The organism is uncultured Muriicola sp. (assembly GCF_947258935.1).
Lineage (GTDB): Bacteria > Bacteroidota > Bacteroidia > Flavobacteriales > Flavobacteriaceae > Muriicola.
The window spans coordinates 1-57,671 of record NZ_CAMYKH010000004.1 but is presented as its reverse complement, the minus strand read 5'-3'; the positions used below and the strand labels follow the sequence as shown (position 1 = coordinate 57,671).

The window sequence follows — 57,671 nt, the reverse complement described above, 5'->3', positions numbered from 1 at the left end:
GGTTGGCAGAACTGGAGAATAAAAGGGTGATAGAGGATCTAATCGATGCACCGTCCCTCAAGGACAAAGCGTATCAATATGTTCACTACGATTCTCCTGATGAACGAGGGATAGATACTGCCCTGCTGTATGACCCAAAACACTTTAAAGTGATAGCCTCAGAGAAGATTCCACTAATGGTTAAAAACTTGAACGGTGTACTCGATGCTACCCGGGACATCCTGTATGTTCATGGCCATCTCAATAGGGAAGAGATACACCTCTTTGTAAATCATTGGCCCTCACGCAGAGATGGTGATACGGAGACGGCGTATAAAAGAATTAAAGCAGCAGCGACCATCCATGCCTTTATTTCAACTATTGAAGAGAAGGATTCCAATCCAAATATTGTGGTTATGGGTGACTTTAATGATGGCCCCGCGGATAAAAGCATTCAAACCCTGGTAAATGGAAAAAAACTCTATAATCCCATGGAGATTCTTATCACTATGCGAAGAGGCAGTGCCAATTACAAACAACGCTGGTCACTTTTTGATCAGATCATCCTTTCCAACACCTTTTTTAACAAAGAGGCGGGGACTCATAGTTTTACACATGCCAATATCTTTGACGATCGGTTCTTAAAAGAATGGAGTGGCCGTTACAAGGGAAATCCGTTTAGGACGTATGTGGGAAGGAAGTATTTAGGAGGCTATAGTGATCATTTTCCGGTCTATGTACAGTTTCTTTATACAGCACCTTTTGTCTAATGCAATGGAGACTCAGACCTTTTTTATTTCCTGATCTTCCAATAGTATATCATTTCGCAGACGCAGAAATACCTGAGCCACGGTGATCACATCGCGTTCGCAATAGAGGATAATACGGTCCAGATCCTTTTCTTCATAATAGACTTGCCTTACCATGCTACCATCAATATCTTCCTTTGGGGAAGGAATTCCCAGGATATTGGCCATCAATTTAAGGGAGGTATAATGCTTATAATCTCCGAATTTCCAGAGTTCCATGGTATCCAGATGAGGCACTTCCCAGGGTTTTTTACCAAACAGGTTCAACTTACTAGGGATAGGGATCCCCAGGATGATCATACGGCGGGCGATATAAGGAAAATCGAATTCTTTCCCATTGTGGGCACATAAGAGGTATTTTGGGTGTCTAAAATGAGCTTCTAATAGATTGTTGAACTCTTGCAATATTGTTTTTTCATCCCCGTGGAAAGTAGTCACCCGGAATTGTCGTTGACTGCCTTTAAAATGAAAATACCCTACAGAAATACAAATGATCTTGCCAAATTCTGCCCATATCCCTGCATTATCATAATACTCTTCCGCAGATTCATCTTCTGCTCTGCGATATTGGGATTTATGGTCCCATAATTGCCTTTTGGTTTCATCGAGCCGGGAATACTCCCTTTCTTCAGGAACCGTTTCAATGTCGAGGAAAAGAATATGTTCAAGATCTATTTTTTGAAGCATTAGGGTATGATGATAAGACGAACGAATTACACTATGGTCTTTGCTATATTAAAGATACTAAGAAATGTATTCTTCACATTTCTGAAAAGGGTTCATGGCAAAGAGAGTATATAAGGGTGAAAGTAGCTTTCGGTTTCTAATCTTTAATTTGAGATTATGTATTTTTAAAGAAAAACTTGCATGAAATATCATCAATTACTTGCTGTGTTCCTGTGTCTGGCCTTTTTTATATCCTGTTCTAAGGATAATGGGCCGGGTACTGTTCAGTATAGCTATAATTCTACACAGGAAATCGGGTCTCAGATCAACCTTACCCAGACACTTGGCCTGGATCCATTTTATATAACATTGCGACAGGTAGATGAAGTGGTCTCATTTTACAGTTTTAGTGCGGGTAGTTTTTCAATTCTTCAGCAAAACACACTAAACGGTCAATCTACTGCGTATCCCGACTTTTATACGGTAACAGAAGAACGATCCATAACCTGGGGGACAAATTCTGAGGACCTTTTGTTTTTGGGTAATTACAGCCCCAAAGGGAGTCGGGATTTTGGGATAAGAACCCTGGATCCTGATGATGGAAGCTTTTCGGACCTTCCTATAGAGTTCAATATTCAGCAAGCATATGATCCATTATATTACCGCCAACGGATCTTAATGACGTATAAAGACGAAGCAGGAGCTTATAAAATTGCCGTTTTCAATACAGAAACACGCTCTATTATAAGTACGCTAGACTATGGCGAAGGCGTCCCCAATGTTCTCATAGATGATGAAGGCAATATCGGTGTTGTAATTGGGACCGGGAGTTCTAATTTTGTGTATCAGGTGTACGATATTGAGACCCTTATACTTCAAAGTGAATCATCGTTTAATTTAGATAAGTTTTTGCCACCGGGACCTTTACAAGGAGCCGTTAATGGCAATACCCTCTTTTATTCCAATTCGTTGGCACAACCATCCCCCGTAACTTTTGGGCCGGCCTATTTCAATTTTGAGAACGATACTGATTTCGTTATTGATATTCTAAGTATTGTACAACAAGTAGAATCAGAAACTGAGTCCACAATAGTGTTAACCGCCATGCGGTACATTGAAGAAGCTGAGGTCTTTCTTATGGGATATGCGAATGACAATTTTACGACGGAGATTATTGGCGGTGTACTTGTCATCTCTAAAACGGGAACCCTGTTGGAGCGTATTGAAGTGCCTTTTGCCCCTACTTATTTCATTAAATAGCAGAAAAGCAGCTAACAGACCAGCTGGTTGGTTTTATTGTTTGAGATTTCTGAATGAAATTGAGTGGGTAGGGAGAAAACTAACAAATAGATCGACCAAAGGGTAAACTATTCAATAAATCTGTAAGGATTGGAGAGCAACAAACCACATGGTCTGTTAATTTGGGAATAAGGAACCTTGTTTTGCGGGACTCTCATGGTTCAACAACCATTTTTTACGGTGTAATCCTCCTGCATAACCTACCAGATCACCATTACTTCCTATCACTCTATGACAGGGAATTACGATCCATAATGGATTTTTCCCATTGGCAGCAGCAACCGCCCGAATGGCTTTAACATCGCCCAATTTTTTTGATAATTCCAGGTAGGAGATTTGTTTTCCATAGGGAATAGTTTGTAATTCCTTCCAAACCCTAAGTTGGAATTCTGTTCCTAAAGGATTTAATTCTAATTGAAAGTCCTTTCTTTTGCCTTCAAAATACTCTTTTAATTGATAAGCCGCATCTTCAAGTAGTTCAGGAATTTCAATTGTTTCAACAGGTTTATCGTCAAGAATAGAAATTGATCTTATTCCTTCAAGATCACCTTCTATTTTTGCCCAACCCAAAGGCGTTTCTATTAGTGCTTCTTCAATTTTATTCAATAATACCTGTTTTTTTGGCTCTAGCCTCCCATTTTTTCCTGGCTAAAACCTGAAGATCTTCATGGTGGTCGCTTTCATCCATTATTTCCAGACCTAAAAGGGTTTCTATGATGTCTTCCATGGAAACTAACCCACTAATAGAGCCATATTCATCGGTAACCAATGCTATATGCTCCTTTTTTGAAATAAAAATTTCGAACAATTGTGGAATGGATGTATTTCTGGTGGTCATAAGGATATCTCTTCTTATTGAGGATAAGGGAAAATCCCCTTTTTCATTGATAATTTCTTCCAATACTGTGTCCTTCAATACAAAACCAGTAATAATATCTACCCGTTCCCCGTATAATGGAATGCGTGAGAAACGAAGTTCAGGATTTTCCTTAAAGAATTCTCTAATAGTCTGATTTTCTGAAGCTATTTTCATGACCGCCCTGGGAGTCATAATATCTTTAACTAAAACCTCTTTAAAACGTAACAAATTTTTAATGACCGTAGACTCTGAAGCCTCAAAGACCCCTTCTTCCTGAGCGATATCGGCCATAACCGTAAAATCTTCACGGCTTAGCACACTGCCATGTATCGCTTTCTTGCTTATTAATTTTGTAAATAGTTGAAGCACCCACAATAAGCCAGTCCATTTGAGTATTAGGACCAAAATATTGAGTGACCTAGTCGTAAAATTTGCCAGTTTCTGCCAATAGGTGGCCCCCAGGGTTTTAGGAATGATCTCAGACGCCACAAGAATAAGTATCGTCATTATGGCGGAAACGACCCCAACCATAAGCTCTTCCGTGAATTGCAGGCCTAAAAAGCTGTTTGTGCTATTGCCATACGACTCAGCATAAGTAACCTTGGCCTGAACACCCACTAAAATAGCTCCAACCGTATGGGCAACGGTATTTAACGTTAATATCGCTATTAAAGGTTTGTCTATATCCTTTTTCAGATTCTCCAATCTAAAAGCATATTTCTTATTTTCTTTCTTTTTGAGATTTATAAAAGTGGGTGTAACGCTAAGTAAAACGGCTTCCCAAATAGAACACAAAAAAGAGAAAAAGATGGAAATGAAAATGTAAAAAAATAGTAATTCCATGTTGGTAGATTCAATAGCGAAGGTAAGAATTATTAAAAAAACAAATAAGATGATATATACTACCTGTAAAAGGTGTAAAAGACCTCGTGAAGGGAGGTCCGAATATGCAGGTCATATAAATTTCGATGTGTTCTGAATGGATGAACACGATTTGATAAAAATATAAATACCAATTGGTATTTCGGGTCGGCCCACACAAAAGTGCCCGTAAACCCACTATGGCCAAAGCTTTCCGGACTGGCGGAGGGTGCGGGATAGGCATCTTCTAAGCTCCTGTCAACATTATCTAATAAAGGTTTATCAAAACCAAGTCCCCTTCTATTTTCATTCTCGGGATATTGTATAGATGTAAATTCTCTGACCGTTTCTTCCTTTAATAAACGATGCCCTTCAAGGACCCCATAATTTTGATAGAACTGCATAAACCGATAAAGATCGTGCGCGGTACCAAAAAGTCCTGCGTTCCCGGAAATACCTCCCAGGAGGGAAGCATTCTCATCGTGTACCCATCCATGAACCAGGGCTTTTCTATAACGATGGTCATATTCTGTGGGAACAAGGGCATTTGGAAAGCCTTTTTTCTGTGGAAGAAATCCCAGACTGGGGATGTCAAGGGGGAAAATAAATTCTTTGGTCAATTCGTATGAATAGGAATGGCCTGTAAGCTTTTCGATGAGCTCAGGAAATAATAAAAATGCCAGACCAGAATATTTGTATTCCTTCAGATCGTCCACTTCAGAGCGACGGATCATTCTATTCATTTTATGTTGGAACCTATTGGCCACGTAAAGATCCTCATAGGCCTGTTTTTTAAAATTGCCCTTTAGTTTATTGCTTAGAAATCTTGATTTGAGTTCATCTTTCCGCATTACCTCATTTAAAAAGACAATGTAAGGGGTTAAACCAGCCTGATGCGCCAATATCTCCCGCAGTGTAAGATCCTTTTTATTTTTTATGCGCTGCCAGGACTTCCAATAGGTACTAAAGGGAGCGTCAAGATCTATTTTTCCTTCTTCATACAGTTTCATCAGAAGTGGTAGAGGCCCTAGTATCTTGGTGAGAGAGGCCAGATCATACAGATCGTTCGTCTTAACCGGCTGCAGACTGTCATAGGTGTGATATCCGTACGCTTTATGAAAAACAATGGTCCCTTCCTTAGCCACCAGCAGCTGGGCTCCGGGGAAGGCCTCATTTATTATACCGTTTGTTATAATTGAATCTACGCTGGATTGAAGTTTATTTTTGGAAGATATTTGTGGGGATTGACTGTAGCTGTTTATTAATATACCAAAAAGTATAATAATATACACAATGCCATTTCTAAAAACCATGAACTACTTATTTACTGTAATTTTAGCTCATTAATGCCACAGCTTCTTTCGCGAAATATGATGCAATGATGTTTGCTCCGGCCCTTTTCATAGCGATCAATTGTTCCATCATTACGGAATCGTGATCTAACCATCCTCTTTCTGCCGCAGCTTTTAACATGGCATATTCCCCTGAGACCTGATATACAGCTACAGGCACATCTACTGCATTTTTAACTTCTCGTACAATGTCCAGATAACAAAGGCCTGGTTTTACCATAATAATGTCGGCCCCTTCTTCCACATCCATTTCCGCCTCTTTAACAGCCTCGAATCTGTTAGCAGGATCCATCTGATAGGTTTGTTTGTCTTTAGGGGCATCGCCGCTAGTTGAGGGAGCAGAGTCCAGGGCATCTCTAAAAGGGCCATAAAAAGCACTGGCATATTTTGCTCCATAACTCATTATTCCGGTAGTGGTAAGTTCTTCATCTTCCAGGGCTTCGCGTATGATTTGTATTCTCCCATCCATCATATCACTGGGAGCCACAAAATCTGCCCCTGCCTTGGCATGAGAGATACTCATTTCCGCTAAAATTTCGTTGGTGGCATCATTTAATATAATGCCGTTTGAAACGATTCCGTCATGGCCGAAGGTGGAATACGGATCGAGCGCAACATCGGTCATCACCAACATATCCGGGCAAGCATCCTTTACCGTCTTAATGGCTCGCTGCATTAAGCCATGTTCATTTAAAGCCTCAGACCCTGTATTGTCTTTTAAATTATCCGGTACCTTTACAAAAAGAAGTACGGCGCATAGCCCCATATTCCAGAGTTCTTTTGCTTCTTTCCCTAAATTATCCAGGCTCAATCGAAAATAATTGGGCATAGAAGGTATTTCTTCTTTTACGCCATTTCCTTCCACAACAAAGAGAGGAACCAAAAAATCACTAGGGGTTATAATGGTTTCACGCACAAGATGTCTAATGGAATTACTATTTCTAAGGATTCGATTTCTTCTAAGTGGATACATGGAGTTTTATTTATTCTTAAAGTTAAGCGATTTGATCGGTTTCTACAGTATTATTTCGCCGCTTAAATAGGGTACAGCCTTTCCGGAAATAAGGACCCGATCTCCCAAATATGTGCAGCGAATAGTGCCTCCTCTTGCAGATAATTGTTTGGCAACCAATTCCTTTTTACCCAACCTTTTAGCCCAATAGGGCGTAAGACTTGTATGGGCCGAACCCGTGACAGGGTCTTCGGGAATCCCGCAACAGGGAGCAAAGAATCGCGAGACCATATCTACCTCATTTCCCGGAGCAGAGACAATGATCCCTCTGGCTTCTATAGCATCCAAAAGAAAAAAGTTAGGCTTCATGGAACTTATCATTTCTTCATTTTCATAGATCAATAAATAATCTGTCTTGCCTTTAAAGGTTTTTAAAGGAGTAAGACCGAGTGCCTCCACTATTTTTTCGTTAATGGGCACTTCCTCCAGCGTATCTGTCGGGAAATTCATTGTAAGATTACCCGAGGTTTCCCTGAATACAGATAATTCCCCACTTCTGTTAGAATAAAAGTTGATAGTATCTGAGGCATGTTGGTAATAGTGGAAGAGTACATAAGCGCTTGCCAGTGTTGCATGCCCGCAGAGGTCCACCTCCAGTTCCGGGGTAAACCAACGAATATGGTACAGACCTTCCTCTTTTACAACAAAAGCAGTTTCTGCCAGGTTGTTCTCCATAGCGATCTTTTGCATAATGTCATCCGCCAACCAGGTATCCATGACGCAGACGGCTGCAGGATTCCCCTGGAACAAGGCATCTGCAAAGGCATCTATCTGATATATCTTTTGTGTTCTCATAGGATGGTATTTGAATCAGGAAGCTATCCAATCTTTGGGTTCATTCAGGACACATAACAAACGGGCCTCCTCACTTCCTTTCTCAGGATGATGATCATATACCCATTGTACAGTTGGGGGTAAACTCATCAAAATACTTTCAATACGCCCATTGGTCTTTAAACCAAACAAAGTGCCTTTATCATGTACAAGATTAAATTCCACATAGCGCCCCCGTCTGATTTCCTGCCAGGTTCTTTGGTCCTTTGAATAGGAGAGATCTTTTCTTCTCTCCACTATGGGCACATAAGAGTTCAGGAAAGAATCTCCTACTTCTGTGACAAAATTATACCACTGTTCCATGCTCATCTCCTCAGAAGCTTTGCAATAATCAAAGAACAGACCTCCTATGCCGCGTGCTTCCTGTCTGTGGCTATTGTAGAAGTATTCATCGCATTTTGTTTTATATGTTGTATAAAAATCAGGATGGTGTTTGTCACAGGCTTGTTTACAGATCGTATGAAAATGCAGCGCATCTTCATCGAATAAATAGTAGGGTGTTAGGTCCTGCCCACCTCCAAACCATTGGTCTACTATATTTCCCTCCTTATCATACATTTCAAAATACCTCCAATTGGCATGCACAGTGGGGACAAATGGATTTATGGGGTGTAATACCAAGCTTAGTCCACAAGCAAAAAAATCTGCTTCCTGAACACCAAAATAGGACTGCATACTTTTTGGAAGCGCACCGTGCACAGCAGATATATTAACCCCTCCTTTTTCAAAAACGTCACCATTTTCAATAACACGGGTTTTGCCACCGCCACCTTCCGGCCGTTCCCAAATATCTTCCCTAAAGATGGCTTTCCCGTCAAGACTCTCCAATTGAGAGGTGATGGAATCCTGCAGGGCTACTATATAATTATAGAATTTATCTTTCATTACTGTGGATCAATTAAATGTACTAATTGAGATTTTGAATGAAGTGTTAACTCATCAAGTGTATGTACTTTTTTGGATTCTTGCGTCAATTTTCGCAATGTAGCCAGACCTTTTTCCAGATCATGTTCTTTCTCTTTAAAAAAAATCGTTCTTCCTACTTCATTATTATGCATGTCCATAGCATTGGAAAGTGGATCTCCGGGTAATATCTTTTCATGCATAGTTGTGATCTTTAGGGTCCATTTCAAGACTGTATTTTCGTCTTTCTTCCATTGCATGCATTCTTTGGCAATAAGCCAATTCCAAACGGCATGCCTGAAGGCATTGGAAGGGGTATTCTTATGGTGTTTAGTTCCAAAAAATGTATTGGAATACTGCACAGCCTGTTTTGTTGCCTTATATGTTGGCCAGAGCAGTCTTATATTTCCCAAACATAATGTCATCAAATGCCAAAATTGTGCAGCATTCGCTCTTTTTATGAAATGCCATAGATCCACTACTCCGAATACGACTTAACCGCATCTATGAATGCTTTGGCATTTTCTACGGGGACGTTTGGTAAAATACCATGGCCCAAATTTACAATGTATCTGTCCTTACCAAAATCGCGTATCATTTTTGCAACCATTTTCTTTATATCTGAAGGAGGTGAGAACAGACGTGTAGGATCAAAATTACCCTGCAACGTTATGTTCCCTCCACTGAGGTAACGTGCATTTTGTGCAGAGCAGGTCCAATCTACACCCAGGGCGGCCGCACCAGATTGCGACATGGTCTTTAGGGCAAACCAGCACCCTTTCCCAAATACAATTACCGGGGCTTCGTCTTTTAGTGCATCAACGATCTGTTGAATATAAGGCCAGGAGAATTCATTATAATCTTCCGGGGATAACATCCCTCCCCAGGAATCGAACACCTGAACTGCGTTCACTCCGGCTGCTACTTTGGCCTTCAGATAGGCAATTGTAGTATCCGTGATCTTTTGAAGCAGTCCATGAGCTACCGAAGGCTGGGTAAAGCAGAATTCTTTGGCCTTGTCAAAGTTTTTGCTGCCTTGTCCCTGTACGCAATAACATAGTATGGTCCATGGAGACCCGGCAAAACCAATAAGTGGCACCTCATCCTGCAATTTTTCCTTGGTCATTTTGATGGCATCCATTACATAGCCAAGACTTTTATGGACATCTGGTACTATAACTCGGTCCAGATCTTTTTGAGATCGGATAGGGTGGGGTAAATAGGGACCAAAATCTGGTTTCATCTCAACCTCAATTTCCATAGCCTGAGGAATTACCAGGATATCACTAAATAAAATAGCGGCGTCCATCCCAAATCTCCTGATGGGCTGTACGGTAATCTCTGAGGCCAGTTCCGGGGTTTGGCATCGGGTAAAGAAATCGTACTTCTTTTTGAGTTCCATAAATTCTGGCAGATACCTGCCAGCTTGCCGCATCATCCAAACGGGAGGCCTTTCTACGGTCTCCCCTTTTAATGCCTTTAAGAATAGATCGTTCTTTATTGCCATGTTCATTGTTTTAATAGAGTAGGAAGTTTTTTAATAAGCATTTCTATCACACTATCCACTGTAGGTTTTTCAGCAACATTTACATGTTCACTGTACTTCCTTGCTTCCCTGGCGGTAGTTTCTCCAATGCAAAATACAGGAGTATTTCCAATGACATTTTCCCGGGTAAAACTCTCAACACCACTTGGACTGTAAAATAATATCCCTTGAAACTTCTGATTATGTCGTTGAGGCACAAGGCTGGTCTTGTATACCTCTATTTCTTTAAAAAGTATGCTCTCCTTGCTGAGGATCATTCTCAGATCGGGTCTGTTTCGATTTCCTGTAAAGATCAAAAAATGTTCTTTTTTATACCGTTTTGCAATAAAATTGGCCAATTCTAAAGCATTTTCAGTCATTTTGATCACTTTTAGCTCATTTTCTTCTAAAAATGACTTTGTTTTTTGCCCAACACAAAAACAACTAATTTCAGACATCCTGAGCTGTGGTTTATCAGTCAAATACCGCAAAAAGCTTTTCACCCCATTCTTGGAGGTAAAAATGAAATAAGTAAATCCTTTTGGAAGCTCAAAATCTATAAGATCAATAGCAATAGCATTGTATTCTTCCACAACAATATGGGCATCTTGTAGCGTCCTTTTTTGGTCCTCGCTTAATAATCTGGTGGAGAGGACGGTGCTCATTTTTGTAGTTGTGCTTTAATGGATGTCATAAGTTCTTTACCACCCTGTTCCAATATATCCTGAGCACAAGCTTTGCCAAATCCATCTAGTGCTTGTCTATTCACTTCTTTGTGAATCTCAAATTTTACTTGCCCGTCCAGGGAGAGAAGGATCCCTCTGAAATAAAGGTTATTTTCTTTAAATCTAGCTAAGGCACCTATGGGAGCCGTGCATCCACCTTCCAGGGTACGCAGAAAATCGCGTTCCACCTTAGTGCACTTTTCAGTATCTGCATCATTCAAAGCGGCGAGCGCCTTTTTACAATCCTCATTTTTATCGAGGGTTACAACCATCATGGCGCCTTGTGCAGGTGCCGGGATCATCCATTCCAATGTGGTATGTTTTTCCGGAAGAATACCAATTCGTTCTAATCCGGCTGCGGCAAATATGGCCGCATTCCATGGATTAGTACTTAATTTTTCTAAACGGGTGTTTACATTGCCTCGCAGATCTGTGATCTCATGTAGTGGATATTTATGTAACCACTGTGCTTTCCTGCGCAGACTTCCGGTAGCAACAAGACCTTCCTCATTTAGAAAGTTGAGGCCCTTATGCACTAAAATATCTCTGGGATTCCCTCTTTCCAGTACAGCCGCTTGAACAATCCCTTTGGGAAGCAGGGTAGGCACATCTTTCATAGAATGTACGGCCAGGTCTATTTCTCCTTTTAGTAGGGCTACATCTAATGTTTTGGTGAAAATACCGGTAATGCCTAATTCGTAGAGAGGTTTATCTAACAGCAGGTCACCGGTAGCTTTTACTGGGACCAGTTGACAAGTATGTCCTAATTCTTCCAGCTTAATTTTTACGGATGTGGCTTGCCATAAGGCCAATTCGCTATCGCGGGTCCCTATCCGGATGGGTTTGCTCATGGTTTATCAACTTCTAATTGAAAAACCCGTTGAATAAGTTCCAGACTATCTTCGGCATCCACCTCTGTATCTTTTAAATGATTGGCGAACTGTTTGGTGATTTTTTGTATGATCCTGGCGGAGATGATATCTGCCTGTTCCGAATTAAAGTCGGATAGTTTTTTAGATTGAAAGTTGATCTCCTCATCTTTCATGGTATTTAATTTCTTTTTTAAGGCTTTAATGACCGGGGCAAATTTTCTTGTTTCTAGCCATTGAATAAAATCTTTCCGTACCTCATTAATGATCTTTTCTGCCAGTGGGATATCCTGTTTCCTTCGTTCCAGGGTCTCGTCTGTGCGTTGAGAAAGATGATCTAAATGAACCAGTGTAACTCCGGGGACATCCGTTACGTCATCTGCTACATTCTTAGGGATGGACAGATCCAGAATAAGTAATGGTTTTTTGAGATGCAGCAGCGCTTTTGATATGGTTGGAGATTGCGCAGCTGTTGCTACAATAAGTACATCTGTCTGTCTGATCTCTGTTTGAAGATCCCCATAGTCTTTTACCAATAGGTTGAACTTGCCCCCTATCTTTTGTGCCTTGTCTTTGGTCCGGTTTATTAGGGTGATATGCGTATTCTGTGTGTGTTTCAAGAGGTTTGCACAGGTGTTTCTTCCTATCTTCCCTGTTCCAAAAAGCAAAATATCTTTTTCGGAGATATTCGGCACTTCTTGTAAGATGTATTGTACCGATGCAAAGGCCACGGAAGTAGCACCACTAGATAATTCGGTCTCGTTCTTTATCCGTTTGCTTGCCTGAAGAATGGTGTTGCAAAGACGTTCCAGAAAGGGATTGGCCAGGCCACTTTTTTTAGATCGTGCAAAGCCTTTTTTTATTTGGCTAGTGATCTCAAAATCGCCAAGGATCTGACTGTCGAGCCCTGTACCTACGCGAAACAGATGATCAATGGCCTCATAGTTCTTGTATATATAACCAACTTCCTGAAACTCTTCAACACTTCCACGAGAATGGTCACAAAGGAGTTTTATCAATTGAAAAGGATGTTGTGCAAAACCATGAAATTCGGTGCGGTTGCATGTAGCCGTTATCAGAAGTCCGTCTATTCCAAGTACCTTGGCCTGTTGAAGAATTGCCTCTTCAGCTTGTTCTTCCAAACTAAATTTTCCCCTAAGAACGGCATCGGCCTTTACATAGCTCAAACCTATCGTGTAGAACGAATTATGTCTGGAGATATGATAGTTCTTCATTTAATGGTTTCTGAAGGGCAAAAATAATGGCTACGATAGCACAAAAATAACGCTAGCGGTACTTTAAGTATCGTTATAAGTTTTTTTGATGACGGTTTTAGCATAAAAGCTGTGAAATCCATTATTTTTGCTGAAGATACCTACATTCAAAATATATATTATTTAGAATTATTCTAAATAAATAGACGTAAAAATCGACTTATGAATGATAAAAATAACGCTGAAGGTTCCTTACAAGAGATCTTTGTAGAACCCGGTTTTTTGGTACTCAAATTTCAGAATGAAACCACTCAAATTCAGCAGTTTAACCGTAAGATAGATCGCTCTTTTTTACAATTTCATTTTTGTATGAAGGGAAGGGCCAAGTTTGTTTTTAATCAGGGGACCTATGCGTTAGACGTACCTGAGGAACAATCCTTATTGCTGTACAACACTCAGGTAGATCTGCCCTTGAATGCAGAAGTGCATCCCAATTCATGGATGTTATCCCTGGTGATGAGCATTCAAAAATTTCATTCTTTATTCTCGCAGCAGGCAGAACATATTCCTTTTCTCAGTAAAGAGTTTGAGGACAAGAAGTACTACACCCAGGAACTTATTACCCCAACTATCGCAGTAGTGCTGAGTCAGCTTATGAACTACAACGTACACCCTACCATCATGGATCTGTATGTAAAGGGGAAGGTCTATGAACTTATAGCCCTCTATTTTAACAAGACAGATAATTCGGCATTGGAACAGTGTCCTTTTTTAGTGGACGAAGAAAATGTGAAGCGCATTAGAAAAGCAAAGGATATTATTTTACAGCGGATGACTGAACCACCTACCTTACCGGAGTTGGCAGAGGAAATAGGATTAAGTTTAAGAAAATTAAAAGAAGGATTTAAGCAGATCTATGGCGACTCTGTCTATAGTTTTCTATTCGATTATAAAATGGAATACGCCAGGAAAATGCTGGAGTCTAATCAGTATAATGTCAATGAAGTGGGCCTTAAAGTGGGCTATAGTACTTCCAGTCATTTTATAGCAGCCTTTAAAAAGAAATACGGGACCACCCCTAAGAAATACCTGATGTCCCAGGTGCAATAGTACTATAACTGGCGAGTTCTTACATGGTGCTATCCCATTTTTATTTCTGATCCCAAATAACGATCTTTAAAGAACCATCAATATAAACATACCAGGTATGAACCTAAACCAAGTGACTGTCCCTACCAAGGACCTGATCAAATCTATTGGGTTCTATGAAAAATTAGGATTAAAGCTGATCATAAAAGCGATCCCAACCTATGCCAGGTTTGAATGTCCCGAAGGAGATGCTACTTTTTCCATACATCAGGTAGATGAATTACCTCATGGGAATGGAGTCATGGTCTATTTTGAATGCCGGAATCTGGACATCTATGTGGCCGGATTAATAGAAAAAGGAATAAGTTTTGACGAATTGCCAAATGATAAACGGTGGATATGGAGAGAGGCCCGTTTAAAAGATCCGGACCAAAATCAATTGATACTTTACTTCGCCGGCAAGAATAGGAAGAATCCACCCTGGAGAATCGTGTAATTTGGCAAGAAGAATAACTATTTCTGAAGTACTACAACCTACAAGGGCCTGGCAACGATGACCCCAGTATTCTTCTTTATTTTTTTTAGGTAATCAACCAGTGGAAGTGCCGAGATCTCAACGGCTCCAGAGGAAGAGGCATGCAGGAGATGAATACGTCCGTCATCAGCTCTGATCGCAAATCCGGTATGGGTAACATCCAATCCTTCAATGGAAGTAGCAAGGGCAATGATATCTCCGGAGTGGATCTGATCTTCATTCATGGCCAGCATTTCCTGAGATAAGATACACAGCGACTGCTGTTGTAATTTCTTTTCAGTTTCCTGTATGTGTTGAAAAGACTTATCATCCTTTAAATGGGGATAAAGGTCTCGGTGCACACTCATGAAATTGAGCTTTTTGTCTATTTCTGCTCCCCCCAAAGAAGCTGTGATATTTTGTACCAACCCCTTTTTTTCATTATCTGAGATCCATTCTGTAAAATAATGTAGTCTGGAACCATATCCATTTAGTTGCCCATCCCTGTATCGTATTTTTTCAAGTGTTTTTACAAAGGAATCAAAGTTGGGTTCTGTTTTTTCATTTACCAGGCCAAAGGCCAGCACATTTTCAACATAGGTGGTACAATCTAATCCCTCTAGGGTAATCACCAGAGATTCCTCTTCCCCCACTTCCAGGGTTTTGGCTACATAGGGGACACCTATAAAGGTTTTACCAATGGCCACCAACTCCTCCCCAAAAAGCTCATTATCTATACCTTTTACTTCCAGAATTTTTTGGATTACTGCCTCTTTATTTTCCGGTGAGCATGTAATGGCTTGTGCCCATGTTGTAACAGAGGCCAAAAAGATGAAAAAGCATAATGGTATAGATCTCACAAGAAATGAATTTAGCATCAATTATATTTTAGACAGATATAAAATTTAATCTTTCATTCGAAATTTCACTTGAATATTCGATTCTTAACTGATCAATTTTTTCCGAAAAAAAGGAATATATTTTCTTAGAGTTCTTCTCTGCCTTCTGGCTATTCGTGAAGTCTTTCCGCATATATCTTGAAATAGAAAACAGTGTTCTGGGAAACTCATATACTATCAATTTTGCATCTTGAACATTGGCACGAACCCAAAATGGTTCGCTATAAGTTTCTTCCCGTACGTATACAATATCAGAATTCATCTCAATCTTTTCACTATATTTTATTAGTGAAGCCAAACTTATTGGCATTCCAATTTCAACTGAAATATGATTAGCGGTAAATGTTTTGATACTCCCATCCGGGAAAGAAAAATGGATTGGTGTTTTGGTCTTGAGTAATTTCCCCAATCTTCCTGTAAAATTCATAAAATAGCCAGTAGCAAGAATTTCTGCCAGGGATTTTTTATAAGCCTTTACATTTTCGAAATAAAAAATTACGGCCAAAATTATTGATAATATAAGTCCAATCCCAATAGCGATCCATTGATTTGGAAACAACTTTGGTGCCATGCCTTGCAGATAACCTCCGTAGGTTCCGACCGTTGGAACAACCGAGTAAAACATATCTTTAATAGGTAAGAACTTTAGACTTAATTTCATACTCTATCTTAAAGGTTTCTGAAAACACCAGGTTAAAGTTAATAAAAGTTGCTACTTCATCCCTGAAAGCAACAAATCAACTTTTCCTTTCTAAGGAAAAAACGTTTTAAATTACAACATATCCGGATGTTTTGAATTGCGAGTTGACCCTTCCCATACCGATTGAGAATTTTGCATGCCCCAGTACTTTAGAGATTAATTGTAAGATTCATAAGAAATATTTGCGCGTTTTGAATGAAAATAAAAAAGATCAGATGAGGAAAATAGGAATTTCGTTGTGAATTTGGGGTAGTTATGAAGGAACATTCTTTAACATCTTTTCAATAGATCTATGTACCCCGGGAGACAATGTGCGCATGTATTTCTCCTGTGCAAGCAATCGTATTTCATTTGCCAGATCAGGATGTTTACAGGCAGTCTTATGGATAAACTTAAATGCCGTAAACCTTACGGATGGTTTCTTCTCCAGATGTTCCCATAGTGATACGCAGAGATCGAATAAATAACCTTCCTGTTCGTCGGTAAGGTCCATTTCAAGTAAGATCTTTATCAATTCTCGTTGATGCCCATCTGTCTTGCCATCAATACTTTCAATAATAAAGGGAATATATTTTTGTATACGGGGGTCATTTTTAGAAATGCAACTCCATAATACCCATGCTGCCCTCCAGGAATATGGCTGTTTATCTTGGATAGCTAATTCAATAGCCTCATCAAAATATTCCGGATACCCCTTTATAAATGAGATCATCTCGTCTTTATGCGAATGCAGCAAGGCATATTCTAACTTGGTCTCCTTAGATATAGTCACACGAATTTTTTTCACACTCCTCTATTCGTTAGGCCTTCACTTTTTTTTTGAAGGAGGGACCGTTTCTCCTTCATTTTTTATTAACACCCGTGTATGCGGCAGACTTTCCGGATAGTTTTTCTGTAAGAACGTTATCATTTTCTCCCGCACATGGACCCTAAGTTCCCAGGCAGAAGAGGCATCTTTAGCACTCATTAGGGCACGAATCTCCAGAGTGGTTTCCGTGGCATTGGTAACCTGTAATGCATCAGACTGGCCATCCCATAAATCTGTACCCTTGAGGATACGGGTTAATTTTTTTCGCAGTGCATCAATGGGAACTTTGTAATCCGTGAACAGATATACCGTACCTATGATGTCTGAGGAACTTTTGGTCCAGTTCTGTATAGGTTTCTCAATAAAATAGGTGGTAGGCACCACCAGTCGTCTTTTGTCCCAGATAGCGATAACCACATAGGTGAGGGTGATCTGTTCTATCCGGCCCCATTCACCCTCTATGACCACCACGTCATCAATTTTAATAGGTTGCGCAATTGCAATTTGGACGCCCGCTAGAATTGCGCCGATCATTTTTTGGGCCGAAAACCCAATAATGATACCCGCTACCCCGGCAGAGGCGAAAATGCTGATTCCGATCTCTTTAATACTATCAAAACTCATTAAAGCGATCCCCAGGCCGAAGATGATCAGGATAAAGATAAAGACGCGTTCCAGGATGGTAAATTGAGTATATATCTTACGGGCTTTGAGATTATCGGTAGTATGTACATCATAATTGCTAATGACCAGTTGCTTGATCAACTTAATGATCTTGATAAGTAACCAGGTAAAGGAAAAAATAAAAAGCAGGGTACTGGTCTTTTTAAACCAATAGGCATAGCTTTCCATGCCAAGCATTTCATTAAGCGAGCGCATCCGTATTAAAAATGAGAAAAAGAGGAAAAAAAGAGGAAGAGATATTTTTTTTACACTTCCAGACGGGATCAAATATTTAGGATTTTTCCCGAAATGGTTTATAATTTTGACCGTTACCCAATAGGCTATAAGTATCAACAAAAGGCTTCCCAAAACAACTAACATTGATTTGTAAACCGGATTTTTTAATAAGTCTTGGATCATTTGGTTTAATGAAATTTTGATTGCTGGTAAGGTGTTAAAATACGTAACAAAGATGTGAATACCATGCGAAATTAGGATTCTCTATAAAGGCATAATAAAAGTATTGCCCCAATGTGTCAAAATGTTGTACAACAAATGGTATTTTTGAAGCCTAAAAAAAAGCGTTTTGAAAGGAGTTTTATTAGTAAATCTGGGATCGCCAGACAGTCCCACAGCCAAGGATGTAAAGCCGTATCTGGATGAATTTTTAATGGACGAACGGGTTATAGATGTACCTAGGATCTTACGTAACATCTTGGTAAGAGGTATCATCTTGCAAACCCGCCCCAAAAAATCGGCCAAGGCCTATCAAAAGATATGGTGGGAAGAAGGGTCTCCCCTTATTGTGATCTCAGAAAGATTTGCCAAAAAAGTACGTTTAAAAGCAGACATACCCGTTGCCCTTGGGATGCGCTACGGCAGCATGAGTATTAAGAACGCACTGCAGGAATTAAAAGATCAAGGGGTAGATGAGGTGCTTTTGGTACCCTTATATCCGCATTATGCCATGTCTTCCTATGAAACTGTGGTGGTAAAAGTGCTGGAAGAGCAACAAAAATACTTCCCTGAGATGCAAGTTACTACCCTGCCTGCTTTTTATAAAAATCCTGAGTACATCAAAGTACTAGCAGGCAGCATTGCTCAAGGACTAAAAGACTTTGAGTACGATCATATACTTTTTTCCTACCACGGCATTCCGGAACGTCATATCCGTAAATCGGACCCAACGCGTTTTCATTGTAAAATAGATGGCAGTTGTTGTAATATCAATTCAGTGGCCCACAATACCTGTTACAGACATCAGTGTTATGATACTACCGAACTGGTAAAGGCGGCCCTGCAACTCCCTGAGGATAAAGTGAGCACCTCTTTCCAATCGAGATTGGCAGGAGATCCATGGTTAAAGCCTTATACCGACTATGAATTTGAACGTCTGGCTAAGGAAGGCAAAAAGAAACTAGCAGTGATCACCCCGGCCTTTGTAAGTGATTGTCTGGAAACGCTCGAAGAAATTGCGATGGAAGGGAAGGAACAATTTGAAGAAGCAGGTGGTGAGGACTACATACATATTTCCTGTCTGAATGATAATGATGCATGGGTGTCCTTAATGGCTTCATGGATCCGTGATTGGGAAACCAAACAGTTGCTTCCCGTCTAATGGCTAAAGTCTCCTCAGATCAGCTAGGCACAGAATCTATTGGGAGACTCCTGGTAAGGCAAGCAGTACCAGCATCTATCGGCATTTTAGTGATGTCGCTCAACATTCTAGTAGACACTATTTTTGTAGGTAACTGGATAGGATCCATCGCTATTGCCGCCATAAATGTGGTCTTACCTGTCTCTTTTTTTATTGCGGCTCTTGGAATGGCTATTGGGATAGGAGGGAGTAGTATTATATCAAGAGCTTTGGGTGCAGATCATCCGGAGAAAGCGCTAAAGACTTTCGGTAATCAGATCACCTTAACCCTGTTAGTGACCATTTCTATGGTTGCCCTGGGGTTGTATTATGCCGATGGCCTTATCCCTGCCTTTGGAGGCAAGGGAGGCATCTTTGAACCCGCTAAGACCTATTATACTATTGTGCTATACGGGGTTCCTTTCCTGGCCTTGTGCATGATGGGAAACACCGTGATCCGTGCGGAAGGGAAGCCTAAATTTGCGATGATCGCCATGATCATACCTTCAGTGGGCAACCTGGTATTGGATTATCTTTTTATCTATGTATTCGACTGGGGTATGGAAGGTGCCGCCTGGGCCACTACAGGAGGGTACCTCCTGTGTTTTGGGTATATCTTTTACTTTTTTCTCTCTAAGAATTCTGAATTAAAGATTAAGCTTTCAGATTTTGGACTCAATCTGCCCATACTAAAAGAGATCGGTTCACTTGGTTTTGTGACCCTTTCCAGACAGGCAGTGACCAGTGTTACCTACCTCCTGATGAATAATATTTTGTTCGATCTCGGAGGCGAATCTATGGTGGCTGTCTATGCCATTATTGGAAGAACGCTGATGTTTGCACTTTTCCCGGTATTTGGGGTTACGCAGGGCTTTTTGCCTATTGCCGGTTACAACTATGGTGCACGTAAATATGCGAGGGTTAGGGAAAGCATTAACACTGCCATTGCCTATGCAGCCATTGTGGCCACCGTGGTTTTTATAGGCCTTATGATCTTCCCTGCGGAGATCACCGGTTGGTTCCTTAGTAACAGGGCAGACATGTCTGCCGCAGAAATTGCGAGTAATATTTTTGTGTTGGAAAATACACCTTCAGCCATGCGTTGGGTGTTTGCAGCAACACCTGTCATAGCCATCCAACTTATTGGAGCGGCCTACTTTCAAGCGGTAGGGAAAGCCATTCCGGCGCTCTTACTTACTCTAACGCGTCAGGGCTTCTTCTTTATTCCCTTGATCCTTATTCTCCCTAATTATTTAGGGGAATTGGGAGTGTGGTTGTCATTTCCAATTGCGGACACCATGTCTACCATTGTAACAGGATATTATCTCCGAAATGAAGTGAAAAACTCTCTTATGAGCAAGGAAACTGCTTAATAAAGTCCATCTTTTTTTATTACTCAAGCTCGGCAAGGCCATTGCGGATATCAAAGCTACATTGCCATTGTTACAAAGCGAACGTACTGGATTGCTAACAGAATGTAAATTAAAAATGATGAATGATGTTACGGTTAAAAAAGGATTTGACACCATGCCCACTTATGAGATGTGCCGTGAATGGTATTGATGCTGGCTCTTTTAGTTTTAAATAAGAGATCATTTTTTTTTAAATGCCCGGAGGAGCAATAGAACTACCTGGAGTAACCATCCAATGGGATAGGGGAGTATAAGCAAACCCCACCACCAGGATAATTTTGAATTACCCCCAAAACCTCCCAACGAGGACAAATAAAATAAAAAGATCACTCCTACAGTGATCAGGAGCGCATTCAGCATAAACCATTTCCTGTGGCGATCATTGTTACGTTTGCTTATAAATGTCAGTATAATACTTCCAAAAACTATCAGTACACTTCCTTCCAGTGGGTCTAAAGTGCCCACACAGAATAGCACGATCCCAAATATATAGGCCACTTTTTTCCAGTCATACTTTTTCATAGTAATTAATGTTTTAATTGGGAATTGCACAGACAGTACCGAGAATTATACCAATTCTGACAGAAAACATGGTGCGTATATGCATACTAAAAGGAAATGCGATTGTTACCAAGAAGATACAAATAAGAAGGGAAACAGTAGTCCCGATTGTTAGGAAAGAACAGTTATTCTTGATACATCAAAACAAACCTGTAGTATTTCTATGGCATTCCCATTAATAATACCCGTTTTTCATTCTAGTCTTTTTTGGTACATTTAAGGCCGACAAACTCCTAGATGCATAATAAGATGAAAGTAAAGAAGTATTTTTTTGGCCTGTTACTGACCTGTTTTGCTGTTACACTAAGCAGCAACGCCCAACGAAGTAAAAAGAATACAACGGTAATAGACACGTATCCTGAGTCCTTGTATTCTAGTATAGAATACCGGCAGATAGGCCCTTTTAGAGGAGGCAGATCGGCAGCAGTTACAGGAGTTCCCGGCGAACCCAATCTATTTTATTTTGGCGCCACCGGAGGTGGAGTATGGAAAACCACGGACGGGGGCCGTAGCTGGGAAAATATTTCTGATGGCTTTTTTGGAGGAAGTATAGGTGCCGTGGAAGTGGCCAAAAGCGATCCAAATGTGATTTATGTTGGGGGAGGTGAAAAAACCCTGAGAGGAAATGTTTCTTCAGGATATGGCATATGGAAAACGGTAGATGCCGGAATAACCTGGCAATCTGTTGGACTTAAAAATAGCAGACACGTACCTCGTATCAGGATTCATCCAAATGATCCAAATACAGTCTATGCAGCAGTGCTTGGAGATATCTATAAGCCTTCTCAGGAAAGAGGTATCTACAAGAGTCAAGATGGAGGAACTACCTGGAGAAAGACCTTATTTGTAAATGATCAGGCAGGGGCAGTTGACCTGGTATTAGACCCAACCAATCCCAGGATCATGTATGCGTCTACCTGGAGGGCAAAAAGAACCCCATATAGTCTAAGTAGTGGGGGCGAAGGATCGGCCCTGTGGAAAAGTACAGACAGTGGGGAGTCCTGGACAGAGATCTCTAAAAATGAGGGCTTTCCTAAGGATACATTAGGGATCATTGGCGTTGCGGTCTCACCAAAAAATGCACAACGCGTATGGGCAATTGTTGAAAATAAAGAAAAAGGTGGCTTATACCGTTCGGATGATGGTGGCAAGAAATGGAGCATGGTTAATTCTGAAAGAAAACTGCGTCAACGTGCCTGGTATTATACCCGGGTGTATGCCGATACTGAAAACGAAGATGTAGTATATGTTCTCAATGTGCGGTACCATAAATCTACCGATGGTGGAAAAAGCTTTAATACATTTAATGCCCCTCATGGTGATCACCACGATCTTTGGATAGCACCTGAAGACACAAAAAGAATGATCATTGGGGACGACGGTGGGGCGCAAGTGTCCTATGATGGCGGAGAGACATGGAGTACTTACTACAATCAACCAACCGCACAATTTTATAGAGTTACCACAGACAATGCCTTCCCGTATCGCATTTATGCTGCTCAACAGGATAATTCAACGATCCGAATAAAACACCGTAGTGAGGGGCGAAGTATTGATGATGATGACTGGGAACCTACCGCTGGGGGAGAATCGGCTCATATCGCCGTAGACCCTACGAATAATGACATTGTGTATGGTGGAAGTTATGGTGGTTTCCTTACAAGGGTAAACCATGATGCAAACACTGTGCGAGGCATCAATGTTTGGCCAGACAACCCCATGGGTTATGGCGCAGAAGGGATGAAATATCGTTTTCAATGGAATTTCCCTATCATTTTCAGCAAACACGATCCTAAAAAGCTGTACACCTTTTCCAACCATGTGCATATGAGTACCAATGAAGGACAAAGTTGGGAACTTCTAAGTGGTGATCTCACCAGAAACGATCCAGATAAATTGGTCTCAAGTGGAGGTCCAATAACCCAGGATAATACAGGCGTGGAATACTACTGCACCATTTTTGCAGCGAATGAAAGTCCGCTGAAAGAAGGGCTCATTTGGGTGGGTAGTGATGACGGACTGATCCATGTATCCAAAGATGGAGGTGGCAACTGGGAGAATGTAACTCCTGCAAATATGCCTGCTTGGTCCATGGTGAATAGTATAGAGCCTTCGGCCTTTGATGAAGGCACTTGTTATGTGGCAGCCACGCGCTATAAATTGGGAGATTTTCAACCTTATTTGTACAAAACAACAGACTATGGCAAGACCTGGCAGAAGATCACTAACGGGATAGATAAGGAGCATTTTACCAGAGTAGTTCGGGAAGATCCTAAAAGAAAAGGGTTGTTATATGCGGGTACAGAAACGGGGATGTACATTTCCTTTGATGATGGCCGCAACTGGAAACCTTTCCAATTAAATCTACCCATCGTACCTATCACAGATTTAGCTGTAAAAGACAATAATCTTATTGTAGCCACTCAGGGTAGAAGCCTTTGGATCATTGACGATCTTACGTTACTACATCAATTGAACCAAGGCATTTCAGCCGGAAAAACCATCCTCTATAAGCCAAAAGATGCGTATAGAACGAAAGGTGGGACAAGCAGAAGCCCTTCAAAAACAGAAGGACAGAATCATCCAAACGGAGTTATCACCCACTTTTATCTAAAGGACCTGTCTGAAAAGGATAGTCTCGCACTTACCTATACCTCAGTTGCGGGAGACACTCTTGCCAACTTTAGCACCTACGCCAAGGAAGCGGACGAAAAGTTGAAACCAAAAAAAGGAGGCAACACCCATGTTTGGGATACACGGGGAAAAGGAGCCCAGGATTTCAAAGGAATGATCATGTGGTGGGCCAATCTAAATGGAGCAAAAGCTGTTCCAGGTTCCTATAAGGTGCATCTCAATCTGAATGGTGTTACTCAAACGCAAGCATTTACTATTCTGCCAGATCCAAGGGCTGAGGTAAGTGTAGCTGAGATGCAAACACAATTCGATTTTATTTCGGACATCAATAGCACGGTAGACAAAGCGCATGCCTCTATCAAAAAGATCAGAAAGATCACAACTCAGCTCGAAGCTTTTATGGCGCAGTACAAAGACAATGAGGTTACCAAGGAATTGGTAGAGAAAGCCAAAAAAATGAAGAATGATTTTGGAGAAGTAGAGAAAGCACTATATCAGACGCAGAACAGAAGTGGACAAGATCCTTTGAATTTTCCGATCAGACTGACCAATAAATTAGCCCATTTGAACAGTTTGGTATCTATTGATGATTTTCATCCAACAGATCAGGATATTGCCGTAAAGAATCAGCTCACTGCTAAAATTGAAGAACAATTAAATCAATTTGATGCTTTGGTAACCAATGAGATCAAAGCCTTTAATGAAGCCTTTAATACCTTACAATTAAATTATCTCTTTATAGAATAGAAATAGACAGTGATTGGATATGATCCCTTGCCGTGCAAGGCAGGGGATATTCTATTTGATAGATGTCTCAACATATGAATACTAATCAAGTTTGTAATCTTCCAATACAACATGAAACAACGAATATTTGGTCTGCTTGCCTTTTTATTAGTGGGCACCCTTATGGGACAAACGGCAGAAGAGTATTTTAAACCACTTAAATATAGAAATATTGGCCCTTTCAGAGGAGGACGGTCCGTGACGGCAACAGGTGTCATTGGTGATCCTATGACCTATTATATGGGTACCACAGGCGGCGGCTTGTGGAAGACCATTGATGCCGGGAGACAATGGAATAATATTTCAGACGGATTTTTTGAGATGGGATCTGTTGGCGCAGTAGCTGTTTCGGCTTCCAACCCCAACATAGTGTATTGTGGGATGGGAGAACATGCTGTACGTGGAGTGATGACCTCCTATGGGGACGGGGTTTATAAATCTTCTGATGCCGGTAAGACCTGGAAAAGAATAGGGTTGGAAAAGACACAGCATATAGCACGCATCGTCATCCATCCAACTAATCCGGAGATTGTCTATGTAGCTGCTCAAGGAGCATTATACGGCCCTAATAAAGAACGTGGCATTTACAAAAGTACGGATGGAGGAAATAGCTGGAAACAAGTTTTATTTGTGAATGAACTTACAGGTTGTAATGAACTCTCCATGGATCTTTCTACGCCTGAAGTTATATATGCCAGTATGTGGCATCATCAGCGAAAACCAAATATTGTAATCAGTGGTGGCTCTGGAAGCGGCTTATATAAATCTACAGACGGCGGTGAAACATGGAAACAAATACACAATGGTCTGCCAGAAGAAAAAGGTAAAATGGCCATTGCGGTGAGTCAGGTAAATACCAATAAAGTATATGCCCTGGTGGAAAGTGATTCGGATAAAGACAAAGGTGGTTTATTTGTTTCCAATGATGCGGGGGATTCCTGGAATATGATCAGTGGGGACAACCGTTTGGTACAACGCGCCTGGTATTATATTGAAGTATTCCCGGATCCAAATGACGAAAATACGGTATATGTAATGAGTGCCCAGGCGCTTAGGTCTTTTGATGGTGGAGTTAGCTGGGAACAGATAACGGGTACCCATGGAGACTACCACGATCTTTGGATCAATCCGGCGAATTCTAAGAATATGGTCATTGCCAACGATGGCGGGGCAGCCGTTAGTTTTGACCATGCCAAAACCTGGTCTTCTCAAGACATTATGCCTACGGCTCAATTCTATCGCATCAGTACAGACAACCTATTTCCATACAATGTATATGGAGGCCAACAAGATAATACTTCCGTAAAGATCGCGAGTCTTTCCTTATCCAGATGGGGTATTTCGGAACAGGATTGGACCTATTCTGCAGGAGGAGAAAGTGCGTTCCTCGCATTCGATCCTGATAACCCTCGTTATGTATTGGGAGGAAGTTATCTGGGAACCATAGACGTCTTAGACTCACAGACAAAATCGGATACCAAGATCATGGCAGCGCCCATACAATACCTTGGCAGGGCGGCCAGGGATATGAAATACCTGTATAACTGGAATGCACCCATCATAAGATCACAGCATGAGCCCAATACCTTTTTCCATTGTGCTCAATTGGTATTAAAAACTACTGATATGGGTACTAGCTGGGAAGAGATCTCTCCCGACCTTACCCGAAATATGGATGAAAAGCAAGGACATGGAGGAGGTCCATATACGATCGAGGCTGTTGGGGCAGAAAATTATGGCACTATTGCCTATATGATAGAATCACCGCATGAGAAAGGCGTTTATTGGACAGGGAGCGATGACGGATTTGTACATATCACCAGAAATGGAGGCCAAAGTTGGGAAAATGTAACCCCTAAAGGCCTGCAGGAATGCCTGATCAATGCTATTGAAGTCTCTCCCCACGATGCCGGTACAGCCTATATCGCAACTACCAGGTATAAGTTTAATGATCATACTCCGGGCTTATATAAAACCATTAATTATGGGAAAACCTGGACGAACATCAGCAGCGGTATTCCCTACGGGTCTTTTACGAGGGTGATACGTGAAGATGCATCAAGAAAAGGCTTGTTATACGCCGGAACCGAAAAAGGGATTTATATTTCCTGGAATGATGGTGCAAGCTGGGAAACTCTGCAATTGAATCTACCTAAGACACCTATTACGGATCTTAAAGTACATAAGGGTGATCTGGTTGTAGCCACTTCTGGACGTTCCTTCTGGATCCTGGATGATCTGGCTGCCCTTTCTCAATACAAAACCGGAAATGCAGATGTAAAGATCATGCAACCAGAGGAGGCACTCAACGCTTCATGGGGAAGTCCCTTAGACAAGAATTCAAAGGATTTTAAAGGTACGCACCCCTTCCAGGGTATAAACCCGGCCAATGGCATGGTACTTTATTATGAGCTTCCCAAGATGGATGATGCTTCGTTTTTAACTTTGGAGATATTGAATTCTAAGGGGAAGATCATTAGGACCTTCAGTTCGGAAAAAGATAGTACCTATCAAAAACACAACGGGGGTGGCCCACCTCCTGCACCGGTATTGGCTAAAGAACAGGGACTTAATAGATTTGTCTGGGATCTTAATTATCCCATCATGGAAGGTATTCCTGGGGTTTATATGGAGGCTGGTTTTGAAGGGCATAAGGCCCCTCCGGGTAACTACACCATTCATTTAAAACTTGGTGAAGAAACTGTGATGACTGAAGGTAAAATAATTGCAACTCCCGGTTTTGATGTATCCATGGCACAGTATGAGGAGTACGATGTTTTTATGTCAGAAATGGAAGCTAAACTTAATGAAATGCATCAGTTGGTTAATCAATTGCACAAGGTACAGCAACAATTAAAAGCGTTGTTGTCCACTATGGAAGCTAGCGTGGCTAAACAAGCTGGCGAGGCTTTATTAAAAGAACTGATAACCTGGGACGAGCAGATGATACAGCGCAAATCCCAGGCGTATGACGATGTTGAGAATTTTCCCAATAAATTCACCGCGGAATATCTCTATTTGATCAATCAGACCAACAGTGTTATTCCAAGAGTAAATCAGGGCTCCAGAGATCGCAAGTCAGTATTGGATGCCCAATGGAACGGGTTAAAATCCAAAGCCAAGAACTTCGTAAATGTGGCCTTGCCAAACTACAATAAGACCCTCTGGAACGCTGGTATTGGGGCCATACAAATTGGAAAATAATGGGAGAGTATTATAATTATATAAAAGCCTTACATCTTATTTTTGTGATCACTTGGTTTGCGGGCTTGTTCTATATTCCAAGGCTTTTTATTTATCATATAGAAGCTCAGGATAAACCAAATCCCGCCAAAGATATCCTTTCAGATCAGTTAAGATTGATGACCAAAAGGCTTTGGTATATTATTACCTGGCCTTCAGCAGTTTTGGCAACCCTATTTGCTATATGGTTGTTGGTGCTTATTCCCGGTTGGTTAGAGCAACCATGGATGCACGTTAAACTGCTTTTTGTAGTGCTTTTGATCGCGTATCATTTTAAGACACATCAAATGTTCCTCCAATTACAGCAAAATAAGATAAAATACACCTCTAATTTTATGCGTATTTGGAATGAAGGCGCTACTGTGGTGCTGTTTGCGGTTACTTTTCTGGCTATTCTCAAAAGTGCCTTTAATTGGGTGTTTGGGGTGGCAGGGATAATTATTTTGGGTCTTTTACTTATGCTAGGGATAAAACTTTACAAAAGGATCCGGGAAAAGAACCCCGAGGCATAGATGATGCCCGTTTAATTTATGGCTGGCAAACACAGAGATCTCAATTTCCTTTGGGCAAGAATAATTCTAGTTGCTCTTCACCCGCTCTTTTTGGACTGATTATTGCTATCTTTAAAATCAAAATAAAGAGCCTTGTTCAAGAAGTTCTCCCTCCGGTCCAGGATTTTTGTTACCATGATATTTTTAGTGCTGATTGCTTCTGTGCTGATTGCAGGGGTAACGGTCTATCAATACAGGGAACAATCCAAAGATTATCACCAGGATCGTTTGGAGCGAAAGGAAGAACAGATTAAACAGAGCATCAGTTATACCCTTCAGTCAACCACCTATCCGGTGATCACAGAAAATCTTGGACTAATATTTAAGGATGAGATCTATCGTATTGCCGATGTACAGAATGTGAATTTTAATATTTATGACCTGGAAGGGCAGCTTATTAAAAGCTCTCGACCACAATTAAATAATGATTCAATTTCACGATGCCTGGAGGCTTATCTATTGAACAACCTCAAAGAAAGCCAAAATAAAAGATATGTAGAGGACAACCTGGTGGCCGGAAATAAATATCAGGCTTCCTATACGTTTATTACCGATCAGAAATTTAAACCCATTGGCATCCTCAATTTGCCATATTATGAGGACAATTCCTTTAATAGTATGGAATTGAGAGAATTCCTGTTTCGTCTCGGCGGAGTGTACCTGATAATGTTTGTCATTGCTATTTTCCTGGCTTATTTTATCTCCAAATATATCACCCGCTCGTTAGCAACTATTTCTGATAAACTACATCAAACCGATCTCACAAAACGGAATGAAAAGATCTTTGTTAAGAACCCCAGTGAGGAAATAGGAAAGTTGATAGATTCTTACAACGAAATGATCGATGAACTGGAGCAAAGCGCTGCGAAACTGGCACGAAGTGAAAGGGAACAGGCCTGGCGGGAAATGGCAAAACAAGTTGCGCACGAAATAAAGAATCCATTAACGCCAATGCGACTCACCGTACAGAACTTTGAGCGTAATTTTAAACCTTCAGATCCGGATGCAAAAGTGAAGATCAAAGAGTTTTCAAAAACGCTTATCCAACAAATAGATATGATGAGCAGTATTGCCTCGGCATTCTCCAGTTTTGCACAAATGCCCGCACAGCAGAATGAAACTTTGAATGTGGTGAAAACAGTAAAACTGGCACTCGATATTTTTAATGAGAATTACATCCATTTTATCTCCGAGGAAGAAGAAATAATTGCGAAATTAGACAGGACGCAATTGATCCGGGTGGTAACCAATCTTGTTAAGAATGCCATTCAGGCAGTTCCGGAGGTGGCTTCACCCAGGATCTTGGTTTCGGTAGTCTCAGATGGTGCCTATGTAAAGATCTCTGTGGCAGATAACGGTATAGGTATCTCAGATGAAGTAAAGGAAAAGGTATTTGAACCTAAGTTTACGACCAAATCTAGCGGGATGGGCTTAGGTCTGGGAATGGTAAAAAATATAGTGGAAACATATAAAGGATCTATAACATTAACCTCGCAACCGGACAAAGGATCTGTTTTTACAGTCAGATTTCCCAAGGAAAGTGAAAAAAAATAATTATGGAATTCAATAATATCAAAGTTAAATTAGAAGATAACCTGGCGATAGTAACCATTAATAGACCAAAGAAATTAAATGCGCTAAATACTGCGACCATCAAAGAATTGCATTTAGCCTTTAAAGCCCTGGAAACAAATAAGAAGGTGCGCGTCATAATACTAACCGGAAGTGAAGACAAGGCTTTTGTAGCAGGGGCCGATATATCTGAATTTGCCCATTTCAACACCAAACAGGGAGGTCAATTGGCTGCCCAGGGGCAGGAATTACTTTTTAGTTTTATTGAGAACCTTTCTAAACCAGTGATCGCTGCAATTAATGGATATGCGCTTGGCGGCGGCCTAGAGCTCGCCATGGCCTGTCATTTTAGGGTAGCCAGCCATAACTCTAGAATGGGCCTTCCCGAAGTTTCTTTAGGGGTCATTCCCGGCTATGGCGGAACACAGCGTCTTCCCCAATTAATAGGGAAGGGAAGGGCTATGGAAATGATCATGACCGGGGGTATGGTAGATGTGGAAAGAGCCATTGAATTTGGCCTAGTGAACCACGTAACATCAATTGAAGAGTTACTTGATTTTTGTAAGACGATCGCCAAAAAAATAGCAAAAAATTCTCCTATGGCCATCAGACAGGCAATAAAAGCGATAAATGCGGGTTTTAACAATGGTGTTCAGGGTTATGAAATAGAGGTTAAAGCTTTTGGCGAGTGTTTTGGTACAGATGATTTTAAAGAAGGAACCACAGCATTCCTAGAGAAGAGAAAAGCCTCCTTCCCCGGTTCGTAAGAACATCCTTATTTTAAAATCTTAGGTATGCTAAAAAATCCCCTTTTTATCGGGCTTCTTTTTATGAGTTTTCTTGTCCGGGCTCAGGAATTTCCTGTAGACTATACTTTTGGTGAAAAATATAACGATCGTTATAAATATTCGAATTTATTGATGATCACCGATGATGGTCATGGTGGTAGTGTTCTTGTAAGGGCTTATTATACGGGACTTATCTTAAAACCAAAGGGCTACATTTTAGAACATTACAATAAGGACATGCAATTGGTTTCTGAGTTCAATTATAAGATAAAGGGCTCGGAATTTGTAGATGGCTATCTAAAGAATGGCCAGTTGTATTTGTTGTTCTTAGATTACAATATAGAAGCAGGCACTTATGAATATTGGGCACACAGGAGTCCCTTGGATCCTTTTACCTTTACACAGGAAAAATTGTTATCCTTTTCATCTGCTCCCGTAAAGGATCCGTTGGATAAAAATTACTACAACCGGAATTTCAACTCAGGATTCACTACTACGGTCTTGTTTTCTGAAGATAAGAATGGATTCATCATCAGCACCCACTACAAAAAAGGAAAAAATAACAGGCACGACATATATCTTTTCACCGCCAATTTGAAGCAAGCCATGTATCAGGATTTTTCAAGTGAAGTTGAGGAAAAGAATTACGCCTTTGAGCGAATGGCAGTCTCAAATGATCTGGATAAGGTTTTTATTATTGGGAAAGCGTATTTCAAAAAGAAACGTTTTACAGCCTTGGAACGTAAATTTCAATATGAGCTAATACAACTCAGTTCTCAGGGGATCAAAACACAAAGCTTCGATACCCCAGGAAAATACTCAGAATCTTTGACCCCTGTTATCAATCAGGGCAATTTGATATGCGTTGGTTTCTATGCAGATCGCAAGGATAACAGATACAATGGTCTGGCTTATTTTAAATTGGATCCTGCCACGCTTAGCGTAAAAAGCAGAAAATACAATCCTTTCTCTGAGCAATTTATGTTCGATAAGTTTGGACAGGAATACGATAAGGAAGTTAAAAATCTCGTCTTTAAAAATGTAACAGTAACCCCGGAGAATTCAATTTTGTTCAATGCCGAAGAGTATTTTGTGACCAATAGTGTTCAGTCAAACTCAAGTGGCGGCAGGTTGCGGGTAAAGCGATTTCATCATAATGATATTGTAAGTGCAAAGATAGATGCAGAAGGAAATATGGTTTGGGCTCGTAATATCAATAAATCTGAGGTTACGCAAGGCGATGGCGATTATGCTTCTTATAGTACTTTTACAAAAAACGGAAATACATACTTTTTTATCAGCTCGGCTTCTGAAAATCCGCAGGTACTGAATAAGGAACGGATCATTTTTAAGCAAGGCTTCAGCAGGAATAGAAATGTCTTTGTAATCCAATTGAACAATGAGGGTAACATGAGCTATGAGAAGATCATAGACTCAAAAGATGCACGGCTACCCTTAAAAGTCTCTAACCCGCTCAAGGATGAGACCAATAGCAAAATGCTTTTCTACGCTAAACGCGGTAATAAAAAGCAATTGGTAAACGTCACCATTCAGTAATCTTTTAATTCAGTTAAAACAATAGTAGGAATAAATCCATATATTTGGAAATATTCCTATTTTATGAATGCTGACTATCTGAAAGGGCGAGGTGCTCAACATAATTCCCGTAACAAGTTCCAGGAGTTCTATTCAGAAATGCGCGAAGATTTTTTGGAATATTGCTGGAAAGAAGGGGAGCTGGCGGACAAGAATAAAACGGAGTATTTGCCTATTTTTCCTAAGTCCATTGTCAATAAGGTAACCAGTCCGGATGTGGGTATGGCCTATTCCATGAACCCCTATCAGGGATGCGAACATGGTTGTATTTATTGCTATGCCCGTAATACACATGAATTTTGGGGGTATAGTGCCGGACTCGATTTTGAAAGAAAGATCTTAATTAAAGAGAATGCACCGTATCTCTTAGAAGAAAAGCTCAAAAGTAAAAACTGGAAAGCTGAAACTATCGTCCTTTCCGGGAATACTGATTGTTACCAACCTGCCGAAAAGATATTTGAGATAACCAGGGCTTGTTTGGCAGTATTCTTAAAATACAAACACCCTGTAGGAATTATCACAAAGAATACCTTGATCTTGAGGGATCTGGATCTGTTAAGAGAGCTTACTAAAGACGGACTTATAGGAGTAAATATATCGGTCACCTCTTTATCAGAAAAGACAAGACGACTCCTGGAACCGCGAACAGCGACCATCGCAAAACGCCTTGAGACCATCAAAATACTTTCAGAAAATAACATCCCTGTCAATGCTATGCTGGCACCTATCATACCAGGGATAAATAGTCACGAACTCTTACAACTGGCGCGTGCTGTTTCAGAAAAAGGGGCACTTTCCTTTGCCTTTACTGTTGTGAGATTAAACGGTGCCATTGGAATGCTATTTACCGACTGGCTAAAACGGACCATGCCTGATAAAGCAAATAAGGTCTTACATCAAATAGAGAGTTGTCATGGGGGCACCTTAAATGACAACAGGTTTGGGATACGAAATAAGGGAGAAGGGGTACTTGCAAAACAAATTCATGACCTGTCCAAAATTGCAAAGCGAAGGTACTTCAATGGACGTACTTTTCCCAAATTGAATAAAGATCTCTATGAGGTCTATAAACAAGGACAGTGGAAATTATTTTAATTCCCAGCCTTTGCGATAGCTTCCTTTCACCCATTCATTGGCTTTCTCAAAATTTGTTACCCGCATGGATTCACCTTCCCAAAGCAATTTCTTTCTTCCGGGTCTTAGAATCGATGGTCTTCTTCCGGGTTCTTCCGGGGCAACTATTTCTTTGTATTGAAATGCCTTAATTGCCAGATTCCCCATCAGAACTGCTTCTGTTAACGGACCTGACCTGTCAAAACTTGAAGATGTTTCGGTCCCTTGCAGGCAACCTTCAACCCAATTGCGCTGGTGCCCGCCAGTGCTACCTTCAATTCGTTTTAAGGTTGGCGTAGGAGGATTATACATATTCATCATTTCCGAAGGAAGAAGTCTGGCATTGCGCGAATAAACATCACACACCAGAATTCCTTTGGTGCCATAAAAAACAGAACCCCCACCAGAATCGCCAATGGTCTCTCCATCTTTTAATTCGTCCGGGAGATCGGGCATAATGCCACCATCATACCAATTTAGGGCTATATCTCCGTGCTGAGGTGTATTGAATTTTAAACGCACTATGGAGGAGGCCGGGCAGGAAGCGCTGTAATCTGCTTCAACAAAATCGCCCACCCAATTCGTAGTGCAACTGGCTTCTGCCTCGGTAGGATAACCCAGATCCAGCACTCCAAAAGGTGTTTCCATAATATGACAACCCATGTCGCCCATAGCTCCGGTGCCAAAATCCCACCAACCGCGCCATTTAAAAGGCAAATATGAATTGTTGTAATCTCTATTAGCTGCAGGTCCCAGCCACAGATCCCAATCCAGTCCGTCCGGGATCTCATCTTTACCTACCGGTAGTGGAATCCCTTGAGGCCAAACAGGTCTGTTGGTCCAACAATCTACTCGTTCTACTTTACCAATAATACCGGAATTGATCCATTCTTTGGCTAGTCTGCTGCCATCGCTAGAGGCTCCCTGGTTGCCCATCTGCGTAACGATCCCATTCTCCCTGGCCACCTTGGTCATCAATCTTGCTTCTGCTATATTATGTGTAAGGGGTTTTTCAACATAGGCGTGTTTCTTAGCACGCATAAAGGGTAGGGCTATGGTGGCATGCGTATGGTCTGGGGTAGCTACCATTATCGCATCCATATCCTTTAATTGTTTATCGTATACCTTGCGAAAATCTTTGTAACGTTTAACGTCCGGATAGAGTTCATAGGTTTCTGCCGCTATTCTATCGTCTACATCACAAAATGATACAAATTTCACCTTCCCTGTTTCCTGTAGCCCTCTGATAACTCCTGAACCACGACCACCAACTCCAAATGCTCCAATATAAAGCGTATCGCTGGGAGGCACATGACCTTTGCCTAAAACATAACTTGGAACAATTGAAAAAACAGCTGTAGAGGCTGATACATTCTTGATAAATTTTCGCCTTTGCATATGGAAAGTGTTTATAAATGAGGCAGGAAGATACAAAAAAAGCAATCCGTAAAGTTCAAATAAGGATCAACATATGTTCATTTGGTAGGCCTAAAGGAAATCAATAAGAATTTCACTGAGTCCCACTCCATTCTGAATAGAAGTGTTCCAGATACTGCAAGAGAAAAGCGTGTCTTTCCAAGGCTATCTTTGCCCCGGTTTTGGTATTCATTTTGTCTTTGAGAAGCAGGAGCTTCTCATAGAAATGATTAATGGTAGGGCTCTTAGAATTTTTGTATTCCTCTTTGGACAATTCCAAATTGGGAGCTATTTCGGGATCGTAGAGGGTTCTATTTTTAAAACCTCCGTAGTGAAAAGCACGTGCAATTCCAATGGCACCTATGGCATCTAACCTGTCTGCGTCCTGTACCACAAACAATTCAACTGGGTGCGTTTTATTCTTATTTTCCCCAATATTATTTTTAAAAGAAATATGTTCAATGATATAGCATACCTTTTCAATGACCTCCTTTTCTACATCCAGTGAACTAAGAAATGTCCTGGCCATTTTAGGACCTACAGTTTCATCTCCCTGATGAAATTTTGCATCAGCTATATCGTGTAATAAGGCTCCAAGGCTTACAACCAAAACGTCTGCTTTTTCGTCTTTAGCGATCAAGAGGGCGTTGCGAAAAACGCGTTGGGTATGGAACCAATCGTGTCCTGCTTCTGCGTCACTTAGCGTTTCTTTTACAAAGGCAATTGTATCTTCAACGAGTGAGGTGGTATTCATGGAGTTACGAGTATATTGTTGGAAATGACCTCTTCTACCCGGGTTAATAAAACATCAGATTCACCGGTGTTCTCAATAGGTTGGTGTACCTTAAAATACAAATGTGATCCTATGCCGTAAGGGAATTTACCATAGCGTAACATTTTCCAAGAATTGTTAATACTTATAGGCACAATAAGTGCAGAAGGGGACTGTTTCATCAGTACTTTTAATCCGGTGGGTTGAAATTTCTTTGGGTGCCCGGTTCTACTGCGTGTACCTTCAGGAAAGATAACGGCACTTCTTTTATTTGCTTCTATGTATTTACCCAATCTGGCAATAGCCACAAGGGCTTGTTTACTATCCTTCCGATCTATAAGGGCCGAACCTCCATGTCTGAGATTATACGATACGCTTGGTATACCTTTTCCTAATTCTATCTTGCTCACAAATTTTGGATGATATTTTCTCATGTACCAGATAATAGGAGGAATATCGTTCATGCTTTGATGGTTCGAAACTATGATAAGCGGCACACCTTTAGGAATGTTGTGATCATTTTTGAAAGTGTAACGGGTTCCCAGTAGGAATGTGCACCACATAAGTGTTAAGTTGAGGTAGCTTACACTTTTTTGATGGGCATCATATCCAAACCAGTTAAAGCATATCCATTGAATGGGATGAAAAACCAGAAGTACTATTCCAAAAAAAAGGAAATAAATACAGGTTAAAGGATATGCCAGAATTTTACGCATTGTACAAAAATAAAAAACCGCACTTACCAAAGTGCGGTGTTTAAGATAAAACTTATTGGAGTCTAACAGAATTCGTCAAAAGCCCCGCTTAAATTTTCAGCTATCATTTCTGCAGGCCTTCCTTCTATATGATGCCTTTCGATCATATGTACCAGTTCTCCATTTTTAAAAAGAGCCATACTGGGTGATGAAGGAGGGAATGGAACCATTAGATTTCGTGCTGCATCCACAGCTTCTGTATCTACTCCAGCAAATACAGTGATCAAATGATCTGGTTTTTTATCATTTCGCAAACTTAATTTGGCCGCGGGTCTTGCATTAGCTGCAGCACAACCGCAGACAGAGTTTACTACCACCAGGGTAGTACCTTCCATTTTGAGGGCTTTTTCTACGGCCTCTGCGGTATATAATTCTTCAAAACCAGCCGAAGCGAGGTCTTGTCTCATGGGTTTTACTAATTCTGCAGGGTACATAATATATTTTTTATTTTTATTCCCTGCAAAGATAACCAAAATGTACAACTATTTTGCTAAAGCTTTCTTAAGGTGCTAAGGGGTTATTAGTGGTTTAACCCTATCTTTGCCAAAATTTTTTCCTTTTCATGATTCGTTGGATCGCCGCTATTTTAGGATATTTTTTATTTCGTTTACCAGGAGCTATCATTGGGTTTCTGGTTGGCAGTTTTATGGATAACCTAGGTTCCGGCTCCAATGCGCGCTCCATTTTTGAAGATCTGTCTCGGCAAAAGGTTTCACCGGCCGACTTTGAGTTGAATTTATTATCCCTGTGTTCCTTGGTGATCAAAGCAGATGGGCAGGTAAGTCAACGAGAATTAGATTATGTAAGGCAGTACTTCCTTAGCACCTATGGAAAAGAGAAGGCAAATGCCATTTTTAGAACATTTAATGAAGTTATTAAAAAACGTGAGATCTCTGCTCAAAGGATCTGTACCTATCTCAATCAGCGAACACGCTATGAGGTGCGTTTGCAGCTACTCCATTTTTTATTTGCCATTGCACAGTCTGATGGTTCTATCAGCGCTCCTGAGATTGAAAAGATTCGTGAGATAGCGGGGTATTTGCGTATTGGTGCAAGCGATTTTGGTAGTATTAAGGCGATGTTTGTTAAGGCCGCAGACAATGCCTATAAGATTTTGGAGATAGAGAAGAGTGCTTCGGATGATGAAGTAAAGAAGGCGTATAGAACGATGGCGAAAAAGTATCACCCAGATAGGGTGAATACCGAAAATGAGGCGATCAAAAGAGGGGCAGAGGAGAAGTTCAAGGAAGTTCAAAAGGCCTATGAACAGATACAACAACAACGTGGATTGTAATCTTTTATAGCATCTTGGAACATTTTTTATTTTATGTGGAATTGGGATTAGGTCATGTTTTAGACTTCAATGCTTATGACCATATTTTGTTCCTCGCCGCATTGGCTATACCGTTTACGTTCCGCTCCTGGAAACAGATACTTACACTGGTTACCATATTTACTGTGGCTCATTGCCTTTCGTTGGCATTTTCGGTGTATGAGATTGTGGAGGTAAATGTTGCATGGATCGAATTTTTAATTCCAATTACCATTTTGGTTACCGCACTTTTTAATGTAAAAGAGATTGTAAAAAAGGACACTGCACTTACTTTTAAATTGCAAAGTGCGGCTACTGTCTTTTTTGGGCTAATCCATGGTTTTGGATTCTCCAATTATTTTAAAATGCTTATGGCAGGGGAGGATAACAAGTTAAATCCTTTGCTTGGCTTTGCCACCGGAATAGAATTATCTCAGATCATCATTATAATTGGGGTGTTGTTCCTGGCATTTTTACTTGTTGAAAGGGGTAGGCTTCCAAAAAGGTATTTTGTATTGGGAACTTCCACTATCGTGATCCTTATCTCGCTACGGATGATCTATACTACTTGGCCTGTTTAATGCGTTTTGGAGGTAACTCTAACGGTCTTAAGCAAGCGATAAAAGAGTGATTCCCTCTTCTTAACGGTTTTAATTAAATATTAACCATTTATGGTTGTTGAACTATTTCAAAGCAGGTATCTTAGTGCTTTTCAATCATTGGAAAAATTAAACGGATAGGAGTTAGTGACAAAAAAGAAGCAGTTAAAGTATGATCGGGCCTATCTTAGGATGGCTCATGAATGGGGGAAATTGTCCTATTGTATCCGCAGACAAGTAGGGGCTATAGTTGTAAAGGATCGTATGATCATATCCGATGGATACAATGGAACGCCAACAGGGTTTGAGAATATTTGTGAGGATGATGATGGATATACCAAATGGTATGTTTTACATGCAGAGGCAAATGCCCTTTCCAAAGTAGCAGCTTCTACGCAGTCTTGCGAAGGGGCTACTTTATATATAACACTATCCCCTTGCAAGGAATGTAGTAAGTTAATACACCAATCTGGTATTAAACGCGTTGTATACCAAATAGCATATAAAGATGACTCAGGGTTACAATTTCTGGATAGAGCGGGGGTTGTACTAGAACATCTTCCTAATATTTTGGAAGAAAACGAATAAAAATTAATGAAGAAGTATCATTACATATGGCCTATGATCATTGCCTTATCCATGGCATTGGGTGTCCTGATTGGAGGCAAACTTCATTTTAATGATTCGCCCGAAAAGCTCTTTTCCACCAACTCAAAGAAAGACAAACTGAACCGACTCATTGATTATATAGACTTTGAGTATGTAGATGAGATCAATACAGACAGTATTGTAGATGTTACCGTCAATAATATTCTGGAAAAATTGGATCCTCATTCGGTCTATATTCCAAGGGAGGAACTAACACAGGTTTCTGAGAACATGAAAGGTGATTTCGTTGGGATCGGGATCAATTTTTATATGTACAAGGACACTATTACGGTGATCCGTACCATTGAGAACGGTCCAAGTTTTATTAAAGGGATAGAACCCGGTGATAGAATATTGATGGCGGGCAAAGACACCTTGTACGGCAAAAATTTACCCAGTAGCCGTATTGTCAGTACCTTGAAAGGGGAAATAGGATCTTCTGTAGATCTAAAGATATATCGAAAAACAGAAAACAACATCTTTACGGTTACCCTAAAAAGAGATAGAGTGCCAATAAAAAGTGTTGAGGCTTATTATATGCTTTCTCGTGATATGGGGTACATCAAGGTCAACAGATTTGCAGAGACCACCTATAAGGAATTCAAAAAAGCCCTTCTAACCTTACAGAAAAATGGGGCTGTGAAAATAACTCTGGATCTCAGAGATAACCCCGGGGGATATTTAGGAATTGCAGAGCAAATGGCAGACGAATTCCTAAAGAAAGGTAAGCTTATTCTTTTTACTAAGAACAAGAAAGGCAAAATAGAGAAGATGTTTGCTTCCAATGCCGGTTCATTTGAGGACAAACCTGTTTATGTACTTATTAACGAACGATCTGCATCCGCAAGTGAGATCATCGCAGGGGCTTTACAGGATAATGACGTAGGGACCATTGTAGGTCGCAGGTCATTTGGAAAAGGACTTGTACAGCGTGAGATGACTCTGGGTGATGGATCTGCTGTGCGTTTATCCGTGTCCAGGTATTATACCCCAACCGGTCGTTCTATTCAAAGAACCTACAACAATGGCAATGAAGATTACTATGAGCGTTTTGAAGCCAGGTACGAGAATGGTGAACTAATGTCAGCGGATAGCATTAAGGTAGCAGATTCTTTAAAATTTACTACTCCCAAGGGCAAGGTAGTGTACGGGGGTGGGGGCATAATCCCCGATGTATTTGTGCCTATTGGAAATATTGAGGAAGAAACCATAAAGAGTATGGAAAGCCTGGGCTTTATTTCTCGATTTGTATTTGAACATCTTGAAGAAGACCGCGAACGCTATACTAACTATGAGCAGCAAGATTTTATCAGCAACTTCAAGGTAGACGATATCCTATTCGAACAATTTGTGGATTATACTGTTGGTAATAATCTCCGAATGGATTTCTACGCTTATGACCAACGTATTAAGCTGTATTTAAAAGCGGCATTGGCAGAACAGTTGTTTTCACCTAACATTAGTGCAAAGATCAGGGGTGCCATAGATCCAATGTTGCAAAAAGTATTGGAATTAGATCAGCCTATGTTGAAGGAAATGGTGAAAGATTAAAATTTTGAGTTTCTTTTTAGTAGAAAAGGAGAAATCTAATCCTCGTCAATCTTTTTCTGGATATTCCAGGAGGTAAGAAGAATAATAAGAAGAACAATAGCGCACAGGGCCGCCACAACACCTATAACAGCAATAATACTATCCTGACCCAGTGGATCCGAAAAATCAATGATCGTCGCATTATAGGCAATTAGGCCGATGGCTAAAATGATAAGAACAACGGTAACTTTTTTATTCATTCTTTCGCTTTATTGTGAGTTGTATTCCTATAGGAACACCAATTTATGGAAATAATTGATTAATGTTCGTGGCAAATAATTTAACTGCTATTGCCAATAAAATGACCCCAAATACTTTTCTGACAACACTTAGTCCGCCTTTCCCCATGACACGTTCAATCTTGGCAGACGATTTTAAAACCAGGTAGACAAAAATAATATTGACGATAATGGCTGCTATGATGTTTTCCACATAAAATTCAGCACGCAAGGATAAGAGAGCTGTCATAGTGCCCGCTCCGGCAATTAGCGGAAAAGCAATAGGCACTATAGAGGCAGACTCTGGTTCGTCATCGCGGTAAAGGGTGATCCCAAGGATCATCTCTATCGCCAAAAAGAATATAATAAAAGCCCCGGCTACCGCAAAGGAATACACGTCTATCCTAATCAATTTCAGGATTTCCTCCCCCACAAACAGAAAAGCTACCATTATGCACCCGGCGACAATAGACGCTTTCTCTGAGTGAATATGGCCCACTTTTTTTCGCAGATTTATGATAATGGGAATACTCCCAACAATATCAATAACAGCAAACAGAACTATGCTGGCAGTTGCTATTTCCCTGAAGTTCAAATGCATTACCATAGGCTTTTAAAGTTGTGCAAAAGTAGTATATATTTTGAGTTTGTGGCAGGTCGTCAATACAAATATTATAAGGGGAAATACAGGTTAAAAAAGTATCTTTGACGCTTACTTAAAGAAGATGTTCCAAGTAGGGAAAACACTGGTTTCAGAAGAGATCATTGAGAAAGACTTTGTGTGCAATCTATCTGCCTGCAAGGGAGCGTGCTGTGTAGACGGTGATGCCGGCGCTCCACTTGAGGACAAAGAAACAGAAATCCTGGTAGATATATATGCCAAGGTAAAGCCATTTCTTCGTCCTGAAGGAATTGAAGCCATTGAAGCGCAAGGGGCATTTGTAAAAGGAGAAGATGGAGAATGGGAAACTCCGCTTGTTGGTAACAGCGAATGTGCGTATGTGATATTTAATGATCATGGCGTTGCTAAATGTGGCCTGGAGGAGGCCTATGAAAAAGGGGCAACAAGCTGGAAGAAACCGGTTTCGTGCCATCTATATCCCATCCGTGTTACTGAGTATACAGAATTAAGAGCCGTTAATTATCACAAATGGCAACTCTGCGATCCCGCCTGTCAGTTAGGAGAAAGTCTTAAGGTTCCTGTATACCGGTTTGTAAAAGATGCTCTTATCCGAAAATTTGGAAAAAAATGGTATAAAGAGTTAGAAGAAGTAGCCCAGGAATACCATTCATCGAAACAATAGAAGGTAGTTCATAGAGTATTTTATACCGTTAACGGAATATTTTTTATCCCCCTGATACATTGCCTACTTTCCCTATCCCTAATATTCATCTTATACTGTTTTTGATGTATTAATGATGTTTAGAAGGACAAATGACACAACCAATTACCCCCACAATGAGAAAATGTGTTCTTTTATTTATTTTATTAGTGTTCGTACTTATCATTGCGTCCATTACAGAAAACAGGGATAGGGCAGCAGCCAATGAAAAGGTTGCAATGGAGATTAATGATACTGAGTCATTGCTTCAGGAAAGTACTGCTCTGAGCAACGATCTTCCCAAGTAAAACAAAACCACTTCAGGTTTTTATTTTTATCTGTACATGTCTCACTCTTGTACAGAAATACTTCGTTTGTTTTTTTCTCAATTTTCGATCTGGCAACATAGTTAATATGTTCTCCATTGACTTTTTATCAATGAAGATCTGTTCTTTCTTTAAGATTTTGTATGAATTGCTATTAAATGAAACAGACAACAGATCTTTAAAAGAAATGCATGGACCTATTCCTATTAATCCCCATAGACAGTACGTTGCAAGAGAGGTTTGTGCTACAACAAAAACTAGCATATTCTAATATACTTTTTGGTCTATTCTTTAACTGTTGAAGTTGTTAAAAAAATTTATACAGGATAACAGTTGTACATAAGGGTAACAAACATAGCAGGCGAGCCTAGATTTCAACATGCTGTGTTAAAAACTTTGAGCCTGTTATCATGAAACAGACTTTACAATTTAATAACATTTTCTAATCTTTGTTAGTCCCAGCTCGATCCACTTTTTTACTCAAAAACTAACACTAATAAGAACAAGAAATGTCAAAACTCTTAGAACCAATCCTAGAAGAAAATGAAGATAGATTTGTAATTTTTCCAATTAAGCATCATGATCTTTGGGAATGGTATAAGAAATGTGAAGCCTGTTTTTGGACCGCTGAGGAAATAGATCTTCATCAGGATCTAGCCGATTGGAATAATAAACTAAATGGTGATGAGAAGTATTTCATTAAGCACATTTTAGCATTTTTTGCAGCTTCAGACGGGATAGTTAATGAGAACCTTGCAGAAAATTTTGTAAACGAAGTACAGTATTCAGAAGCTAAATTCTTCTATGGCTTTCAGATCATGATGGAAAACATCCATTCTGAGACATATTCCCTCTTGATAGATACTTACGTTAAAGATGAAAAGGAAAAGAATATGCTATTTAAAGCTATTGAAAATTTCCCGGCTATCAAGAAAAAAGCAGATTGGGCACTAAAATGGATAGATTCTCCCAGCTTTGCCGAGCGTCTTATTGCATTTGCAGCCGTTGAAGGGATATTTTTCTCCGGAGCATTTTGTTCCATATTCTGGTTAAAGAAAAGAGGGCTTATGCCTGGACTTACCTTCTCTAACGAATTAATTTCGAGAGATGAAGGCATGCATTGCGATTACGCTGTGCATCTTCACACTAAGCATTTAGTCAATAAAGTATCAAAAGAACGCATTACCGAGATTCTTGTAGATGCCTTGAATATAGAACGCGAATTCATCACAGAATCCTTACCAGCAAGTCTTATTGGGATGAACGCCAAGTTAATGACCCAATATCTGGAGTTTGTAACAGACAGGCTCCTGGTAGAACTCGAATGTGAAAAGGTATTTAACGCTACCAACCCATTTGATTTTATGGATATGATCTCTCTTCAGGGGAAAACGAACTTCTTTGAAAAACGCGTATCCGAATATCAAAAAGCCGGTGTCTTAAATAAAGAACAAGATTCGGATTCTCAAAAGATCAGCTTCGACGCTGACTTTTAATTGAACCGTTCATAAAAACCCTGAGTAACCCGGGTTTTTTTGTGGCTTATTTTAAAAATGTTGAGTTTTTCACAAAGGACTTAAACCAACCATATATTCTAATTTAATATTTGTAGAAACATGTTTGTAGTAAAAAGAGACGGCAGAAAAGAGCTAATGATGTTTGACAAGATCACGGCCCGTGTACGTAAATTGTGTTATGGCCTTAATGACCTTGTAGATCCGGTTAAAGTGGCCATGCGGGTTATTGAGGGCCTGTATGATGGGGTAACCACATCAGAACTAGATAATTTGGCTGCTGAGATTTCGGCCACCTTAACAACAGCACATCCAGATTACGCTAAACTCGCTGCGCGTATCTCTGTCTCCAACTTACACAAGAATACTAAAAAGTCGTTCTCCGAAACCATGAAGGACTTACACGAATACGTGAATCCCAGAACGGGGAAAAAGGCCCCCTTGTTGTCTGATGAGGTATTTAAAGTTATTTCAGAAAATGCAGAGGTTCTAGATTCTACCATCATTTACAACCGCGATTTTGGGTATGATTATTTCGGTTTTAAAACCTTGGAAAGATCCTATCTCCTAAAGTTAAATGGGAAGATCGCTGAAAGACCTCAACATATGCTTATGCGGGTTTCTATTGGCATCCATTTGAATGATCTGGAGTCAGCTATGGAGACTTACGAGCTTATGTCCAAAAAATATTTTACACATGCTACGCCCACCTTGTTTAATTCAGGTACCCCAAAACCTCAGATGTCTTCCTGCTTCTTACTGGCAATGAAAGACGATAGTATTGACGGCATTTATGATACCCTAAAAAATACGGCTAAAATATCACAGTCTGCGGGAGGAATAGGCTTGTCTATTCACAATGTAAGAGCTACAGGCTCATACATTGCGGGCACCAATGGCACCTCCAATGGAATTGTTCCAATGCTTCAGGTTTTCAATGATACTGCGCGGTATGTAGATCAGGGCGGTGGAAAGAGAAAAGGCAGCTTTGCAATTTATATAGAACCATGGCATGCAGACATTTTCGAATTCCTGGAGTTGAAAAAGAACCATGGAAAGGAAGAAATGCGTGCACGCGACCTTTTCTATGCCATGTGGATCCCGGATCTGTTTATGAAACGAGTAGAGGCCGATGGGGATTGGACCCTTATGTGTCCTAATGAATGCCCCGGATTGTTTACTACCCACAGTGAGGAATTTGAGGAATTATACACTCGATATGAGGCCGAAAGCAAAGGAAGAAAAACAATCAGAGCCAGAGAGCTTTGGGAAAAGATCCTTGAATCACAGATAGAAACTGGCACGCCTTATATGTTATATAAGGACGCGGCTAACCGTAAGAGCAACCAAAAGAATCTGGGAACCATCAGATCTTCCAACTTATGTACGGAGATCATGGAATACACTTCCCCGGATGAAGTGGCTGTATGCAACCTGGCTTCCATTGCTTTGCCAATGTTTATTAAGAATGGAAGTTTTGATCACAAAGAACTATTCCGTGTTACCAAAAGAGTAACTAAAAACCTGAACAAGGTCATAGACCGAAATTACTATCCTATTAAGGAAGCAGAAAATTCTAACATGCGTCACAGACCCATAGGCTTGGGCGTACAAGGGTTAGCAGATGCATTTATCTTGCTTAGACTACCTTTTACAAGTGATGAGGCAAGAAAGCTCAATCAGGAGATCTTTGAAACGCTGTACTTCGCTGCCGTAACAGCATCTATGGAAGCGTCTAAAGAAGAGGGACCCTATACTACCTTCAAGGGATCTCCTATTTCCGAAGGGAAGTTTCAGCACAACCTCTGGGGAATTAAGGACGAGGAATTATCCGGCCGTTGGGACTGGGACAAACTTCGTAAAAATGTAAAAAAACACGGAGTTCGAAATTCCCTTTTGGTAGCCCCTATGCCTACTGCTTCTACCTCACAGATCCTGGGGAATAATGAGTGTTTTGAACCTTATACCTCCAATATTTATACGAGAAGGGTGCTTTCCGGTGAATTTATAGTGGTAAACAAACACCTGCTGGAAGACCTTGTTGAATTAGGCTTGTGGAATGAAAATTTAAAGCAAGAATTGATGCGGGCCAACGGTTCTGTACAGAATATCAAGGGAATCCCGGAAGACATTAAGGAGTTGTATAAAACAGTCTGGGAGTTGAGCATGAAAGACATCATTGACATGTCTAGACAGCGGGGGTATTTTATAGACCAGAGCCAGTCATTGAACTTGTTTATGGAGAATGCCAATTACTCTAAACTTACTTCCATGCATTTCTACGCCTGGAAAAGCGGTTTAAAAACGGGCATGTACTATCTCAGGACCAAAGCGGCTGTAGATGCCATTAAATTTACCCTGGACAACACAAAGAAAAAAGAAGTTCCGGTAAGTATTGCGGCTGAAGCTGAGGTAATGGCGGCAACAACACCAGATCCGAAGGCTGCTGAAGCACTACAGGTACAAACAACGCCTGTTCAAAAGGAAGAAGCAGATGTAACCCCCTTGTCACCGGAAGAAATGAAAGCTTTAATAGCCCAGGCTAAAGCCGGTGAAGCAGATGACGATTGTCTGATGTGTGGATCTTAAGATATAATGCACTGAATGATAAATGAACGAAACCAACTTATGTCTTAGGTAAAGACTAGTGTTTATTAAAAGATGCCTCGGAAACGCTGATCCCCAATAATAGCGTATATCCGGGGTATTTTGTTTTATGTAAAAATTGAATGAGGGAAGTTTATTTATCAAAATAAGGCTTTATGGCCTTGTGAGATATCACCATGAGGGCGATATAAATAAGAAGAAGTAGGAAGTAATAATCCATGCCCGTAAAGTGAATACCTTTTCATATATACGCATCAAAAGTTATTTTTGGATGAGGAGATTGTAAAAGAATAGCCAATTTTATACACATCATTTGGTTATAGGCTGGCCAAAAGTAAGTAAGTTATGATCCGGATCCAGAATTGAAAACTCCTTTTGACCCCAAGGTTTTTCTTCTAAATATCCATTGGGATGAATGCGAATATTATTATCCAAAAAGGATTTATAAACTAGATCAATATTAGTTGTTCGTATATATACTTGCCCGTAATTCTCTTTTGGTTTTAGTTCTTCAAACCTAAAAAGATGAATTTCAATTTGATCTTTTTGTATCATCAAATAATCATCGTATTCTGTATTTCCAACCACTTTAAATCCCAATTTGTTTATGTAGTAATCATAGGTAACTTTTTTGCTACGCATAGGTAATTTTGGGTTTATAGAAGTGAGCATGCTATATGTTTAGTTATTGTTATGCATTGTTGGCTGGGGCTGTAACTTTTTATATGTCTATTCAGGGCTTTGGATCAACCAATTTATAGGCTTGGATCACGGCCTCTTCTCCGGGAATTCCGGCCATGGAATTTCCGTGCTCCATCCCAAGGATTCCTGTAAAACCTTTGGTATTAATAAATTTCAGGACATTTTGGTAATTTATTTCACCGGTGGTAGGTTCATTTCTCCCGGGGTTGTCTCCTAATTGAAAATAGGCGATCTCATCCCAGCATGCTTCTATGTTGGGAATTAAATTGCCTTCCTGTATTTGTTGATGGTAGATGTCGAACAAAATTTTACAGGAGGGGGATGCCACAGCTTTACAGATCTCATAGGCTTGCGGACTTTCCGTTAAGAACAGACCCGGATGGTTCCTAAAATTTAGCGGTTCAAGAACCATGACCAGTCCATGTGGCTCCAGAATAGCTGCCGCTTGTTTCAATGATTCAACTACATGGACGGTTTGATATCCCATTCCAAGTTTAAGATCTCTATGGCCGGGTACTACCGTCATCCATTTTGCTCCTACTCTTTTAGCAACCTCCACGGCCTTTCTTATATATTCCAGGAATTCTGCTCGTTTTTCTTTGTTGCCCGATGCCAGATTGGGGGAATCCCAATAGATCTTGTGTGCAACAAATACTCCCATTTCCAGACTCCTATCTTTCATGACCTTTGCCATAGCCACTTGCATATCTACAGGCCTATCCATCATTCCGTTGTCCTCAAAAGCGGCAAAGCCCTGATCTGCCATAAAGTTGAGTTGGGCAATAGGGTCGTCCCCGGCACTTTCACGGAACATGCCAATATGCGGAGCATATTTTAATTGAAAATGGTATTTAGGTTTTTCTTTAGGGATCTGACCAAAGACAGAAAACCCTGTCATGGACAGGGTGCTGGTGGCCAATGCCGATTTTAAAATAAAACTTCTTCTTTTCAAAGGCTTAAATTAAAGGGACCAATCCTTACCTCCGGTAAGTTCGTTAAGGTCCCCACATCCTATATATTCCCCTGGTACTGGTAGGTATGCCAACACATTTTCCCCTACATATTCAGAGGTTTTATATCCCCAGATAGTCATATCGCGCAAATTCTTAGTAAAAGAGTATCTCATGACCTCGTCAGGGACAGCGTCATTTTCTCCCTTGGCAGCGGCCGAAGTATTTTTGATCATCAGTTCCATATTTTCAATTTCCTCTTCTTCTGTTACTTGCAAGGCTGCTGCCAGAACGGGTTCCAGGTCTTCAGAAGTTAATTCCTCGGATTTCTCCTTTCCGGATTCCGTTAGGGCCTTTTTAATGAACTTATTAAGAGACAATTTTGTCATATCCTGCATAATCTCTTCCACGATCTCATTTGTAAATCTATCAATGAATACATGAACATTGACTTCAGAAGCAGAAGGGGTATCTGTTTTTGGTAGAATGATATCTACCAGCTTAATAAGAACATTTCCTTCTTCTTTCGTAAAAAAGTCGGGGGTCCAGTCTTCCGTTTTTACTTCATTACATCCCTGGACAAGCGATAATAATGTAGGGGTGGCTATCGTATAACCCAGTGCCAATCCCATATTTTTTAATGCTATTCTTCTATCCATTACAGTAGTCCTTTTTTAAGTTGTTCAGCGGCATGGTTGGCAGCGCGGGCCGTAAATGCCATATAGGTCAATGATGGGTTTACGCAAGCAGCGGAGGTCATAAAGGCACCATCGGTGACATATACATTCTTTACTGCATGAACCTGGTTATATCCGTTGAGCACGGATGTTTTAGGGTCGCGTCCCATTCTGGCTGTCCCCATTTCGTGAATCCCCAAACCAAGGGCTCCTGGTCTGTCAAAGGTCTCAACATCTCTTAATCCTGCTTTTGTAAGCATTTCATAGGCCTGTTCTTTCATATCTTCCCGCATCTTCCACTCATTTTCCTTAAACTCGGCATCGAAGGTAACTGTTGGCAGACCCCAACCATCTAATTTGTCATAATCTAAGGTCATCCTGTTGTCCTCGTACGGAAGAACTTCACCAAAACCACTCATTCCGAAGGTCCAACCTCCTGGCTTAAGGATAGCCTCTTTCAGGTCTTTTCCATGAGACAATTCCGAAACTACATCTTCCCAGTTACCCCGGCTTCCACTGCCCTGATAACCATAACCTCGTTTAAAAGCTTTTGTATTAGAATTTCCGCCTATATTACGGAAGCGTGGCACATAGATACCGTTGGGCTTTCTTCCTTTATAAAACTTATCCTCATACCCATCATATTTTCCGGCAGCACCAACCCCCAGATGATGATCCATTATATTCCTTCCCAGCTGATCCGAGTCATTGCCCATACCATTTGGGAATCGGTCAGACTTAGATTGCATTAGTATGGATGAAGAGGCGATTGCAGAAGCACATAGGAATATTACCCTGGCCTTAAATTCAAAAGTCTCTTTAGTAACCCTATCAATAACCTTTACCCCGCTTGCCTTTTTTGTGTCCGGATCATACATTACCTCATGCACTATTGAATCCGGTCTCAGGGTCATATTTCCCGTGGCCTCGGCAGCAGGAAGGGTTGAGGAGTTACTACTGAAATAGGCACCAAAAGGACACCCTCTGATACACCTGTTCCTAAACTGACATTTTGATCTGCCGTCTCCTTCAAATTTTTTAGAACTATTAATATGAGCAACACGCCCGGCGGTAATTACCCGGCCACCAAAATTCTCGGCTACCTTCTCCCGAACATGTTGTTCTATGCAATTGAGCTCCATCATAGGTTCGAAAACACTATCCGGCAATTGTGGAAGACCTAAGGTTTCTCCAGATATCCCAACGTATGTTTCAACTTTGGTATACCAGGGCGCAATATCTTTATATCTAACCGGCCAGTCTACGGCTATTCCTTCTTTTTTGTTGGCTTCGAAGTCCAGATCGCTCCAGCGATAGCTATGACGGCCCCATAGTAAAGACCTTCCGCCAACGTGGTATCCACGCATCCAGTCGAATCGTTTTGTTTCATTGTACGGATGTTCCAGATCATTGACGAACCAAAAATTATGTGGTGATCGTACAGTATAGCCTGTACGAGCTTGTTTGAATTGCTTTGCCGCTTCTTCTTTGGGTAATTCCCCATTATTGGGAAAGTCCCAGGTATCCATATTCGCGGTAGGATAATCCTCGCGGTGCTTTACCATTCTTCCGCGTTCCAGCACAAGTGTTTTAAGACCATTTTCGCAGAGCTCCTTGGCGGCCCAGCCCCCACTAATACCTGTGCCAACAACAATGGCATCGTACGAATCTTGCTCTTCATTGTAATAAAATTTACTCATGTAAGTATATTGTTTGTCGGCTAAATGTATTAATTATAAAATTAATTTTCTACATTTAAACGGCCTAATTCTTACCGAATCCCTTCTAAACTTTAGCTTTTTTTAGATTATAAAAATAAAGTGTCAATTTTTAATACAGATATACTATTTTCCATATTCAAAGAAATAAGAACAAATAGACTATTTAAAAAATATTAATATGAAAAGAAGAAATTTTGTAAAGAATTCAACCGCAGCTGGAATAGGTCTGTCCGTTTTGGGGATCTACAGCTGCAGACAAGCTAAAAAAGAAGGAACCGATGAAACAGGAATGGAAGACATGGAGGAGGTTATGGAACCCTTTTTTAAATTATCTCTTGCCCAATGGTCTGTACATAGGATGATAAGGAATGGTGAAATGGACCCTTATGCATTTGCTTCCAAGGCAAAGGAATGGGGCTTTACCGGGCTCGAATACGTTAGTCAACTATACGATAAAGAATTAAAAGAAAGTAATTATAGCGCCGAAGCAATGGCTGCCTTTGTAGATAAGTCGAATGCAGAAGCTGAGAAACACGAGATGCAAAACGTGCTGATCATGATAGATGGGCAAGGAGACCTTGCGACTTCAGATGCTGAAGCACGGAAAAAGGCTGCGGAGAACCATTTTAAATGGGTAGATGCCGCCAAGGCCATGGGTTGCCATGCTATTAGAGTTAACCTGGCAGGAAGTACGGAACCTGAGGCCTGGATCCCTAATTCTGTAGATGGTCTAAGCCAATTAGCTGCCTATGCCAAAGAGAAGAATATAAATATACTGGTAGAAAATCACGGAGGCCTGTCATCTAATGCAGCTATGCTCACAGAAGTGATGACCAAAGTTGGAATGGATAATTGTGGCACCTTACCAGATTTCGGAAATTTCTGTATCCGCAGGAACGATCCTGCAGATTCTTCCAAAGGATGTGCCGAAATCTATGATGCGTATAAAGGAGTGGAGGAACTTATGCCCTTTGCAATGGCTGTTAGTGCTAAGAGCCACAATTTTGATGAAGAAGGAAATGAAACCGATATAGATTATACCCAAATGTTGCAAATTGTAAAAGATGCGGGGTATACGGGATTTATTGGCGTTGAATACGAAGGAGATGAGTTAGGAGAGGCAGAAGGAATCATGGCGACAAAAGCCCTGATGCTAAAGTCTGCGGCTGAAATTACTTAAAGTAGAAACACAACTATGGAAGAATTCTTTAATGAGCTCTTTGATTATAACTTTTTTTGTAACAAGCAACTTATAGAAGCCTGTACACAATTAGATAAAGTGCCTGAGAAAAGCACTAAACTTTTTAGCCATATCCTAAATGCACATCATATATGGAATGCGAGGATCGCAGGTACTCCTGCTACCCTTGCTGTGTGGCAGGAGCATGCTGTAAAGAGCTGGGAAGATATCCATTATGAGAATCAGCGTACCACCTTTGAGATCATTACCGGTACTGATGACTATGAGGAAAGAATTGACTATGAAAATTCTGAGGGTCGCCTTTTCATAAACACTAAACAAGATATGTTATTCCATATCATCAATCATTCAACACATCACAGGGCACAGATCCTGGCAGACTTTAGGGATCATGGAATAGAACCGATCTCGCTCGACTATGTTTTTTACAAACGCTAATTAATTAAACAAGACAGCATGAACTCAAAAATTAAAATACAGTTGTCCTTTATGATGTTCCTAGAATTTTTTATTTGGGGAGGATGGTTTGTTACCCTGGGCACATTTTTAGGAGATAACCTAAAAGCAAGTGGAGGGGAAATAGCCATGGCCTTTTCAACACAATCCTGGGGGGCTATCATTGCTCCATTTGTGATAGGACTAATTGCCGACCGCTATTTTAATGCAGAAAGAATTCTTGGGGTTTTACATCTCGTAGGTGCTGTACTTATGTATCAAATGTATAATTCGGTAGATTTCACAGGATTCTATCCCTATGTACTTGGGTATATGATCATTTATATGCCAACACTGGCTTTAGTGAATTCTATCTCTTTTAATCAAATGAAAGATCCGGCGAAGGAGTTTGCATTAGTCCGTGTTTTTGGAACCATAGGATGGATCGTTGCCGGACTTATTATTAGCTATGTCTTCCTTTGGGATTCTTCGGAAGCCAGGGGCGAAGGGATGCTAAAGAATACCTTTTTAATGGTAGCAATTGCCTCGGCAGTATTGGGTCTTTTTAGTTTTACTTTACCCAAAACACCACCCACAGCTGTTAAGGAAGAGAAAGTTAGTATTTCTACCATATTGGGGTTAGATGCACTTAAATTACTAAAAGACAGAAACTTTTTGATCTTCTTTATATCGTCTGTTCTCATTTGTATTCCACTGGCTTTTTACTACCAAAATGCCAACCCGTTCTTATCGGAAATAGGGATGACCAATCCTACTGGAAAAATGACCATAGGTCAGGCTTCAGAGGTCTTGTTTATGTTGTTACTCCCCTTCTTTTTTAAACGATTTGGTTTTAAGTTAACCATCATTGCCGGGATGCTGGCCTGGACAGTTAGGTATCTGCTTTTTGCCTACGGTAATGCAGGCGACCTGGCCTTTATGCTGATCCTTGGAATAGCTTTGCATGGGATATGCTATGATTTCTTCTTTGTATCAGGACAGATCTATACAGATTCTAAAGCAGGTGAAAAATTTAAAAGTGCGGCACAGGGCCTAATTACACTGGCCACTTATGGTTTTGGTATGCTCATAGGTTTTTGGGTAGCAGGAAAGATCTCAGATATGTACCTCGTTTCAGAAAATGTGCACGACTGGGTCAATATTTGGACCTTCCCTGCCATTTTTGCCTTTGTAGTAATGCTGCTTTTTGCTATCTTTTTCAAAAATGAAGTAATAGAATATAAAAAATAAAAAGACAAGAATGCCAAAAAAAATAAGACTAGGAATATTAGGTGGTGGAGGCGATTCCCTTATTGGGGTGTTGCACCGGGTTGCCTCTTTTATAAATGATAACTACGCAATTACAGGTGCCGTTTTTAATGCCAACTATGACGAAAACATTGCGTTTGCCAAAGAAATTGACGTTCCAACAGATCGGATCTACAAAGATTTTGACACCTTGGTAGAAGAGGAATTAAAACTTCCCAAGGATAAACGTATACAGGTATGTGCCATTCTTACACCTAATTTCCTTCACTTTCCAATGGCAAAGAAGCTTTTAGACAATGGCTTTCATGTTATTTGTGAGAAACCCATGACTACCACTTATGAGGAAGCCAAAATACTCAGGGAGGCCCATAAAAAGGCCGGTACTGTCTTTGCTGTTACCCATACGTATACCGGCTATCCCATGGTACGACAAATGCGGGAAATGATTAAGGCCGGAGAATTAGGAAGGATCCATAAAGTAGATGCCCGCTACTATCAGGGGTGGATAAACCCGATCATTCATGATAAAGCAAAGCGTTCTACCGTGTGGCGATTAGATCCCAAGAAAGCCGGGATAAGCTCCTGTATGGGAGATATAGGGGTACACGCTTTTAACCTGGTTGAGTATACTACCGGTTTAAAGATAAAGTCCTTACTATGCGATTTTAATTATCTCTATTCGGACAACCAAATGGATGTAGACGGCACAGCATTGATACGCATGGGCGACCATGTAAAAGGGGTCATTAGAGCCAGTCAGGTAGCTACGGGAGAAGAGAATGGTCTGGCTATTCGTATTTACGGCGAGAAATTTGGTCTGCTATGGGAGCAGGAAAATCCCAATTACATCTATAAGATCAGTGATACCGAAGCTATGCAGGTATATAAACCAGGGCATGCTTATAACTCTAAATTATCACTGGAAGGCACTAAACTTCCACCCGGGCATCCTGAGGGGATCTTTGACTCTATGGCCAATATTTATTTAGGTGTGGCTAAGGCTATCCGTGGGGAAGCTTACAATGATGGGGAATTCCCTACTATGACAGATGGCGTACGCGGACTCAATTTTATTGAAGCTACTGTTGCCTCGCATAAAGGGGGTAATGTCTGGATAAAATTAGACTAGTCTTAGGAAGTTTATTTCCGTTCAAAGACCTTTTCGAACACCTCGCATACAATGATCATGCTTTCACGCGGCACCCTGCCATAGGTCTCTAATTCCCTTGTGTAATAGTCCCAATGGGTCTTTTTCCAATAATCCAGAGATTTATCTCCTTCCCCTTCTAACTTGGCATAAGATCCACGAATGCTAAAAAAGGGTTTTAATTTAACGGCAACAGTGCGTACTATACATTTGGCATTTCCGTTCCAATCTGTAATGATGGTGAAATCACCAATTTTCGGTAATGGTTCTTTTCTGTATTGCAAGCCTAATAAAGAATGTGAAGTAGCTCTTTTAATTCCTTTTAGAACCAATTTGAGACAGGTATTGGCATCTTTTTCATTATCACAAAAATGGGTTACCGACGGATCTTCGGCAAATGCGTATTCCAGATGCTTGTCTAAAAAATCGCCCCATAAGTTTCTTGCTGATGCATTTTTCATAATCTAGTAGGTTAAGAGAAAGTTCCTTTTTTAAATTGAGACACGGCATGGTTTGCCGCTCTGGCTGTAAAGGCCATATAGGTTAGTGACGGATTTACACAACTGGCAGAGGTCATAAAAGCACCGTCTGTAATATAGATATTAGGAACCGCATGTACCTGGTTGTCCTTATTGACCACTGACGTACGAGGATTCCAACCCATCCTTGCTCCCCCCATCTCGTGTATCCCAAGTCCGGGTCCTGTTTCATTCTCATAGGTTGTAATGTTCCTGAATCCTGCAGCTTCAAACATTAGAACAATTTGACGTAGTATGTCTTCCCGCATTTTGTATTCATTGTCTTTAAATTCAACATCAAAATCAAGTTGAGGTAGGCCCCATTGATCTATTTCAGTTTTGCTAAGGGTTACTCTGTTATCTTCATATGGGAGCATTTCTCCAAATCCGGTGACACCTATTTGCCAGGGACCTGGTTTCAGAATATTCTCCTTTAGTTCTTTACCATACTGCATTTCAGCCACAGAAACTGCCCAGTCTCCACGGCTGGCTCCTCCCTGGTAGCCAAAGCCACGCAGGTATTCTCTTTTTCTGGTATTATTGTCCAGATTAACAAACCTGGGGATATAAAAACCATTGGGTCTTCTGCCTTTGTAAAATTTATCCAGGTATCCTTCAACAGAAGCGGTTGCTCCTAATTGGTAGTGATGGTCCATGATATTTCTACCTACCTGGTCATAATCATTCCCGATCCCATTCGGGAAGCGTTCTGATTTAGATTGTAGCAAGATGCCGACACTGGCCATGGCGGAGGCACACAAGAAGATCACCTTTGCATAGAACTCAAATCTTTCATGTGTTTCCGTATCAATGATCCGTACTCCGGTAGCTTTTTTGGTGGTATCATCATAGATCACTTCGTAAACTATGGAGTTAGGTCTCAGTGTTAAATTACCGGTGCGTTCTGCGGCTGGCAGGGTAGAAGAATTACTACTAAAGTATCCTCCGAAAGGGCAGCCTCGCCAACAACGATTTCTGTACTGACAGGCTGTTCTGCCTTCAACTTGTGCATTGGTATCTGTGATATGGGCTACACGTCCTATAGTTAAAACACGATCGTCATCAAATTTTTCAGCCATCGCTGTCTTAAGGTCTTCTTCCGGACAAGTTAGGTCCATTGGGGGTTGAAACTGCCCATCCGGTAATTGCTTTAGGCCCAATTTTTCTCCGCTAACTCCAATATAGGTTTCCACTTTATCATACCAGGGGGCGAGGTCCGGATAGCGCACCGGCCAATCTACAGCAATCCCTTCTTTGAGGTTTGCCTCAAAATCAATATCGCTCCAACGATAACTCTGTCTTCCCCAGGTAAGAGATCGGCCGCCTACCTGATAGCCGCGTATCCAATCGAATCGCTTGGTTTCCTGATATGGATGTTCAAGATCGTTTACAAAAAAGTGTTTTACGTCTTCTTTTGGAGCCCAACCAACACGAGATTGTTTGGGATAATTCTTTCTTTCCTCCCTACTAAGTTCATTGTTATTGGGTAGGTCCCAGGGGTCCATATTCATAGTAGGATAGTCCTCACCATGCTTTACCATCCTGCCTCTCTCCAGTACTAATGTTTTTAAACCACCCTCACATAACTCCTTGGCAGCCCATCCTCCGGTGATCCCGGTACCAACCACAATGGCATCAAAGTGCTTTTCCACAATGACCTGTGTATTCTTCATTTAATTCTGTGGTATTTCCTATATTTATGACATTCCCAAAAGGGGTGGTCCTGGTTCATTCTATCTAATAAATATAGGACTTAATTCTGAAAGGGACTAAATTGACTATTTCAATAATTCCGTAATACTTTCTCCATGAAAACAATAAAAGGACCCGCGGTTTTCCTAGCACAGTTTGTAGATAGCAAGGCACCCTTCAACTCTCTGGACGGCATGTGCAAATGGGCGGCCGACCTGGGATATAAAGGTATTCAGATCCCTACCTGGGAACATTTTTTAATAGATCTGGACAAGGCTGCTGATAGCCAGGACTATTGCGATGAACTAAAGGGGAAGATCAATTCGTACGGCTTAGAGATCACAGAGCTTTCTACCCATTTACAGGGACAGTTAGTGGCAGTACACCCGGCATATGATCTTATGTTCGATAATTTTGCGCCAGACCGCGTGAAGAACAATCCTAAAGCACGTACAGAATGGGCTATTGATGTTGTAAAGAAGGCCGGGACGGCTAGCAGACGACTTGGAATAAAGGCCCATGCAACCTTTTCCGGGGCCTTATTATGGCATACCTGGCACCCATGGCCTCAACGCCCCCCGGGTTTGGTAGAGATGGGGTTTCAGGAATTAGCCAAACGATGGCTTCCTATTCTGGATCATTATGATAAGGAAGGGGTAGATGTCTGTTATGAGATCCATCCTGGAGAAGACCTTCATGATGGTGATACTTTTGAACGATTTCTGGAAGCAACAGGGAATCATAAACGAGTGAATATCCTATATGATCCCAGTCATTTTGTATTGCAACAATTAGATTATATAACCTA

Annotated in this window: 55 protein-coding genes (1 of these 55 running past the window's edge); 26 read left to right on the top strand and 29 right to left on the bottom strand. The window is 40.7% G+C overall.

Annotated features, from left to right (window positions below; genetic code table 11):
* Positions 1 to 749: the 3' portion of an endonuclease gene (locus Q0X72_RS01165; RefSeq protein ID WP_297760823.1), read on the top strand. It extends 235 nt beyond the left edge of the window; 749 of the gene's 984 nt are visible here — the last part of the coding sequence; its start codon lies beyond the left edge, outside the window; it ends in the stop codon at positions 747 to 749.
* 12 nt (positions 750 to 761) lie between these two features.
* Here Q0X72_RS01165 and Q0X72_RS01160 read toward each other — a convergent pair whose 3' ends face one another.
* Entirely contained in the window at positions 762 to 1,475 is a 714-nt protein-coding gene (locus tag Q0X72_RS01160; protein WP_297760820.1) for a 3'-5' exonuclease, read from the bottom strand.
* A gap of 180 nt (positions 1,476 to 1,655) precedes the next feature.
* Between Q0X72_RS01160 and Q0X72_RS01155 the strand changes: the two genes are divergently transcribed.
* A complete protein-coding gene (locus tag Q0X72_RS01155) occupies positions 1,656 to 2,714 on the top strand; it encodes a hypothetical protein (protein WP_297760817.1) in 1,059 nt (352 codons plus the stop codon).
* A 156-nt stretch (positions 2,715 to 2,870) separates the two neighbouring features.
* Here the strand turns inward: Q0X72_RS01155 and Q0X72_RS01150 are convergent, their stop codons facing one another.
* From Q0X72_RS01150 to hemA, 11 genes are all read right to left on the bottom strand, one after another.
* On the bottom strand, positions 2,871 to 3,350 hold the full coding sequence (locus Q0X72_RS01150) for a methylated-DNA--[protein]-cysteine S-methyltransferase (protein ID WP_297760896.1): 480 nt from the start codon (positions 3,348 to 3,350) through the stop codon (positions 2,871 to 2,873).
* Position 3,351: 1 nt separating this feature from the next.
* Entirely contained in the window at positions 3,352 to 4,455 is a 1,104-nt protein-coding gene (locus Q0X72_RS01145; RefSeq protein WP_297760814.1) for a CNNM domain-containing protein, read from the bottom strand.
* A 59-nt stretch (positions 4,456 to 4,514) separates the two neighbouring features.
* Complete coding sequence (locus Q0X72_RS01140; protein WP_297760811.1) at positions 4,515 to 5,786, bottom strand: serine hydrolase; 1,272 nt, start codon at positions 5,784 to 5,786, stop codon at positions 4,515 to 4,517.
* Positions 5,787 to 5,808: 22 nt separating this feature from the next.
* Positions 5,809 to 6,798, bottom strand: coding sequence for a porphobilinogen synthase (hemB, locus tag Q0X72_RS01135; RefSeq protein ID WP_297760809.1), 990 nt, complete (start codon positions 6,796 to 6,798; stop codon positions 5,809 to 5,811).
* Positions 6,799 to 6,840: 42 nt separating this feature from the next.
* Positions 6,841 to 7,632, bottom strand: coding sequence for a PhzF family phenazine biosynthesis protein (locus Q0X72_RS01130; protein ID WP_297760806.1), 792 nt, complete (start codon positions 7,630 to 7,632; stop codon positions 6,841 to 6,843).
* 15 nt (positions 7,633 to 7,647) lie between these two features.
* A complete protein-coding gene (gene hemF / locus Q0X72_RS01125) occupies positions 7,648 to 8,556 on the bottom strand; it encodes an oxygen-dependent coproporphyrinogen oxidase (RefSeq protein ID WP_297760803.1) in 909 nt (302 codons plus the stop codon).
* Positions 8,556 to 8,987 (bottom strand): hypothetical protein, encoded by a 432-nt coding sequence (locus Q0X72_RS01120; protein ID WP_297760800.1) that lies wholly within the window; start codon positions 8,985 to 8,987, stop codon positions 8,556 to 8,558. The genes hemF and Q0X72_RS01120 overlap by 1 nt, the downstream gene beginning before the upstream one ends.
* A gap of 65 nt (positions 8,988 to 9,052) precedes the next feature.
* Positions 9,053 to 10,081 (bottom strand): uroporphyrinogen decarboxylase, encoded by a 1,029-nt coding sequence (hemE, locus tag Q0X72_RS01115; protein ID WP_297760797.1) that lies wholly within the window; start codon positions 10,079 to 10,081, stop codon positions 9,053 to 9,055.
* A gap of 2 nt (positions 10,082 to 10,083) precedes the next feature.
* Positions 10,084 to 10,764: a uroporphyrinogen-III synthase gene (locus Q0X72_RS01110; RefSeq protein ID WP_297760794.1), complete on the bottom strand. Its 681-nt coding sequence runs from the start codon at positions 10,762 to 10,764 to the stop codon at positions 10,084 to 10,086.
* Positions 10,761 to 11,675: a hydroxymethylbilane synthase gene (gene hemC / locus Q0X72_RS01105; protein WP_297760792.1), complete on the bottom strand. Its 915-nt coding sequence runs from the start codon at positions 11,673 to 11,675 to the stop codon at positions 10,761 to 10,763. Before hemC ends, Q0X72_RS01110 begins: the two co-directional genes overlap by 4 nt.
* The gene (hemA, locus tag Q0X72_RS01100; RefSeq protein WP_297760789.1) at positions 11,672 to 12,928 is read right to left on the bottom strand and encodes a glutamyl-tRNA reductase; all 1,257 of its coding nucleotides are present in this window, start codon (positions 12,926 to 12,928) and stop codon (positions 11,672 to 11,674) included. Before hemA ends, hemC begins: the two co-directional genes overlap by 4 nt.
* Before the next feature lie 201 nt (positions 12,929 to 13,129).
* Between hemA and Q0X72_RS01095 the strand changes: the two genes are divergently transcribed.
* Complete coding sequence (locus tag Q0X72_RS01095; RefSeq protein ID WP_297760786.1) at positions 13,130 to 14,017, top strand: helix-turn-helix transcriptional regulator; 888 nt, start codon at positions 13,130 to 13,132, stop codon at positions 14,015 to 14,017.
* A gap of 97 nt (positions 14,018 to 14,114) precedes the next feature.
* Positions 14,115 to 14,492, top strand: coding sequence for a VOC family protein (locus Q0X72_RS01090; RefSeq protein WP_297760783.1), 378 nt, complete (start codon positions 14,115 to 14,117; stop codon positions 14,490 to 14,492).
* Between the two features lie 38 nt (positions 14,493 to 14,530).
* Here Q0X72_RS01090 and Q0X72_RS01085 read toward each other — a convergent pair whose 3' ends face one another.
* The 4 genes from Q0X72_RS01085 to Q0X72_RS01070 all read right to left on the bottom strand — a co-directional run bounded on the left by Q0X72_RS01085 (position 14,531) and on the right by Q0X72_RS01070 (position 17,796).
* A complete protein-coding gene (locus Q0X72_RS01085) occupies positions 14,531 to 15,370 on the bottom strand; it encodes an N-acetylmuramoyl-L-alanine amidase-like domain-containing protein (RefSeq protein ID WP_297760780.1) in 840 nt (279 codons plus the stop codon).
* A 28-nt stretch (positions 15,371 to 15,398) separates the two neighbouring features.
* Complete coding sequence (locus Q0X72_RS01080; RefSeq protein WP_297760777.1) at positions 15,399 to 16,070, bottom strand: STING domain-containing protein; 672 nt, start codon at positions 16,068 to 16,070, stop codon at positions 15,399 to 15,401.
* Positions 16,071 to 16,362: 292 nt separating this feature from the next.
* Positions 16,363 to 16,881, bottom strand: a complete 519-nt coding sequence (locus Q0X72_RS01075; protein ID WP_297760774.1) for a hypothetical protein — start codon at positions 16,879 to 16,881, stop codon at positions 16,363 to 16,365.
* Positions 16,882 to 16,917: 36 nt separating this feature from the next.
* Positions 16,918 to 17,796 carry a mechanosensitive ion channel domain-containing protein gene (locus Q0X72_RS01070; protein ID WP_297760771.1) on the bottom strand — a complete coding sequence of 293 codons (879 nt, stop codon included), beginning with the start codon at positions 17,794 to 17,796 and terminating at the stop codon, positions 16,918 to 16,920.
* Between the two features lie 370 nt (positions 17,797 to 18,166).
* Between Q0X72_RS01070 and hemH the strand changes: the two genes are divergently transcribed.
* Both hemH and Q0X72_RS01060 read left to right on the top strand, forming a co-directional pair.
* Complete coding sequence (gene hemH, locus Q0X72_RS01065) at positions 18,167 to 19,198, top strand: ferrochelatase (protein WP_297760768.1); 1,032 nt, start codon at positions 18,167 to 18,169, stop codon at positions 19,196 to 19,198.
* Complete coding sequence (locus Q0X72_RS01060) at positions 19,198 to 20,589, top strand: MATE family efflux transporter (protein ID WP_297760765.1); 1,392 nt, start codon at positions 19,198 to 19,200, stop codon at positions 20,587 to 20,589. The genes hemH and Q0X72_RS01060 overlap by 1 nt, the downstream gene beginning before the upstream one ends.
* 219 nt (positions 20,590 to 20,808) lie before the next feature.
* On the opposite strand, the gene Q0X72_RS01055 is transcribed toward Q0X72_RS01060, so the two are convergent.
* Complete coding sequence (locus Q0X72_RS01055; protein ID WP_297760762.1) at positions 20,809 to 21,150, bottom strand: hypothetical protein; 342 nt, start codon at positions 21,148 to 21,150, stop codon at positions 20,809 to 20,811.
* A 288-nt stretch (positions 21,151 to 21,438) separates the two neighbouring features.
* On the opposite strand from Q0X72_RS01055, the gene Q0X72_RS01050 reads away from it, so the two are divergent.
* The 7 genes from Q0X72_RS01050 (at position 21,439) to Q0X72_RS01020 (ending at position 33,454) form a co-directional block, all read left to right on the top strand.
* Positions 21,439 to 24,570, top strand: a complete 3,132-nt coding sequence (locus tag Q0X72_RS01050) for a glycosyl hydrolase (RefSeq protein ID WP_297760759.1) — start codon at positions 21,439 to 21,441, stop codon at positions 24,568 to 24,570.
* Between the two features lie 111 nt (positions 24,571 to 24,681).
* Complete coding sequence (locus tag Q0X72_RS01045) at positions 24,682 to 27,813, top strand: glycosyl hydrolase (protein ID WP_297760756.1); 3,132 nt, start codon at positions 24,682 to 24,684, stop codon at positions 27,811 to 27,813.
* A complete protein-coding gene (locus tag Q0X72_RS01040; protein ID WP_297760753.1) occupies positions 27,813 to 28,364 on the top strand; it encodes a CopD family protein in 552 nt (183 codons plus the stop codon). Before Q0X72_RS01045 ends, Q0X72_RS01040 begins: the two co-directional genes overlap by 1 nt.
* A 174-nt stretch (positions 28,365 to 28,538) precedes the next feature.
* Complete coding sequence (locus Q0X72_RS01035) at positions 28,539 to 29,957, top strand: HAMP domain-containing sensor histidine kinase (protein ID WP_297760750.1); 1,419 nt, start codon at positions 28,539 to 28,541, stop codon at positions 29,955 to 29,957.
* A gap of 2 nt (positions 29,958 to 29,959) precedes the next feature.
* Positions 29,960 to 30,742: an enoyl-CoA hydratase-related protein gene (locus Q0X72_RS01030; protein WP_297760747.1), complete on the top strand. Its 783-nt coding sequence runs from the start codon at positions 29,960 to 29,962 to the stop codon at positions 30,740 to 30,742.
* A 27-nt stretch (positions 30,743 to 30,769) separates the two neighbouring features.
* A complete protein-coding gene (locus tag Q0X72_RS01025) occupies positions 30,770 to 32,320 on the top strand; it encodes a hypothetical protein (protein ID WP_297760744.1) in 1,551 nt (516 codons plus the stop codon).
* Between the two features lie 63 nt (positions 32,321 to 32,383).
* The gene (locus tag Q0X72_RS01020) at positions 32,384 to 33,454 is read left to right on the top strand and encodes a PA0069 family radical SAM protein (RefSeq protein WP_297760741.1); all 1,071 of its coding nucleotides are present in this window, start codon (positions 32,384 to 32,386) and stop codon (positions 33,452 to 33,454) included.
* On the opposite strand, the gene Q0X72_RS01015 is transcribed toward Q0X72_RS01020, so the two are convergent.
* The 4 genes from Q0X72_RS01015 to Q0X72_RS01000 all read right to left on the bottom strand — a co-directional run bounded on the left by Q0X72_RS01015 (position 33,446) and on the right by Q0X72_RS01000 (position 36,849).
* Positions 33,446 to 34,870: a Gfo/Idh/MocA family oxidoreductase gene (locus Q0X72_RS01015; RefSeq protein WP_297760738.1), complete on the bottom strand. Its 1,425-nt coding sequence runs from the start codon at positions 34,868 to 34,870 to the stop codon at positions 33,446 to 33,448. The genes Q0X72_RS01020 and Q0X72_RS01015 overlap by 9 nt on opposite strands.
* A gap of 112 nt (positions 34,871 to 34,982) precedes the next feature.
* Complete coding sequence (locus tag Q0X72_RS01010) at positions 34,983 to 35,642, bottom strand: HD domain-containing protein (RefSeq protein ID WP_297760735.1); 660 nt, start codon at positions 35,640 to 35,642, stop codon at positions 34,983 to 34,985.
* Positions 35,639 to 36,376, bottom strand: a complete 738-nt coding sequence (locus Q0X72_RS01005; protein WP_297760733.1) for a 1-acyl-sn-glycerol-3-phosphate acyltransferase — start codon at positions 36,374 to 36,376, stop codon at positions 35,639 to 35,641. Before Q0X72_RS01005 ends, Q0X72_RS01010 begins: the two co-directional genes overlap by 4 nt.
* 62 nt (positions 36,377 to 36,438) lie before the next feature.
* Positions 36,439 to 36,849 (bottom strand): BrxA/BrxB family bacilliredoxin, encoded by a 411-nt coding sequence (locus Q0X72_RS01000; RefSeq protein ID WP_297760729.1) that lies wholly within the window; start codon positions 36,847 to 36,849, stop codon positions 36,439 to 36,441.
* Between the two features lie 128 nt (positions 36,850 to 36,977).
* Here Q0X72_RS01000 and Q0X72_RS00995 point away from each other — a divergent pair, with 128 nt between their 5' ends.
* From Q0X72_RS00995 to Q0X72_RS00980, 4 genes are all read left to right on the top strand, one after another.
* On the top strand, positions 36,978 to 37,709 hold the full coding sequence (locus tag Q0X72_RS00995; protein WP_297760726.1) for a TerB family tellurite resistance protein: 732 nt from the start codon (positions 36,978 to 36,980) through the stop codon (positions 37,707 to 37,709).
* Between the two features lie 14 nt (positions 37,710 to 37,723).
* The gene (locus tag Q0X72_RS00990) at positions 37,724 to 38,308 is read left to right on the top strand and encodes a HupE/UreJ family protein (protein ID WP_297760723.1); all 585 of its coding nucleotides are present in this window, start codon (positions 37,724 to 37,726) and stop codon (positions 38,306 to 38,308) included.
* 165 nt (positions 38,309 to 38,473) lie between these two features.
* Positions 38,474 to 38,914 (top strand): dCMP deaminase family protein, encoded by a 441-nt coding sequence (locus Q0X72_RS00985; RefSeq protein WP_297760720.1) that lies wholly within the window; start codon positions 38,474 to 38,476, stop codon positions 38,912 to 38,914.
* Between the two features lie 6 nt (positions 38,915 to 38,920).
* Positions 38,921 to 40,525 carry a S41 family peptidase gene (locus Q0X72_RS00980; protein ID WP_297760717.1) on the top strand — a complete coding sequence of 535 codons (1,605 nt, stop codon included), beginning with the start codon at positions 38,921 to 38,923 and terminating at the stop codon, positions 40,523 to 40,525.
* 35 nt (positions 40,526 to 40,560) lie between these two features.
* Here the strand turns inward: Q0X72_RS00980 and Q0X72_RS00975 are convergent, their stop codons facing one another.
* Together Q0X72_RS00975 and Q0X72_RS00970 are read right to left on the bottom strand one after the other, a co-directional pair.
* A complete protein-coding gene (locus Q0X72_RS00975; protein ID WP_297760714.1) occupies positions 40,561 to 40,764 on the bottom strand; it encodes a hypothetical protein in 204 nt (67 codons plus the stop codon).
* A gap of 43 nt (positions 40,765 to 40,807) precedes the next feature.
* Entirely contained in the window at positions 40,808 to 41,383 is a 576-nt protein-coding gene (locus Q0X72_RS00970; protein WP_297760711.1) for a MarC family protein, read from the bottom strand.
* Positions 41,384 to 41,507: 124 nt separating this feature from the next.
* Here Q0X72_RS00970 and Q0X72_RS00965 point away from each other — a divergent pair, with 124 nt between their 5' ends.
* The 4 genes from Q0X72_RS00965 (at position 41,508) to Q0X72_RS00950 (ending at position 46,533) form a co-directional block, all read left to right on the top strand.
* Positions 41,508 to 42,086, top strand: a complete 579-nt coding sequence (locus tag Q0X72_RS00965) for a DUF3109 family protein (protein ID WP_297760709.1) — start codon at positions 41,508 to 41,510, stop codon at positions 42,084 to 42,086.
* Between the two features lie 155 nt (positions 42,087 to 42,241).
* A complete protein-coding gene (locus Q0X72_RS00960; protein WP_297760706.1) occupies positions 42,242 to 42,412 on the top strand; it encodes a hypothetical protein in 171 nt (56 codons plus the stop codon).
* Between the two features lie 527 nt (positions 42,413 to 42,939).
* Complete coding sequence (locus tag Q0X72_RS00955; protein ID WP_297760704.1) at positions 42,940 to 43,926, top strand: ribonucleotide-diphosphate reductase subunit beta; 987 nt, start codon at positions 42,940 to 42,942, stop codon at positions 43,924 to 43,926.
* Between the two features lie 120 nt (positions 43,927 to 44,046).
* A complete protein-coding gene (locus tag Q0X72_RS00950; protein ID WP_297760701.1) occupies positions 44,047 to 46,533 on the top strand; it encodes a ribonucleoside-diphosphate reductase subunit alpha in 2,487 nt (828 codons plus the stop codon).
* Positions 46,534 to 46,860: 327 nt separating this feature from the next.
* On the opposite strand, the gene Q0X72_RS00945 is transcribed toward Q0X72_RS00950, so the two are convergent.
* From Q0X72_RS00945 to Q0X72_RS00930, 4 genes are all read right to left on the bottom strand, one after another.
* Positions 46,861 to 47,223, bottom strand: a complete 363-nt coding sequence (locus Q0X72_RS00945) for a VOC family protein (RefSeq protein WP_297760698.1) — start codon at positions 47,221 to 47,223, stop codon at positions 46,861 to 46,863.
* A 61-nt stretch (positions 47,224 to 47,284) separates the two neighbouring features.
* Complete coding sequence (locus Q0X72_RS00940; protein ID WP_297760695.1) at positions 47,285 to 48,205, bottom strand: TIM barrel protein; 921 nt, start codon at positions 48,203 to 48,205, stop codon at positions 47,285 to 47,287.
* Between the two features lie 9 nt (positions 48,206 to 48,214).
* Positions 48,215 to 48,862: a gluconate 2-dehydrogenase subunit 3 family protein gene (locus Q0X72_RS00935; RefSeq protein WP_297760693.1), complete on the bottom strand. Its 648-nt coding sequence runs from the start codon at positions 48,860 to 48,862 to the stop codon at positions 48,215 to 48,217.
* Positions 48,862 to 50,580, bottom strand: a complete 1,719-nt coding sequence (locus Q0X72_RS00930; protein ID WP_297760690.1) for a GMC family oxidoreductase — start codon at positions 50,578 to 50,580, stop codon at positions 48,862 to 48,864. The genes Q0X72_RS00935 and Q0X72_RS00930 overlap by 1 nt, the downstream gene beginning before the upstream one ends.
* Positions 50,581 to 50,779: 199 nt before the next feature.
* On the opposite strand from Q0X72_RS00930, the gene Q0X72_RS00925 reads away from it, so the two are divergent.
* Genes Q0X72_RS00925 through Q0X72_RS00910 form a run of 4 tightly spaced genes read left to right on the top strand, consistent with a single transcriptional unit; the run spans position 50,780 to position 54,635 of the window.
* A complete protein-coding gene (locus tag Q0X72_RS00925; protein WP_297760687.1) occupies positions 50,780 to 51,781 on the top strand; it encodes a sugar phosphate isomerase/epimerase in 1,002 nt (333 codons plus the stop codon).
* Positions 51,782 to 51,796: 15 nt separating this feature from the next.
* Entirely contained in the window at positions 51,797 to 52,240 is a 444-nt protein-coding gene (locus tag Q0X72_RS00920) for a DinB family protein (protein ID WP_297760684.1), read from the top strand.
* Between the two features lie 18 nt (positions 52,241 to 52,258).
* Complete coding sequence (locus tag Q0X72_RS00915; protein ID WP_297760680.1) at positions 52,259 to 53,488, top strand: nucleoside permease; 1,230 nt, start codon at positions 52,259 to 52,261, stop codon at positions 53,486 to 53,488.
* Positions 53,489 to 53,498: 10 nt separating this feature from the next.
* Positions 53,499 to 54,635 carry a Gfo/Idh/MocA family oxidoreductase gene (locus tag Q0X72_RS00910; protein ID WP_297760677.1) on the top strand — a complete coding sequence of 379 codons (1,137 nt, stop codon included), beginning with the start codon at positions 53,499 to 53,501 and terminating at the stop codon, positions 54,633 to 54,635.
* Positions 54,636 to 54,646: 11 nt separating this feature from the next.
* Here the strand turns inward: Q0X72_RS00910 and Q0X72_RS00905 are convergent, their stop codons facing one another.
* Both Q0X72_RS00905 and Q0X72_RS00900 read right to left on the bottom strand, forming a co-directional pair.
* The gene (locus Q0X72_RS00905) at positions 54,647 to 55,114 is read right to left on the bottom strand and encodes an ASCH domain-containing protein (protein WP_297760674.1); all 468 of its coding nucleotides are present in this window, start codon (positions 55,112 to 55,114) and stop codon (positions 54,647 to 54,649) included.
* 11 nt (positions 55,115 to 55,125) lie between these two features.
* Positions 55,126 to 56,844 carry a GMC family oxidoreductase gene (locus Q0X72_RS00900; protein ID WP_297760671.1) on the bottom strand — a complete coding sequence of 573 codons (1,719 nt, stop codon included), beginning with the start codon at positions 56,842 to 56,844 and terminating at the stop codon, positions 55,126 to 55,128.
* A gap of 135 nt (positions 56,845 to 56,979) precedes the next feature.
* Here Q0X72_RS00900 and Q0X72_RS00895 point away from each other — a divergent pair.
* The coding region (locus Q0X72_RS00895) for a sugar phosphate isomerase/epimerase (protein ID WP_297760668.1) at positions 56,980 to 57,671 on the top strand (692 nt) is incomplete at its 3' end.

Bases quoted from the DNA above. Each gene is read 5' to 3' on its own strand.
- Q0X72_RS01140 (WP_297760811.1), bottom strand. From the start codon at position 5,786: ATGGTTTTTAGAAATGGCATTGTGTATATTATTATACTTTTTGGTATA.
- Q0X72_RS01010 (WP_297760735.1), bottom strand. From the start codon at position 35,642: ATGAATACCACCTCACTCGTTGAAGATACAATTGCCTTTGTAAAAGAA.
- hemF (WP_297760803.1), bottom strand. From the start codon at position 8,556: ATGAAAGATAAATTCTATAATTATATAGTAGCCCTGCAGGATTCCATC.
- Q0X72_RS01045 (WP_297760756.1), top strand. From the start codon at position 24,682: ATGAAACAACGAATATTTGGTCTGCTTGCCTTTTTATTAGTGGGCACC.
- Q0X72_RS00960 (WP_297760706.1), top strand. From the start codon at position 42,242: ATGAGAAAATGTGTTCTTTTATTTATTTTATTAGTGTTCGTACTTATC.
- Q0X72_RS01055 (WP_297760762.1), bottom strand. From the start codon at position 21,150: ATGAAAAAGTATGACTGGAAAAAAGTGGCCTATATATTTGGGATCGTG.
- Q0X72_RS01130 (WP_297760806.1), bottom strand. From the start codon at position 7,632: ATGAGAACACAAAAGATATATCAGATAGATGCCTTTGCAGATGCCTTG.
- Q0X72_RS00925 (WP_297760687.1), top strand. From the start codon at position 50,780: ATGAAAAGAAGAAATTTTGTAAAGAATTCAACCGCAGCTGGAATAGGT.
- Q0X72_RS01090 (WP_297760783.1), top strand. From the start codon at position 14,115: ATGAACCTAAACCAAGTGACTGTCCCTACCAAGGACCTGATCAAATCT.
- Q0X72_RS00970 (WP_297760711.1), bottom strand. From the start codon at position 41,383: ATGCATTTGAACTTCAGGGAAATAGCAACTGCCAGCATAGTTCTGTTT.
- Q0X72_RS00995 (WP_297760726.1), top strand. From the start codon at position 36,978: ATGATTCGTTGGATCGCCGCTATTTTAGGATATTTTTTATTTCGTTTA.
- Q0X72_RS00975 (WP_297760714.1), bottom strand. From the start codon at position 40,764: ATGAATAAAAAAGTTACCGTTGTTCTTATCATTTTAGCCATCGGCCTA.
- Q0X72_RS01060 (WP_297760765.1), top strand. From the start codon at position 19,198: ATGGCTAAAGTCTCCTCAGATCAGCTAGGCACAGAATCTATTGGGAGA.
- Q0X72_RS00900 (WP_297760671.1), bottom strand. From the start codon at position 56,844: ATGAAGAATACACAGGTCATTGTGGAAAAGCACTTTGATGCCATTGTG.
- Q0X72_RS00930 (WP_297760690.1), bottom strand. From the start codon at position 50,580: ATGAGTAAATTTTATTACAATGAAGAGCAAGATTCGTACGATGCCATT.
- Q0X72_RS00965 (WP_297760709.1), top strand. From the start codon at position 41,508: ATGTTCCAAGTAGGGAAAACACTGGTTTCAGAAGAGATCATTGAGAAA.
- Q0X72_RS01035 (WP_297760750.1), top strand. From the start codon at position 28,539: ATGATATTTTTAGTGCTGATTGCTTCTGTGCTGATTGCAGGGGTAACG.
- Q0X72_RS01160 (WP_297760820.1), bottom strand. From the start codon at position 1,475: ATGCTTCAAAAAATAGATCTTGAACATATTCTTTTCCTCGACATTGAA.
- Q0X72_RS00935 (WP_297760693.1), bottom strand. From the start codon at position 48,862: ATGGATAGAAGAATAGCATTAAAAAATATGGGATTGGCACTGGGTTAT.
- hemE (WP_297760797.1), bottom strand. From the start codon at position 10,081: ATGGCAATAAAGAACGATCTATTCTTAAAGGCATTAAAAGGGGAGACC.
- Q0X72_RS01030 (WP_297760747.1), top strand. From the start codon at position 29,960: ATGGAATTCAATAATATCAAAGTTAAATTAGAAGATAACCTGGCGATA.
- Q0X72_RS00980 (WP_297760717.1), top strand. From the start codon at position 38,921: ATGAAGAAGTATCATTACATATGGCCTATGATCATTGCCTTATCCATG.
- hemB (WP_297760809.1), bottom strand. From the start codon at position 6,798: ATGTATCCACTTAGAAGAAATCGAATCCTTAGAAATAGTAATTCCATT.
- Q0X72_RS01110 (WP_297760794.1), bottom strand. From the start codon at position 10,764: ATGAGCACCGTCCTCTCCACCAGATTATTAAGCGAGGACCAAAAAAGG.
- Q0X72_RS00945 (WP_297760698.1), bottom strand. From the start codon at position 47,223: ATGCTCACTTCTATAAACCCAAAATTACCTATGCGTAGCAAAAAAGTT.
- Q0X72_RS00920 (WP_297760684.1), top strand. From the start codon at position 51,797: ATGGAAGAATTCTTTAATGAGCTCTTTGATTATAACTTTTTTTGTAAC.
- Q0X72_RS00955 (WP_297760704.1), top strand. From the start codon at position 42,940: ATGTCAAAACTCTTAGAACCAATCCTAGAAGAAAATGAAGATAGATTT.
- Q0X72_RS00915 (WP_297760680.1), top strand. From the start codon at position 52,259: ATGAACTCAAAAATTAAAATACAGTTGTCCTTTATGATGTTCCTAGAA.
- Q0X72_RS01155 (WP_297760817.1), top strand. From the start codon at position 1,656: ATGAAATATCATCAATTACTTGCTGTGTTCCTGTGTCTGGCCTTTTTT.
- hemA (WP_297760789.1), bottom strand. From the start codon at position 12,928: ATGAAGAACTATCATATCTCCAGACATAATTCGTTCTACACGATAGGT.
- Q0X72_RS01095 (WP_297760786.1), top strand. From the start codon at position 13,130: ATGAATGATAAAAATAACGCTGAAGGTTCCTTACAAGAGATCTTTGTA.
- Q0X72_RS01005 (WP_297760733.1), bottom strand. From the start codon at position 36,376: ATGCGTAAAATTCTGGCATATCCTTTAACCTGTATTTATTTCCTTTTT.
- Q0X72_RS01145 (WP_297760814.1), bottom strand. From the start codon at position 4,455: ATGGAATTACTATTTTTTTACATTTTCATTTCCATCTTTTTCTCTTTT.
- Q0X72_RS01015 (WP_297760738.1), bottom strand. From the start codon at position 34,870: ATGCAAAGGCGAAAATTTATCAAGAATGTATCAGCCTCTACAGCTGTT.
- Q0X72_RS00910 (WP_297760677.1), top strand. From the start codon at position 53,499: ATGCCAAAAAAAATAAGACTAGGAATATTAGGTGGTGGAGGCGATTCC.
- Q0X72_RS01020 (WP_297760741.1), top strand. From the start codon at position 32,384: ATGAATGCTGACTATCTGAAAGGGCGAGGTGCTCAACATAATTCCCGT.
- Q0X72_RS00950 (WP_297760701.1), top strand. From the start codon at position 44,047: ATGTTTGTAGTAAAAAGAGACGGCAGAAAAGAGCTAATGATGTTTGAC.
- hemC (WP_297760792.1), bottom strand. From the start codon at position 11,675: ATGAGCAAACCCATCCGGATAGGGACCCGCGATAGCGAATTGGCCTTA.
- Q0X72_RS01040 (WP_297760753.1), top strand. From the start codon at position 27,813: ATGGGAGAGTATTATAATTATATAAAAGCCTTACATCTTATTTTTGTG.
- Q0X72_RS01025 (WP_297760744.1), top strand. From the start codon at position 30,770: ATGCTAAAAAATCCCCTTTTTATCGGGCTTCTTTTTATGAGTTTTCTT.
- Q0X72_RS01070 (WP_297760771.1), bottom strand. From the start codon at position 17,796: ATGCGCTCGCTTAATGAAATGCTTGGCATGGAAAGCTATGCCTATTGG.
- Q0X72_RS01050 (WP_297760759.1), top strand. From the start codon at position 21,439: ATGAAAGTAAAGAAGTATTTTTTTGGCCTGTTACTGACCTGTTTTGCT.
- Q0X72_RS01080 (WP_297760777.1), bottom strand. From the start codon at position 16,070: ATGAAATTAAGTCTAAAGTTCTTACCTATTAAAGATATGTTTTACTCG.
- Q0X72_RS00905 (WP_297760674.1), bottom strand. From the start codon at position 55,114: ATGAAAAATGCATCAGCAAGAAACTTATGGGGCGATTTTTTAGACAAG.
- Q0X72_RS01000 (WP_297760729.1), bottom strand. From the start codon at position 36,849: ATGTACCCTGCAGAATTAGTAAAACCCATGAGACAAGACCTCGCTTCG.